This window comes from Streptomyces sp. BF23-19 (genome assembly GCF_041106355.1).
Lineage (GTDB): Bacteria > Actinomycetota > Actinomycetes > Streptomycetales > Streptomycetaceae > Streptomyces > Streptomyces virginiae_A.
Window position 1 is genome coordinate 1 of the sequence record NZ_JBGBPT010000063.1, and the last position, 55,377, is coordinate 55,377.

General features: G+C 72.2%; 53 protein-coding genes, 1 pseudogene and 1 riboswitch. Of the genes and pseudogenes, 22 read left to right on the forward strand and 32 right to left on the reverse strand.

The window, feature by feature from the left end:
- Nucleotides 1-273: pseudogene (locus tag AB8A24_RS29630) on the reverse strand (hypothetical protein); the annotation flags it as partial.
- A gap of 107 nt (nucleotides 274-380) precedes the next feature.
- Nucleotides 381-1,310 (reverse strand): 16S rRNA (cytosine(1402)-N(4))-methyltransferase RsmH, encoded by a 930-nt coding sequence (gene rsmH, locus AB8A24_RS29635; RefSeq protein WP_266392790.1) that lies wholly within the window; start codon nucleotides 1,308-1,310, stop codon nucleotides 381-383.
- A gap of 363 nt (nucleotides 1,311-1,673) precedes the next feature.
- On the opposite strand from rsmH, the gene AB8A24_RS29640 reads away from it, so the two are divergent.
- The 4 genes from AB8A24_RS29640 to AB8A24_RS29655 all read left to right on the forward strand — a co-directional run bounded on the left by AB8A24_RS29640 (nucleotide 1,674) and on the right by AB8A24_RS29655 (nucleotide 7,220).
- On the forward strand, nucleotides 1,674-2,288 hold the full coding sequence (locus tag AB8A24_RS29640) for a carbonic anhydrase (protein ID WP_078851458.1): 615 nt from the start codon (nucleotides 1,674-1,676) through the stop codon (nucleotides 2,286-2,288).
- A 134-nt stretch (nucleotides 2,289-2,422) separates the two neighbouring features.
- Nucleotides 2,423-3,433 (forward strand): AAA family ATPase, encoded by a 1,011-nt coding sequence (locus AB8A24_RS29645; RefSeq protein ID WP_369478058.1) that lies wholly within the window; start codon nucleotides 2,423-2,425, stop codon nucleotides 3,431-3,433.
- Nucleotides 3,433-4,809 (forward strand): DUF58 domain-containing protein, encoded by a 1,377-nt coding sequence (locus AB8A24_RS29650; protein ID WP_328963683.1) that lies wholly within the window; start codon nucleotides 3,433-3,435, stop codon nucleotides 4,807-4,809. The genes AB8A24_RS29645 and AB8A24_RS29650 overlap by 1 nt, the downstream gene beginning before the upstream one ends.
- Nucleotides 4,806-7,220 (forward strand): transglutaminaseTgpA domain-containing protein, encoded by a 2,415-nt coding sequence (locus AB8A24_RS29655; protein ID WP_369478059.1) that lies wholly within the window; start codon nucleotides 4,806-4,808, stop codon nucleotides 7,218-7,220. The genes AB8A24_RS29650 and AB8A24_RS29655 overlap by 4 nt, the downstream gene beginning before the upstream one ends.
- Before the next feature lie 476 nt (nucleotides 7,221-7,696).
- On the opposite strand, the gene AB8A24_RS29660 is transcribed toward AB8A24_RS29655, so the two are convergent.
- From AB8A24_RS29660 to AB8A24_RS29670, 3 genes are read right to left on the reverse strand one after another with little or no spacing between them, the layout of a single operon-like run.
- The gene (locus AB8A24_RS29660) at nucleotides 7,697-8,329 is read right to left on the reverse strand and encodes a TetR/AcrR family transcriptional regulator (protein WP_033221781.1); all 633 of its coding nucleotides are present in this window, start codon (nucleotides 8,327-8,329) and stop codon (nucleotides 7,697-7,699) included.
- Nucleotides 8,330-8,358: 29 nt separating this feature from the next.
- Nucleotides 8,359-10,455, reverse strand: a complete 2,097-nt coding sequence (locus tag AB8A24_RS29665; RefSeq protein ID WP_369478060.1) for a YhgE/Pip family protein — start codon at nucleotides 10,453-10,455, stop codon at nucleotides 8,359-8,361.
- The gene (locus AB8A24_RS29670) at nucleotides 10,427-11,317 is read right to left on the reverse strand and encodes an ATP-binding cassette domain-containing protein (protein WP_328963680.1); all 891 of its coding nucleotides are present in this window, start codon (nucleotides 11,315-11,317) and stop codon (nucleotides 10,427-10,429) included. The genes AB8A24_RS29665 and AB8A24_RS29670 overlap by 29 nt, the downstream gene beginning before the upstream one ends.
- 180 nt (nucleotides 11,318-11,497) lie before the next feature.
- Here AB8A24_RS29670 and AB8A24_RS29675 point away from each other — a divergent pair, with 180 nt between their 5' ends.
- The 5 genes from AB8A24_RS29675 (at nucleotide 11,498) to AB8A24_RS29695 (ending at nucleotide 15,684) form a co-directional block, all read left to right on the forward strand.
- Nucleotides 11,498-11,992, forward strand: coding sequence for an SAV_6107 family HEPN domain-containing protein (locus tag AB8A24_RS29675; RefSeq protein ID WP_328963679.1), 495 nt, complete (start codon nucleotides 11,498-11,500; stop codon nucleotides 11,990-11,992).
- Nucleotides 11,993-12,065: 73 nt separating this feature from the next.
- The gene (locus AB8A24_RS29680) at nucleotides 12,066-12,824 is read left to right on the forward strand and encodes a methyltransferase (protein ID WP_328963678.1); all 759 of its coding nucleotides are present in this window, start codon (nucleotides 12,066-12,068) and stop codon (nucleotides 12,822-12,824) included.
- Between the two features lie 293 nt (nucleotides 12,825-13,117).
- Nucleotides 13,118-13,519 carry a DUF3040 domain-containing protein gene (locus tag AB8A24_RS29685; RefSeq protein ID WP_033221787.1) on the forward strand — a complete coding sequence of 134 codons (402 nt, stop codon included), beginning with the start codon at nucleotides 13,118-13,120 and terminating at the stop codon, nucleotides 13,517-13,519.
- A gap of 82 nt (nucleotides 13,520-13,601) precedes the next feature.
- Nucleotides 13,602-14,228 (forward strand): DUF4126 domain-containing protein, encoded by a 627-nt coding sequence (locus tag AB8A24_RS29690; RefSeq protein ID WP_369478061.1) that lies wholly within the window; start codon nucleotides 13,602-13,604, stop codon nucleotides 14,226-14,228.
- Nucleotides 14,229-14,265: 37 nt separating this feature from the next.
- Complete coding sequence (locus AB8A24_RS29695) at nucleotides 14,266-15,684, forward strand: phytoene desaturase family protein (RefSeq protein ID WP_369478062.1); 1,419 nt, start codon at nucleotides 14,266-14,268, stop codon at nucleotides 15,682-15,684.
- A 16-nt stretch (nucleotides 15,685-15,700) separates the two neighbouring features.
- Here AB8A24_RS29695 and AB8A24_RS29700 read toward each other — a convergent pair whose 3' ends face one another.
- The 5 genes from AB8A24_RS29700 to AB8A24_RS29720 all read right to left on the reverse strand — a co-directional run bounded on the left by AB8A24_RS29700 (nucleotide 15,701) and on the right by AB8A24_RS29720 (nucleotide 20,213).
- Nucleotides 15,701-16,582 carry a hypothetical protein gene (locus tag AB8A24_RS29700; protein WP_328963675.1) on the reverse strand — a complete coding sequence of 294 codons (882 nt, stop codon included), beginning with the start codon at nucleotides 16,580-16,582 and terminating at the stop codon, nucleotides 15,701-15,703.
- Nucleotides 16,583-16,631: 49 nt separating this feature from the next.
- Nucleotides 16,632-17,546, reverse strand: a complete 915-nt coding sequence (gene metF / locus AB8A24_RS29705; RefSeq protein WP_033221795.1) for a methylenetetrahydrofolate reductase [NAD(P)H] — start codon at nucleotides 17,544-17,546, stop codon at nucleotides 16,632-16,634.
- A gap of 142 nt (nucleotides 17,547-17,688) precedes the next feature.
- Nucleotides 17,689-18,324 carry a thiamine phosphate synthase gene (gene thiE, locus AB8A24_RS29710; protein ID WP_328963674.1) on the reverse strand — a complete coding sequence of 212 codons (636 nt, stop codon included), beginning with the start codon at nucleotides 18,322-18,324 and terminating at the stop codon, nucleotides 17,689-17,691.
- Nucleotides 18,325-18,410: 86 nt separating this feature from the next.
- A complete protein-coding gene (locus tag AB8A24_RS29715; protein ID WP_030724382.1) occupies nucleotides 18,411-18,776 on the reverse strand; it encodes an Rv2175c family DNA-binding protein in 366 nt (121 codons plus the stop codon).
- A gap of 216 nt (nucleotides 18,777-18,992) precedes the next feature.
- Complete coding sequence (locus AB8A24_RS29720; protein ID WP_328963673.1) at nucleotides 18,993-20,213, reverse strand: FAD-dependent oxidoreductase; 1,221 nt, start codon at nucleotides 20,211-20,213, stop codon at nucleotides 18,993-18,995.
- Between the two features lie 81 nt (nucleotides 20,214-20,294).
- Nucleotides 20,295-20,406: riboswitch (TPP riboswitch) on the forward strand.
- Here AB8A24_RS29720 and thiO point away from each other — a divergent pair.
- The 6 genes from thiO (at nucleotide 20,404) to AB8A24_RS29750 (ending at nucleotide 26,084) form a co-directional block, all read left to right on the forward strand.
- Nucleotides 20,404-21,585 (forward strand): glycine oxidase ThiO, encoded by a 1,182-nt coding sequence (gene thiO, locus AB8A24_RS29725; protein ID WP_369478063.1) that lies wholly within the window; start codon nucleotides 20,404-20,406, stop codon nucleotides 21,583-21,585. (Overlaps the previous riboswitch by 3 nt.)
- Complete coding sequence (gene thiS, locus AB8A24_RS29730; RefSeq protein WP_266390679.1) at nucleotides 21,582-21,782, forward strand: sulfur carrier protein ThiS; 201 nt, start codon at nucleotides 21,582-21,584, stop codon at nucleotides 21,780-21,782. Before thiO ends, thiS begins: the two co-directional genes overlap by 4 nt.
- A 5-nt stretch (nucleotides 21,783-21,787) precedes the next feature.
- Entirely contained in the window at nucleotides 21,788-22,582 is a 795-nt protein-coding gene (locus tag AB8A24_RS29735) for a thiazole synthase (protein ID WP_369478064.1), read from the forward strand.
- A gap of 105 nt (nucleotides 22,583-22,687) precedes the next feature.
- A complete protein-coding gene (gene pknB, locus AB8A24_RS29740) occupies nucleotides 22,688-24,607 on the forward strand; it encodes a Stk1 family PASTA domain-containing Ser/Thr kinase (protein ID WP_369478065.1) in 1,920 nt (639 codons plus the stop codon).
- Nucleotides 24,608-24,616: 9 nt separating this feature from the next.
- Entirely contained in the window at nucleotides 24,617-25,474 is an 858-nt protein-coding gene (locus AB8A24_RS29745; RefSeq protein ID WP_266390685.1) for a deoxyribonuclease IV, read from the forward strand.
- Between the two features lie 91 nt (nucleotides 25,475-25,565).
- The gene (locus AB8A24_RS29750; RefSeq protein ID WP_328963670.1) at nucleotides 25,566-26,084 is read left to right on the forward strand and encodes a DUF4396 domain-containing protein; all 519 of its coding nucleotides are present in this window, start codon (nucleotides 25,566-25,568) and stop codon (nucleotides 26,082-26,084) included.
- Between the two features lie 36 nt (nucleotides 26,085-26,120).
- Here AB8A24_RS29750 and AB8A24_RS29755 read toward each other — a convergent pair whose 3' ends face one another.
- The gene (locus AB8A24_RS29755; RefSeq protein ID WP_266390691.1) at nucleotides 26,121-26,753 is read right to left on the reverse strand and encodes a sulfite oxidase-like oxidoreductase; all 633 of its coding nucleotides are present in this window, start codon (nucleotides 26,751-26,753) and stop codon (nucleotides 26,121-26,123) included.
- Between the two features lie 173 nt (nucleotides 26,754-26,926).
- Here AB8A24_RS29755 and bfr point away from each other — a divergent pair, with 173 nt between their 5' ends.
- On the forward strand, nucleotides 26,927-27,403 hold the full coding sequence (gene bfr, locus AB8A24_RS29760) for a bacterioferritin (protein WP_030731234.1): 477 nt from the start codon (nucleotides 26,927-26,929) through the stop codon (nucleotides 27,401-27,403).
- 6 nt (nucleotides 27,404-27,409) lie between these two features.
- On the opposite strand, the gene AB8A24_RS29765 is transcribed toward bfr, so the two are convergent.
- Both AB8A24_RS29765 and AB8A24_RS29770 read right to left on the reverse strand, forming a co-directional pair.
- Entirely contained in the window at nucleotides 27,410-27,667 is a 258-nt protein-coding gene (locus AB8A24_RS29765; RefSeq protein ID WP_328963669.1) for a (2Fe-2S)-binding protein, read from the reverse strand.
- A 174-nt stretch (nucleotides 27,668-27,841) separates the two neighbouring features.
- Nucleotides 27,842-29,197 carry a class II 3-deoxy-7-phosphoheptulonate synthase gene (locus AB8A24_RS29770; protein WP_030731231.1) on the reverse strand — a complete coding sequence of 452 codons (1,356 nt, stop codon included), beginning with the start codon at nucleotides 29,195-29,197 and terminating at the stop codon, nucleotides 27,842-27,844.
- Between the two features lie 340 nt (nucleotides 29,198-29,537).
- On the opposite strand from AB8A24_RS29770, the gene AB8A24_RS29775 reads away from it, so the two are divergent.
- Nucleotides 29,538-31,454 carry an anthranilate synthase family protein gene (locus AB8A24_RS29775; RefSeq protein ID WP_369478066.1) on the forward strand — a complete coding sequence of 639 codons (1,917 nt, stop codon included), beginning with the start codon at nucleotides 29,538-29,540 and terminating at the stop codon, nucleotides 31,452-31,454.
- A gap of 39 nt (nucleotides 31,455-31,493) precedes the next feature.
- Here AB8A24_RS29775 and AB8A24_RS29780 read toward each other — a convergent pair whose 3' ends face one another.
- The 6 genes from AB8A24_RS29780 to AB8A24_RS29805 form a co-directional block, all read right to left on the reverse strand.
- Complete coding sequence (locus tag AB8A24_RS29780; RefSeq protein ID WP_328963667.1) at nucleotides 31,494-31,787, reverse strand: hypothetical protein; 294 nt, start codon at nucleotides 31,785-31,787, stop codon at nucleotides 31,494-31,496.
- Between the two features lie 92 nt (nucleotides 31,788-31,879).
- Nucleotides 31,880-32,875, reverse strand: a complete 996-nt coding sequence (locus AB8A24_RS29785; protein WP_328963666.1) for a 2-hydroxyacid dehydrogenase — start codon at nucleotides 32,873-32,875, stop codon at nucleotides 31,880-31,882.
- Between the two features lie 66 nt (nucleotides 32,876-32,941).
- Nucleotides 32,942-33,970: a 6-phosphofructokinase gene (locus tag AB8A24_RS29790; protein WP_328966013.1), complete on the reverse strand. Its 1,029-nt coding sequence runs from the start codon at nucleotides 33,968-33,970 to the stop codon at nucleotides 32,942-32,944.
- Between the two features lie 166 nt (nucleotides 33,971-34,136).
- Nucleotides 34,137-34,844: a response regulator transcription factor gene (locus AB8A24_RS29795; protein WP_030010354.1), complete on the reverse strand. Its 708-nt coding sequence runs from the start codon at nucleotides 34,842-34,844 to the stop codon at nucleotides 34,137-34,139.
- Nucleotides 34,841-36,058, reverse strand: a complete 1,218-nt coding sequence (gene macS, locus AB8A24_RS29800) for a MacS family sensor histidine kinase (RefSeq protein ID WP_328963665.1) — start codon at nucleotides 36,056-36,058, stop codon at nucleotides 34,841-34,843. The genes AB8A24_RS29795 and macS overlap by 4 nt, the downstream gene beginning before the upstream one ends.
- 38 nt (nucleotides 36,059-36,096) lie before the next feature.
- A complete protein-coding gene (locus AB8A24_RS29805) occupies nucleotides 36,097-36,846 on the reverse strand; it encodes a lysophospholipid acyltransferase family protein (protein WP_328966012.1) in 750 nt (249 codons plus the stop codon).
- Nucleotides 36,847-37,016: 170 nt separating this feature from the next.
- On the opposite strand from AB8A24_RS29805, the gene AB8A24_RS29810 reads away from it, so the two are divergent.
- Complete coding sequence (locus tag AB8A24_RS29810) at nucleotides 37,017-37,796, forward strand: carboxylesterase (protein ID WP_030731208.1); 780 nt, start codon at nucleotides 37,017-37,019, stop codon at nucleotides 37,794-37,796.
- The gene (locus AB8A24_RS29815) at nucleotides 37,789-38,394 is read left to right on the forward strand and encodes a hypothetical protein (protein WP_328963664.1); all 606 of its coding nucleotides are present in this window, start codon (nucleotides 37,789-37,791) and stop codon (nucleotides 38,392-38,394) included. The genes AB8A24_RS29810 and AB8A24_RS29815 overlap by 8 nt, the downstream gene beginning before the upstream one ends.
- A 148-nt stretch (nucleotides 38,395-38,542) precedes the next feature.
- Here AB8A24_RS29815 and AB8A24_RS29820 read toward each other — a convergent pair whose 3' ends face one another.
- From AB8A24_RS29820 to AB8A24_RS29845, 6 genes are all read right to left on the reverse strand, one after another.
- Complete coding sequence (locus AB8A24_RS29820; RefSeq protein WP_328963663.1) at nucleotides 38,543-39,304, reverse strand: endonuclease/exonuclease/phosphatase family protein; 762 nt, start codon at nucleotides 39,302-39,304, stop codon at nucleotides 38,543-38,545.
- A 76-nt stretch (nucleotides 39,305-39,380) separates the two neighbouring features.
- Nucleotides 39,381-40,322 carry an ROK family glucokinase gene (locus AB8A24_RS29825; protein WP_266390714.1) on the reverse strand — a complete coding sequence of 314 codons (942 nt, stop codon included), beginning with the start codon at nucleotides 40,320-40,322 and terminating at the stop codon, nucleotides 39,381-39,383.
- A gap of 61 nt (nucleotides 40,323-40,383) precedes the next feature.
- Nucleotides 40,384-40,848, reverse strand: a complete 465-nt coding sequence (locus tag AB8A24_RS29830; protein WP_328963662.1) for a DUF5304 domain-containing protein — start codon at nucleotides 40,846-40,848, stop codon at nucleotides 40,384-40,386.
- Nucleotides 40,849-40,926: 78 nt separating this feature from the next.
- Nucleotides 40,927-42,084, reverse strand: a complete 1,158-nt coding sequence (locus AB8A24_RS29835; protein ID WP_328963661.1) for an ArsA-related P-loop ATPase — start codon at nucleotides 42,082-42,084, stop codon at nucleotides 40,927-40,929.
- Nucleotides 42,085-42,193: 109 nt separating this feature from the next.
- Nucleotides 42,194-42,634, reverse strand: a complete 441-nt coding sequence (locus AB8A24_RS29840) for an SRPBCC family protein (RefSeq protein WP_033221846.1) — start codon at nucleotides 42,632-42,634, stop codon at nucleotides 42,194-42,196.
- Between the two features lie 174 nt (nucleotides 42,635-42,808).
- Nucleotides 42,809-43,558 (reverse strand): metallophosphoesterase, encoded by a 750-nt coding sequence (locus AB8A24_RS29845; RefSeq protein ID WP_266390724.1) that lies wholly within the window; start codon nucleotides 43,556-43,558, stop codon nucleotides 42,809-42,811.
- 358 nt (nucleotides 43,559-43,916) lie between these two features.
- On the opposite strand from AB8A24_RS29845, the gene AB8A24_RS29850 reads away from it, so the two are divergent.
- Complete coding sequence (locus AB8A24_RS29850; RefSeq protein WP_266390727.1) at nucleotides 43,917-45,713, forward strand: long-chain fatty acid--CoA ligase; 1,797 nt, start codon at nucleotides 43,917-43,919, stop codon at nucleotides 45,711-45,713.
- A 47-nt stretch (nucleotides 45,714-45,760) separates the two neighbouring features.
- On the opposite strand, the gene AB8A24_RS29855 is transcribed toward AB8A24_RS29850, so the two are convergent.
- The 7 genes from AB8A24_RS29855 to AB8A24_RS29885 all read right to left on the reverse strand — a co-directional run bounded on the left by AB8A24_RS29855 (nucleotide 45,761) and on the right by AB8A24_RS29885 (nucleotide 54,162).
- Nucleotides 45,761-47,374: a GMC oxidoreductase gene (locus tag AB8A24_RS29855; RefSeq protein ID WP_369478067.1), complete on the reverse strand. Its 1,614-nt coding sequence runs from the start codon at nucleotides 47,372-47,374 to the stop codon at nucleotides 45,761-45,763.
- Between the two features lie 247 nt (nucleotides 47,375-47,621).
- Entirely contained in the window at nucleotides 47,622-48,764 is a 1,143-nt protein-coding gene (locus AB8A24_RS29860) for a glycosyltransferase family 4 protein (protein WP_328963659.1), read from the reverse strand.
- A gap of 23 nt (nucleotides 48,765-48,787) precedes the next feature.
- Nucleotides 48,788-49,903, reverse strand: a complete 1,116-nt coding sequence (locus tag AB8A24_RS29865) for a hypothetical protein (protein ID WP_328963658.1) — start codon at nucleotides 49,901-49,903, stop codon at nucleotides 48,788-48,790.
- Nucleotides 49,904-49,928: 25 nt separating this feature from the next.
- Nucleotides 49,929-50,990, reverse strand: a complete 1,062-nt coding sequence (locus tag AB8A24_RS29870; protein WP_369478068.1) for an NlpC/P60 family protein — start codon at nucleotides 50,988-50,990, stop codon at nucleotides 49,929-49,931.
- Nucleotides 50,991-51,235: 245 nt separating this feature from the next.
- On the reverse strand, nucleotides 51,236-52,264 hold the full coding sequence (locus tag AB8A24_RS29875) for a C40 family peptidase (RefSeq protein WP_030731169.1): 1,029 nt from the start codon (nucleotides 52,262-52,264) through the stop codon (nucleotides 51,236-51,238).
- Between the two features lie 253 nt (nucleotides 52,265-52,517).
- Nucleotides 52,518-53,882, reverse strand: a complete 1,365-nt coding sequence (locus AB8A24_RS29880) for an NYN domain-containing protein (RefSeq protein WP_328966011.1) — start codon at nucleotides 53,880-53,882, stop codon at nucleotides 52,518-52,520.
- A gap of 40 nt (nucleotides 53,883-53,922) precedes the next feature.
- Nucleotides 53,923-54,162: a hypothetical protein gene (locus AB8A24_RS29885; RefSeq protein ID WP_008738811.1), complete on the reverse strand. Its 240-nt coding sequence runs from the start codon at nucleotides 54,160-54,162 to the stop codon at nucleotides 53,923-53,925.
- Between the two features lie 124 nt (nucleotides 54,163-54,286).
- On the opposite strand from AB8A24_RS29885, the gene AB8A24_RS29890 reads away from it, so the two are divergent.
- Complete coding sequence (locus AB8A24_RS29890; protein WP_266390740.1) at nucleotides 54,287-55,021, forward strand: rhomboid family intramembrane serine protease; 735 nt, start codon at nucleotides 54,287-54,289, stop codon at nucleotides 55,019-55,021.
- Nucleotides 55,018-55,299, forward strand: a complete 282-nt coding sequence (locus AB8A24_RS29895) for an Lrp/AsnC family transcriptional regulator (protein WP_030013053.1) — start codon at nucleotides 55,018-55,020, stop codon at nucleotides 55,297-55,299. The genes AB8A24_RS29890 and AB8A24_RS29895 overlap by 4 nt, the downstream gene beginning before the upstream one ends.
- Nucleotides 55,300-55,377 lie beyond the last annotated feature (78 nt).

Genomic DNA, 55,377 nt, shown 5'->3' on the forward strand with positions numbered 1-55,377 from the left:
CGCCGGGCTGCCGGCGGTCTTGCCGTCCGGGCCGATGAAGACCGGGCTGCCGCCTGGGACCAGGCCCAGTTCGTGCGCCCGGCGCTGGAGCGCGTCGGGCGCGGAGTAGGCGTCCACGTCGCGCTGCAGCGCCTGCTCCTCGTCGGTGAGGGCGGTGGTCTCCTTCCTCAGCTTGCTGAGCTGGAAGGAGCCCTCGTTCAGGGCCGAGTTCAGCAGCAGCAGGCTGATCAGGCCGCCGCCGAGCAGGGCCACGACCAGCAGGACGAACGGCATCCGGGCCGCCTGCCCGCCGGGGCGCGGGCGGGCCGGGCGGCCGCCGAGCGCCCGGCCGAGGCGGGCCGCCTGCCCGCGGGTCAGCGTGGCGACCTTCCCGGCCTTGGTCACAGTCGCGCCTCCCGGATGCGTTCGACGCCGCGGAATCTGGCCGGGGCGGCCCGCCGGTTCTCGGCGATCTCCTCCTCGGTGGGCAGCTCGGCGCCGCGCGTGAGCAGTTTCAGCTTCGGCTGGTACTTCTCCGGCACCACCGGCAGTCCGGGCGGGGCCGTGGAGGTCGCGCCGGCCGCGAAGACCTGCTTGACCAGCCGGTCCTCCAGCGAGTGGTACGAGAGCACGGCGATCCGGCCGCCGACCGCGATCTTGTCCACCGCCGCCGGAATGGCTCGCTCCAGCCCGGAGAGCTCTCCGTTGACCTCGATCCGCAGCGCCTGGAAGGTCCGCTTCGCCGGGTTGCCGCCGGTCCGCTTGGCGGCCTGCGGGAGGGAGTCACGGATCAGTTCGACCAGCCGGGCGCTGTTGGTGAAGGGTTCCTTGTCCCGCTCCCGGACGATCGCGGACACGATCCGCTTGGCCTGCTTCTCCTCGCCGTACTGGCGCAGGATCCGCACCAGCTCACCCGGCGCATAGCTGTTGAGGACCTCGGCGGCGCTGATGCCCGTCGTCTGGTCCATGCGCATGTCCAGCGGCGCGTCCTGCGCGTACGCGAACCCGCGGTCGGCCTCGTCCAGCTGCATGGAGGAGACGCCCAGGTCGAAGAGGATGCCCTGGACCGCGGGGATGCCCAGCCCGTCCAGGACCTCGGCGAGGTCGGCGTAGATCGCGTGGACGAGGGTGGCCCGGTCGCCGAAGGGCGCGAGGCGCTCGCCGGAGAGCCGCAGGGCCTCCTTGTCGCGGTCGAGACCGATCAGGTGGGCCTCGGGGAACCGGGTCAGCAGGGCCTCGCTGTGGCCGCCGAGGCCGAGGGTGCAGTCGACGACGACGGCCCCGGGCCTCTCCAGCGCCGGGGCCAACAGGTCCAGGCACCGCTGGAGCATCACCGGGACATGTCGGGACTCGCTAGTCAAAGCGCCCTCTCAGATAACGGCGCGGCAGGCGTACGTACCACCTGGTTCCCGTATCCGCGACCGGCGCCGGGGAAGGTGGCGCCGGCCGGCCGGGGAGCGGGAGAGGGCCGGGCCGTACGTACGCGCCGCGCACGCGGAGTGTTCATCGGGGGCCGGGCGGCCGGTCAGGGCCGGGCTCCGGCCGGTTCGCGTCACTTTAGTGCAACGGTCGCCGCGGTCAACGAACCGCCTCGCGCGCCGTGCGCGGCTCTCGGACCGAACCGGCAAATGCCGCGAATCACCCGGATGGCTGCCTCACCCCCACCCCTGTGGGTTAGCTCACAACAAGCCTCGTTGACGTTCTTTGTCCGCTCTCACGCGAGGCCACAACCCGCCGTGACCACTAACGTCGTACCCATGACGACTTCCGCATCCCTGCCTGCCGAGTCCGCGTCCGAGGCATCCGTCGGCGGATCCGTCACCGACCGGCTGGTCGAGGCGAATCAGCGTTACGCCGCGCAGTTCTCCGATCCCGGCATGGACGCGCGCCCCGTCCTCCAGGTCGCCGTGGTGGCCTGCATGGACGCCCGCCTCGACCTGCACAAGGCCCTCGGCCTGGAACTCGGCGACTGTCACACGATCCGCAACGCGGGCGGTGTGGTCACCGACGACACGATCCGCTCGCTCACCATCAGCCAGCGGGCCCTGGGCACCCGCACGGTGATACTCATCCACCACACCGGCTGCGGTCTCGAAAACCTGACCGAGGACTTCCGGCACGAGCTGGAGGACGAGGTCGGCCAACGTCCCGCCTGGGCCGTCGAGGCCTTCCGGGACGTCGACCAGGACGTCCGCCAGTCCATGCAGCGGGTTCGCACGAACCCCTTCCTGCCGCACAAGGACGATGTGCGAGGCTTCGTCTTCGATGTGCACACCGGGCTCCTGCGGGAGATCGATCCCAGCTCTTGAGTGACACAAGGCCTTAACGCCGTCAAGAATGCGGGGTGGCACCACCCGGGATCCCCGGGCCGGTGTCCGTGTTTCGGGGTGGGCCGGTTCATGCGCCAAGGGCGTCGGCCCTGGGAAAGGCCGAGGAGAACCAGGTGACGACGTACGACGACCGAGCGAGCCTCGCGGATCTGACCAGCACGGTGGAGCGGGTGCGCCGGTCGGTCGAGAGCGTGATCGAGGGCAAGCCCGAGGTCGTCCGCCTCGCGCTGACCGTGCTGCTCGCCGAGGGGCACCTGCTGATCGAGGACGTGCCCGGCGTCGGCAAGACCATGCTTGCCAAGACGCTCGCCAAGTCCATCGACTGCTCGGTCCAGCGCATCCAGTTCACCCCGGACCTGCTGCCCTCCGACATCACCGGTGTCAGCATCTACGACCAGCAGCGCCGCGAGTTCGAGTTCAAGCCGGGCGCGATCTTCGCGCAGATCGTCATCGGTGACGAGATCAACCGCGCCTCACCGAAGACTCAGTCCGCGCTGCTGGAGTCGATGGAGGAGCGCCAGGTCACCATCGACGGCACGACCTACACGCTGCCCACCCCCTTCATGGTCGTCGCCACCCAGAACCCGGTGGAGATGGAGGGCACGTACCCGCTGCCCGAGGCCCAGCGCGACCGCTTCATGGCCCGCGTCTCCGTCGGCTACCCGAGCCCCGAGGCCGAGCTCCAGATGCTGGACGTGCACGGCGGGGTCTCCCCGCTCGACGACCTCACCTCCGTCGCGCACTCCCACGAGATCGTCAAGCTCATCGAGGCGGTCCGCGAGGTCTACGTGGCCGAGCCCGTCCGGCGCTACGTCGTCGACCTGGTCTCCGCCACCCGCACCCACCCCGACCTGCGGCTCGGCGCCTCGCCCCGCGCCACCCTGCACCTGCTGCGCGCCGTGAAGGCCTCCGCCGCGCTCTCCGGCCGGGACTACGTCCTGCCCGACGATGTCCAAACCCTGGCCGCCCCGGTCCTCGCGCACCGGCTGCTGCCCACCGCGCAGGCCCAGCTGAACCGCCGCACCGCCGAGCAGGTCGTCGGCGACATCCTGCAGCGCACCCCGGTCCCGGCCGCGCACGCCCGCGGCGAGATGCCGCCCGGCGCGGGCATCCGGGGCTTCTGATGAGCGCCGGTGCCCCGCGCGGCGCCGGTGGCCCGGGGGACGGCGGCGGCCTGCGCGCGTCGCTGTCCGGACTGACCACCCGCGGCCGCTCGTTCCTGGCCGCCGGGATAGCCGCCGCGGCCTGCGCGTACGTGCTGGGACAGGGCGAACTGCTGCGCGTCGGCCTGCTGCTCGCCCTCCTGCCCCTGATCTGCGTCTACGCCCTCCACCGCACCCGCTTCCGGGTCTCCGGCAGCCGCCGGCTCAGCCCGGGGCGGGTCCCCGCGGGCAGCGAGGCCCGCGTGCAGCTGCGCATGGACAACGTCTCCCGGCTGCCCACCGGCCTGCTGATGCTCCAGGACCGGGTGCCCTACGTACTGGGCCCGCGCCCGCGCTTCGTGCTGGACCGGGTCGAACCCGGCGGCCGCCGCGAGGTGTCCTACCGGGTCCGCTCCGACCTGCGCGGCCGCTATCCGCTCGGCCCGCTCCAGCTGCGCCTCTCCGACCCCTTCGGGCTGGTCGAGCTGACCCGCTCCTTCAGCACCTACGACACCCTCACCGTCATCCCGCGCACCGAGCCCCTGCCGCCGGTCCGCCTGACCGGCGAGTCCAACGGCTACGGCGACGGCAGCCGCCGCTCCCTGGCCCTGGCCGGCGACGACGACGTCATCCCCCGCGGCTACCGGCGCGGCGACGACCTGCGCCGCGTGCACTGGCGCTCCACCGCCCGCTACGGCGAGCTGATGGTCCGCCGCGAGGAGCAGCCGCAGCGCAGCCGGGCCACCGTCCTGCTGGACACCCGGCGCCTGGCCTTCGACGGCGCCGGCCCCGACTCCGCCTTCGAGTGGGCCGTCTCGGCGGCCGCCTCCAGCCTGGTGCACGTCCTGGAACAGGGCTTCTCCGCACGCCTGCTCACCGACACCGGCAGCTCGGCGCCCGGTGAGGGCGGCGGCGGCTTCTCCTCCGGCGGGCAGGAGTCCGCGGAGGCCGCCGGGCTGATGATGGACACCCTCGCGGTCGTCGGGCACTCCGACGGCGCCGGGCTCTCCCGCGCCTACGACGCGGTGCGCGCCGGTGGCAGCGGCGGCTTCGGCGGAGGCGGCGGTGACGGGCTCCTCATCGCCTTCTTCGGCGACCTGGACGACGTACAGACAGAACTGGCCGCCCGGATGCGCCAGCGCACCTCGGGTGCGGTGGCCTTCGTACTGGACTCCGCGACCTGGGGCGGACAGACCGCTCCGGGGCATGCCGTGCCCCCGCTGGAGGAGCGGCTGCGCAGGCTGCGCGACGCGGGCTGGACGGCACTGGCCGTCCCGCCCGGGGTGGCCTTCGGCGAACTGTGGCGCCAGGCCGGGACCGCGCGCGTCGGTACGGGAACCTCCGGAGGTCGGGTATGAGCGGGCGGGCGAAACTGACGCTGTTCGCGGCACTGGCGACACTGCTCACCTCGTGGTCGCTGAACGCACTGGTGGACTCGCAGGGCTGGCTGCTCCAGGCCGCGCTGCTGCTCGCCGTGCAGAGCGCGGTGGGCGCCGGGGCCCGGCGGGTGCCGCTGGCCCGGACGCTGACCGTGGCCGCGCAGGCGCTGATGTCGCTGCTGCTGCTCGCGTTCCTGTACGCCGGCAAGGGCGAGTCCCACGGGGACGGGCCGCTGGCGTACCTGGTGACGGACTTCGGCGCGCTGTTCGGTCAGGGCGTGCGGGACGTGGGCGAGTTCGCCATCCCGGCTCCGTTGACGGACGGCATCAAGCTGCTGCTGGTGTCCGGTGTGCTGCTGATCGGGCTGCTGGTGGACGCGCTGGCGGTGACCCTGCGCACGGCCGCCGCGGCCGGGCTGCCGCTGCTGGCGCTGTACTCGGTGGCCTCGGGCCTGGCGGGTGGTGGGGGCGCCTCCTGGTTCTCCTTCCTGCTCGCGGGCTGCGGCTACCTGATGTTGCTGCTGTCCGAGGGCCGCGACCGGCTCGCCCAGTGGGGCCGGGTCTTCGGCGCGGCCCCGCGCCGGGGCGCCGCCGACTCCGGCCTCGCCAACGGGGCGGGCGGGCAGGCGACGGCCCCCGTGAAGTTCGGGCGGCGGATCGGCGCGGTGACCCTGGGCCTGGCGCTGGCGGTGCCGGCCGTGCTGCCCTCCCTCGGCGGCGGGCTGCTGGGCGGCACGCAGGACGCCGAGGAGAGCGGCGGCGGCGTGGGCGGGACGATCTCGGCGGTCAACCCGCTGGTCTCCCTGCAGAGCAACCTCAACGCGCAGGACAACCGCGTGATCCTGAAGTACCGGACCAACAGCCCGCAGCAGGCCGAGCAGTACCTGCGGATCCTGGCCCTGGACGAGTTCAACGGCGTCAAGTGGGAGGCCTCCGGGCGGGCCCTGGTGGACGTGCCGGAGAAGCTGCCGGAACCGCCGGGGCTCCGCGCCCCGGTCAGCCGTTCCGCCGTCGAGGTCACCACCAGCATCTCGGCCGCGGACTACTACACCCAGCGCTACCTCCCCATGCCGTACCCGGCGACATCGGTGAACATCGGCGGCAAGTGGCGGTTCGAGCCGGCCGGCCGGACCCTCGTCGGCGACCAGCTGGGCCGGGACAAGTTCCAGAACGTCCAGGGCGCCGAGTACACGGTGCGCAGCCTGCTGCTGAAGCCGACGGCCCAGCAGCTGCAGAACGCCCCGGAACCCGACCCGGCGGTCCGGGAGGAGTACACGAAGCTCCCGGACAACCTGCCGACCGTGGTCGCCGAGACGGCCCGCCAGGTGACGCAGGGGGCGAAGGACGACTACACGCGGGCCGTGAAGCTGCAGGACTACTTCGCTGTGAACGGCGGGTTCCGCTACAACACGAGGACGGCCTCGGGCACGGGTCCGCAGGCGGTCGCCCGGTTCCTCGCCGACAAGGAGGGCTTCTGCGTCCACTTCGCCTTCTCGATGGCGGCGATGTCCCGCTCGCTGGGCATCCCGGCCCGCGTCGCGGTGGGCTTCACGCCCGGCGAGAAGCAGTCGGACGGCAATGTGAACGTGTCGATGCGCGACGCGCACGCCTGGCCCGAGCTGTACTTCGAGGGCGTGGGCTGGACCCGCTTCGAGCCGACGCCCCGCTCCGGCATCAACATCCCGGACTACTCCCGGGCACAGACCCCGGCCACCCAGCCGTCCGCACCGGCGCCGCTGCCCTCGCAGAGCGCGGCGCAGCCCCCGACGGGGCCTTCGGCGACCCCCGAGTGCCCGCCGAACCTGAAGAAGCTCGGCGAGTGCGGCGCGGCCGCGCCCGCGCAGAGCACGGGCGCCGGCGGGGGGCCGTCGGTGACGACGGTCCTCGGCTGGGCGGCGCTCGCGGTGGCGGTACTGGGCCTGCCCCTGCTCCCGATGCTGTGGCGGACCCGGCTGCGGGCCCGGCGCCTGGCGACCGGGGAGGTCCTGACGGCCTGGCGGGAACTGGGCGACACCGCCTGGGACGCGGGAGTGCTCCCGGACGAGGCGCTGTCCCCGCGCCGGGCGGCGAGCCGGATCGTGGATCTGGGCCGCCTGGACCCGGAGCCGGCGGCGGCCGTGCACCGGGTCGCCGGTGCGGTGGAACGGGCCCTGTACGCACCCCCGGGCGCGGAGGTCTCGTACCCGGAGCTGGCGGACGACGTACTGCTGGCCCGCACGGGCCTGCTGGCGTCCGCGGACCGGCTGCCCCGGCTGCGCATCCTGCTGTTGCCCCGCTCGGCGGCCCGGGTCTCCTGGGCCCTCTCGGCCCGCCGGTCCGCGATCGCCTCGGCGGTGTCCACCCGCCTCACGGCCGCCCGCCTCCGCCTCCCGCTGAGGGGCCGCGGCTGAGGCCACTTCGCCTCTTCCAGCCCCGCCCCCGTTTGAGGCGCCTCTTTCAGCCCCGCCGGCGTTTGAGGCGCCTCTTTCAGCCCCGCCGGCGTTCGAGGCGCGGGGTCCGGGGCGGAGCCCCGGCAACGGCGGCGCGGGCCACCGCACGGCACCGCCGAACCCGCGGACGCGAAACGGCGAGGCTCGATCCCCCCGAGCCCCGCCGTTTCACGTACCGCTTCACCGGGTCGCCGATCCCCCGTCCCGGTCACGGTAGGAGGCACCCGGCCCGCTCCGCAGCCCCGTGTCGGCGGTGCGGACCGGGTCTCCTGTCCGTTGCTCCCAGTCTGGCGTCCGCGCAGGTGGGAGCCATCCGCGCACGTACTCATTTCCGCGCCTAGGTACGGATACTCAGCCGTCGCGGCCGGCTCCACCAGTTCTACGGCCCGGCGCGCCCCCGCGGCACCGCCGACTGGGGGGGTGGTGGCGCGCCGTGTTCAGCGGTTGCCGCTGACCCGGCCCCGCAGCAGCAGCGACAGCGCCGAGTGCACGTCGTCCAGGGACCGCTCGCTCTGGAAGGACTGCCAGTCCAGGGCGGCCACCAGCACCATCCCGACCATCGCGGCCGCCGTGAGCGGCACATCGATCTCGGCGCTCAGCTCACCGCGTTCGACGCCCTCGCGCAGCACCTTCTCCACGACGGCCACCGCCTCCTGCCGGACCACCATGAGCGTGGACTGCCACGCGCGGTTGGTGCGCCACAGTTCGGCGACGTACAGCTGGGTGAAGGCGGGGTACCGGTCGATGAAGACGAGCCCCGCCCGGATCATCGCGTCGAGCGCCTCGACCCGGCTGCCGCCGCGGGCCTCCGTTTCCTCGGCGGCCGTCCGCAGCGAGACCGTCAGCAGGCCGACGCCGTGCCGCAGCAGCTCCTCGAAGAGCTCGTTCTTGCTCGCGAAGTTGTAGTAGACGGTGCCCTTCGCGACGCCCGCCCGCTCGGCGATCTCATCGACCGTGGTCGCGGAGAAGCCCTTCTCGGCGATCAGGGTGACGGCCGCTTCGTAGAGCTTCTGCCGGGTGATCGCACGACGGCCCCCGCCGGTACCCGTACCGGTGCTGCTGCTTTCCATGGCGCTGATTGTCACAGGTCAACACGTCCCTACAGGCTCAGTTCCGGGTGCAGTCGGTCCATGGTCCACACCTGCTTGCCGCGGGCGGCGAGCGCGGTGAGGGCCAGGGCGCCGGCGGTGAAGGCCAGCAGGACCACGCCACCCTGCCAGACCGGGGCGAGGTCGCCGCCGGTGATGAGGCGGCGCAGGCTCTCGACGATGTACGACATCGGCAGGTACGGGTGGATCCAGTTGAAGAAGTCCGGGCTGGTCTGGACGGGGTAGGTACCGCCCGCCGAGGTCAGCTGGAGCATCAGGACGGCCAGCACCAGGATGCGGCCGGCGGCGCCGAACTTGGCGTTGAGCCACTGGACGATCGCCGCGAAGCAGGCGGTGACCAGCATCAGGAAGCCGATGGTGAGGGCCGGGTGGGCCATCTTCAGGCCGAGGCCGGACGCCCAGTGCAGTACGGACATCAGCAGGGCCACCTGCGCCGTGCCGAGGCCCGCCACGGGAAGCCAGCCGGCGAGCGCGACCCGCCAGGGCGAGGCACCGGCGGCCAGGGCCCGCCGGTTCAGCGGGGCGATCAGCATGTAGGCGACCATCGCGCCGACCCAGAGGGAGAGCGGGATGAAGTAGGGGGCGAAGCCGGTGCCGTAGTTGGGCGCCTTGTGCAGGGACTGGTTGGCGAGCTGGACCGGGTCGGCCATGGCCAGGGTGCGCTCGTCGCGCTGCTGCTGGTCGTAGTCGGGGATCTGACCGGCGCCGTCGTGCAGGCCGCCGGCGAGTTCCCCGGTACCGTCGACGAGCTTGTACATGCCGCCGTCGAGCCGGTGGGCGCCGTCGCCGAGCTTGCCGACGCCGTCGGTGAGGGCGCCGGAGCCGGTGGTGGCGGTGCCGAGACCGGTGTGCAGCTGGGCCATACCGGCGGAGACCTTGTGGGCTCCGCTGTTGAGGGCGTTGACCTTGGCGACGGCCGCGTCGAGGTCGCCCGCGAGCTGGGGAGCCTTGTCGACGAGCTCGCGGGCCTTCTTCTCCAGGTCGGTGAGCTGGGTGCGGAGCTTGCCGACGTCCCCGTTCGCGTTCTTGACCAGGGTGTTGACGTCCCCACTGAGTTCGGCGGCCTCGGCCGCGCTGTCCCTGACCTTCTTCAGGTCGGGGCAGGAGGCCAGGTGCGGTTCGCCGCCGGGGGTGACGCAGTGCTTGGTGTAGTACGCGTCCGCGCCGGTCGCGGCCTTCTTCGCGGCGGCCGCGGCGGCCGGGGCCTTCTCCGCGAAGGTGCCGAGGTGGTTGTTGACCACCTTCGCGCTGTCGGCGACGAGTTCGGCGGTGTCCGCCAGGTTCTTGGGGTCCTTGACGAAGGGGCGGGCCTTGTCCGCGGCCCCGTTGACCTTGTCGGCCAGCGCCTGGGTACCGTCCGCGACGTCCTTGGAGCCGGTCTCCAGCTTGCCGGCCGCCGTGTTCAGCTTCCGCAGACCGCTGTTGAGTTCGCCGGACTTCTCCTGCGCCGTGTCGAGGCCGTCGGCGAGCTCCTTGGCGCCTTCCTGGGCCTTGCCCGCGCCGTCCTTGAGCTGGTCGGCGCCGTCGGCCGCCTCGGCGGTCTTGTCGTGCAGGTCGGAGAAGTTGACGAAGATCTTGTCGAGGAACTTGCGGGAGGCGTTGGTGGACGCCGCGGAGCGGACCTCGGCGAAGACGGAGCGCGAGATCGAGCCGACGATGTAGTTGTTGGCGTCGTTCGTGCGGACCTGGAGGGCCCCGGTGGTGGGGTCGTCGCCGGAGCTGGAGGCGATCTTCGCGCTGAAGTCGGCGGGCATGGTCAGGGTCAGGTAGTACGTACCGTTCTCCAGGCCCTCGGCCGCTTCCTTCGCGCTCGCGTCGTGCCATTCGAAGGACTTCTTGCCGGCGTGCAGCTTCTTGGCGATCTCGGCGCCGGCGTCGAAGCGCTCGCCGCCGACGGTCGCGCCCTTGTCGGCGTTGACGATGGCGACGGGCACCTTGTGGAGGCGGCTGTACGGGTCCCAGAAGGACCACAGGTACAGGGCTCCGTAGAGCAGTGGCAGCAGGAGCAGCGCGACGAGAGCGGCCCGGGGCAGCTTCCCCCGCCCGAACCGCTTCAGCTCAAGCGCGGCCAGCTTCGGCGAGCGCATCGTCCGCCCCCTTCGTGTCGTCCTTGTCGGTCTTCGTGTCGGTCTTCGTGCCGGTCCCGGATCCCCCGTCGGCCTCCGCGTCGGCCTCCGCGTCGGCGTCGCTCTCCGCGACCGCGGGCGTGTCCGATGCGGCCGGTGCGGCCGGTGTGTCCGGTGCGTCCGGCTCCTTGGGGGTGGTCCGCAGGACGATCGCGTCGGCGGGCGCCTCGCTGCACACCGCGAGAACGGTGATCCCGCGGGCGGCGACCGAGCGGAGCAGGTCCCAGGCCTCGACGCGTTCGGTGTCCGACAGCTTGAGGTCGAGGTCGTCGAGGGCGAGCAGGCCCGGGGAGCCCAGCAGCGCGATGGCGACGGACAGCCGTACGGCCTCCAGGCGCTCCAGGTCCCGTACGGAGGTCCGCTCGCCCTTGGGCAGCGCGGCGAGGTCCAGTCCGGCGGCCTCCAGGGCGGCGGCGATCCGCGCCTCGGCGGCGGCTCGGCGCTCGGCCCGGGGCCGGAACATGGCGCGGACCGGAGCGCCGTAGTGGCGCTGGAGCAGGGCGCCCTCGCGCAGCTGTTCCGCGACGGTGAGGGCCTGGTCGAGCTCGTTGACCCCGGAGACCGGGCCGAGCGCGGTGATCCGGCGGACCGCCGTCATCCGCTTCGGCAGGTGGTGGCCGCCGACCTCGGCGTGGCCCCAGGTGGGCTTCATCCGCCCGGTGAGGGCAAGGAGCAGGCAGGTCCGACCACTGCCGGAGGGGCCTTCGACCGCGATGAGCGAGCCTGGCGCCGCGTCGATGCCGACTCCCCGGAAGGCCCAGCCGCGCGGGCCCTTGAGTCCGAAGTCCTCGGCCTTGACGGCCGCGCCGTGCGGGCTGTCCACGCCGTCCCCCTTCTTTTTGAACTGACCGGTCAGTTCAAAAACTAGCATCCTTCTTCGCACCAGGTGCGCAGGAGGGGGTAGTTGCCCGGTTAGTGACCGTAAAAGCCCAGGTCAGCGCAATTGTCAGTGGCGCCCGTCACGATGGTGGTAACGCATCGACAGATCGACAGGAGGTTCGTCATGGCCACACCGTCCCCGTCCCCTGTCCACCCCGTCCTACGGAAGTCGACGGCCCCACCGGCCGCCCTCGACCTGCTCGCCAAGGCCCACAGCGGGCTGGCCGAGGCCGCCCGGCTGACCCGCCCCAACGAGCGCTACGCCACCGCCCACCTCGCCGCACTGCGCACCGCCGCGGCCGTGCTCGCCGCGCGCGCCCGGCCCGAACCGGTGAACCCGCGGCGGCGGCCCCGGATCCGCAGCGCGTGGGAGGTGCTGCCGGAAATAGCCCCGGAGCTGGCCGAGTGGAGCGCGCTCTTCGCCTCCGGCGCCGCCCGTCGGGCCAGGGCGGAGGCGGGGATAACGGACGCGGCGAGCTCCCGGGACGCGGACGATCTGGTGCGGGCGGCCTCGATGTTCCTTCGCCTGGTGGAACGGATGCTCACCGTCCGGACGCCGCCCCGGCCACTGGGACAGACCCTGCCGCAACCACGCCCGGAGCATCCGGACGCGGGATGAGCTGCCCGGCGGCGGAAGGCAATAGGGTGGGCCAGGACCGCTCACCCTTTACCGCGCCGAGGAGCCATCAGCCGTGTCGGACACTTCCCGCCCCCGTGCCTCCCTCCGCACCGCCGTGGTGTGGGAGGTCCTCAAGGAGGCACTCGACCGCCGGGTGAAGGCGACCGGGCGGGATGTGCTGGACGTGCTCGACACCGGTGGCGGCACCGGTAAGTTCGCCGTGCCGGTGGCCCGCCTGGGCCACCGGGTCACCGTGGTCGACCCCAGCCCGAACGCGCTGTTCGGGCTGGAGCGCCGGGTGGCCGAGGCCGGTGTCGCCGACCTCGTGCGCGGTGTCCAGGGCGACGCCCAGGGCCTGTTGGACGTCGTCGAGCGGGACGCCTACGACGTGGTGCTCTGCCACGGCGTGCTGGAGTACGTGGACGACCCCGCCGAGGGCGTGGCCAACACGGCGGCCGCGCTGCGCGCCGACGGCACGCTCAGCCTGCTGGCCGCCGGCCTCGGCGGGGCCGTGCTGGCCCGCGCGCTGGCCGGGCACTTCACGGAGGCCCGTACCGCCCTGACCGATCCGGCCGGCCGCTGGGGCTCCGGCGACCCGGTACCGCGCCGCTTCACCGCCGAGCAGCTCTCCGAGCTGGTCGGCGGCGCCGGCCTCGCGGTCGGCGCGGTGCACGGCGTGCGGATCTTCGCCGACCTCGTGCCCGGGGTCCTGGTGGACACCGAGCCCGGCGCCGTGGAGGCGCTGCTGCGTCTGGAGGAGGCCGCCGCCGAGCTGCCCGCCTTCCACGCGGTCGCCACCCAGCTGCACGTCCTGGGCGAGAAGCGGGCCTGAACTGCGACCTTCGGCGGGCGGAGTCGGCCACACACCCTCCGATCCGCCGGTCGGCCCCGTATGATCAGGTGCAAGACCGGCATGGTGGACGGACCATTGGGGAATAAGGGCCTCAATGACCGCCCCCACGGCGGTACGGTTTTCACGCAGCGCTTTCATCGGCTGCGTCATTTCTGGGTCGTGTCCTTTTGGAACGCGGCGCAGAGGGCGGGTGTCACGGGGGCGATTCCCCGCCTATCCTGAAGGGGACCCCTGGTCGCCACCCCCGCGACCGACGGATGAGGAGGACTCCCGTGCCGCTCTCGGAGCACGAGCAGCGAATGCTCGAGCAGATGGAGCGAGCGCTGTACGCCGAAGATCCCAAGTTCGCGACAGCGCTTGAGGGAAGCGGACTGCGTACGTACACCCGGCGACGGGTCTACCAGGCAGTCGCAGGCATTGTGGTGGGTATCGCGCTCCTCATGACCGGTGTGATCATTCCGAACGTGCTCTGGATCAGCGTGGTGGGTTTCCTCGTCATGCTGGGATGTACGGTCCTGGTGGTCACCGGTTGGCGCAAGGCACCCAAGCCTGGCGAGCAGCCCGTCTCCGGAAGTACCGGCGGTCCGGCCCGTGGCCGGAGCCGGCAGCGTCGGTCGATGATGACCCGTATCGAGGAACGGTGGCAGCGCCGCCGTGACGAGCAGGGGCACTAGCCCCCGACAACGTGGGTGAGGGGATGGCCGCCGTGCGGCCGTCCCCTCACTTTTCTGCGTTCCCGTACGGCATGATGATCCGATGAGTGTGCTCCCCCTGGTCTTCACCAGCGGCTGGGCCAGTGGGATCAACGCTTACGCCGTGGTCCTCCTGCTCGGCATCTTCGGCCGCACCGGCCTGACCGACGACGTCCCCGCCTCGCTGCAACGCACGGACGTGCTGATCGTCGCGTTGGTGCTGTTCCTGTGCGAGGCGATCGCCGACAAGGTCCCGTACATGGACTCGATATGGGACACCGTCCACACGGTGATCCGCCCCGTGTCCGGTGCGGTGATCGGTGCGCTGCTGGCCGGGCAGACCGGTTCGCTCCCCGAGATCACCGCCGCCGCGGTCGGCGGCTCCACGGCGCTGGCCAGCCATTTCGTCAAGGCCGGCACCCGGATGGCGATCAACACCTCGCCCGAGCCCTTCACCAATGTGGGGATGAGCATCGCCGAGGACCTCGGCGTGGCCGGGCTCGTGACCTTCGCGATGTTCAATCCCGAGGCCGCCGCGATCATCGCGGCCGTGCTGCTGGCCGCCGGACTGGCCATAGTGATCTTCCTCTGGAGTCGGATCCGCCGCTTCCTGCGCCGCCGCGCCCAGCGCCGCGAGGAGAAGCGGCTGGCTGCCGAGGTCCGCGAGACCACCGGAGCCCCACCCCGCTGACCACAGGGCCACCACCTGGGTCGATAGGCTCGGCCGCATGGCACGAATTGCGGTGATCGGCGCCGGCATGGGCGCGATGGCGACGGCGGCCCGGCTGGCCGTGGCGGGGCACCAGGTGACGGTGTACGAACGCGGGACGACCTACGGCGGAGCCGTGGGCCGGTACGAGCGCGAGGGCTTCGCCTTCGACACCGGGCCCGGGCTGCTGCACCTGCCGGCCGTCTACCGCGATCTCTTCGTGAAGACCGGCAAGCGGCCGCTGGAGACCTGCGTCGACATGGTCCAGGTGAACCCGGCCGTCCGGCACGTCCTCCCCCACCACGGCATCGACGTCACCCTCCCCGGCGCCTCCCGCGGCGGTGTCGCCGCCGCCCTGGAATCCGCCTTCGGCCCGGGCGCGGGCGAGCGCTGGAACGCCGTCCTGGGTCGCGCCCGCGACGCCTGGGACGCCACCCGGCGCCCGCTGCTGGAGGAGCCGCTGCGGCCCGGTGCCCGCCGGAGCCTGGGCGACGACCCGTACCCGGCCCTGCGCCGGAGCGGCCTGCTGCGCCGCCGCCCGCCGACCCTCGCCGAGGTGGCCGACCGGGAGCTGGGCGGCGCCCTCGCGGAGCTGCTGACCGGCGTGGTGCGCGGGTACGGGATCGACCCCGCCACCGCGCCCGCCTCGGCGGCCGTGCTCCCGTACATGGAGCAGACCTTCGGCAGCTGGAACGTGCGCGGCGGGATGCGGGCCCTGGCCACCGCCGTGTACGAGCGCTGCCTGGAGCGCAAGGTCGCCTTCGTCTTCGGGGCGGAGGTTCGGGAGGTCCTGGTCGCGGACGGCCGGGCGGCCGGTGTGCGGCTGGCCGACGGCGGTGAGGCGGCCGCCGACACCGTGGTGTGCGGGATCGACCCCCGGCAGCTGCCGGCCGGTTCGCTGCCGTGGCCGTCGGATGCGCTTCCCGCCCGTGGGGACGACGTACCGGGGCGGATCACGCTGCTGCTCGCGCTGCGCGGCGCACGCCCCGCCACGGCCGTGCACCGGACGGTCGTCCACGCTCCCGGGACCCAGGTCACCGTCATGCGCCCGGACGATCCGGCCACCCGGCCCGACGAGGAGCACGAGGCGGTCACCGTGAGCGCCGTACCCGGCCCCGGCACCTCGGAGCCCACCGAGCTGCTGAACCTCGCGGAGAAGGCCGTACAGGGCCTGCGGGAGCGGCTGTTGTGGCACGAGGTGCGTACCCCGGCCGACATCGAGGCGGCGACCGGTGCGCCGGGCGGCGCGGTGCCCCCGCCCGCCCTCGCGGGGGCCGGGGGCCGACTGCTGCGGCCGGCCAACACCACGGCCCTGCCCGGGCTGTACCTGGCGGGCGGCTGGGCCCACCCCGGCGGCGGGCTGGCGCACGCCGGGATGACCGGGGCCCTGGTGGCCGGACTGATCGTGGAGGGCGCGGAGTTCCGCGGCTCCCAGTGACCGGCGGCGGGGTTCGTCAGTAGCGGTACTGCTCGTACCCGCCCTGCTGGGGGTACGGGTACTGCTGCGGCTGCTCGCCCTGGTCCTCCATCGGGTAGGACTGGCCGGCCCCGTCGGTGGACCGCTGCTGCGGGACCCAGACCCCGCCGGGCGGGGTGTCCGTGGAGTACTGCTGCTGCCCGTAGTCGGCGTACGGGGTGTAGTCGTACGGCTGGGGCGGTACGACGCCGCCGCCGGTGCCGATGTACGGGTCCGAGTAGGCGGCGTAGACCTGCTGCTGGTCGCCCGTCGGGTAGCCGCCCGAGTAGTCGTAGCCGCCCTGGTTCTGCTGGTCGTAGTACGCCGCGTACTGGTGGGCGTCCTGCTCGGCCGTGGTGAAGGGCGAGGCGAAGGCCGCGGTCCGGTCGACCGCGGGGGGCGCGAAACTCTGTATCCCGTAGGACCCGGTGTCCTCGGGAACCGGCTCCGTGCTGTAGACCGCCGGGGGCGCGTCCCGGAACGACCGCTCCTCGGCGGCCCCGTCCCGGTCCTCGGATCCGGACCCGTCGGTGTCCTCGTACTGCAGCGCGGTGACCTTGAGGGCCGGCTCCGACGTGGTGCCGGAGGCCCGGCGGCGGCGCGTCTGCTTCCGTACGGGCTCACCGCCGCGGCGCACCGCCCAGCCGGCGACGAAGCCCTTGCGGAAGGACAGCGTCACCAGGGTCTGGCCCACGGCGAACGCCAACGCGCCGGCGCCGATGACCGGCACCGACGGCAGTATCACGCCGGCGACCACGCCGAGGAAGCCGGCGAAGGCGAGCAGGCGCCAGCGGAGCCGGGCCTTGTACTGCATCAGGACCTCGGCAAGCAGCCACAGCGCGACGAAACCGAACGCGATGTAGAGGACCGTCATTCCCATGCATGGCCCCTCTCGGTACGGCCGCCGGCGCGGGAACGGGGACGGCCGCTCAGGCCCGCTGGTGCAGGCCCAGGTTCTCGTAGATTTCGAGAGTCGCCGTGGAATTGTTGAGCGTGATGAAGTGCAGCCCCGGGACACCCTCGGACAGCAGCCGCGCGCAGAACTCCGTGGCGAACTCGATGCCAATGGAGCGTACAGCGGCCGGGTCGTCCTTGACGGCGAGCATGCGCTCTTTCACGTCCGCGGGGAAGACCGCGGTGCTCAGTTGGGGCAGTCGGTCGAGCTGCTTGATGCCCACAACAGGCATGACCTCGGGGATGATCGGGGTGTCGCAGCCCGCCTTCTCGACGCTGTCGCGCAGCCGCAGATAATTCTCGGGATCGAAGAACATCTGGGTGATCGCGTAGTCGGCGCCGGCACGGCACTTGTCCACGAAGTGCCGGATGTCCGTATCCCAGTCCGTCGATCGGGGGTGCATCTCGGGGAAGGCCGCGACACCGACGCAGAAGTCCCCGGACTCCTTGAGCAGCCTCACCAGGTCGGCGGCGTAGTGCACGCCCTCGGGGTGGGACACCCACTCGGCCATCGGGTCGCCCGGCGGGTCACCGCGCAGGGCGAGCATGTTGCGGATCCCGGCGTCGGCGAACTGGCCGATGACGTGGCGCAGCTCGGCGATGGAGTGGTCCACGGCGGTCAGGTGCGCGACGGGCGTGAGGGTGGTGTCCGCGGCGATCTCCTGGGTGGCCTTGACGGTGCCACCGCGGGTGGAGCCGCCGGCTCCGTAGGTCACGGACACGAAACTGGGAGATACCGCCTCGACCCGGCGCAGGGCGTTCCAAAGGTTGCGTTCGCCCTTCTCCGTCTTCGGGGCCCAGAACTCGAAGGAGTACGAGCGCCCGGACGCGAGGAGGTCGCGGACCGTGTGTGCACGATCCGACCAGGTGGAAGCGGTACCAGAGGCCATGTGGGCAGGTTAGACGCGGCCCGGCGGACACCGAAGCCTTGTCCGCCTTTTGGACACGTTTTTGGACACGTGTGGGCCCGGCTCTGGCCGGAAGGCGTCCGTACGGGGTACCGCGACCGCCCGTCGTCCGGGCGGACGGGGCTCAGCCGAGGCGGGCCCGGACCCGCTTGGCGAGCTCCGCGGCGGCCGCGCCGGGGTCGGTGGCCTCGGTGAGGGCGCGGACGACCACGATGCGGGTGGCGCCTGCGTCCAGCACCTCGTCCAGGTTCGAGCCGTCGATGCCGCCGATGGCGAACCAGGGGCGGTCCTGCTCCAGGGAGGCCGCGTACCGGACGAGGTCCAGGCCCGGGGCGTGGCGGCCGGGCTTGGTGGGGGTGGGCCAGCAGGGGCCGGTGCAGAAGTAGTCCACGCCGGCTTCGGCGACGGCCGCGTCGACCTCGTCCTCGGCGTGGCAGGACCGGCCGATCAGCACCCCTTCGCCGAGGATGGCGCGGGCCGCGGGGACGGGGATGTCGCCCTGGCCGAGGTGCAGGACGTCGGAGCCGATGGCGTGGGCGACGTCGGCGCGGTCGTTCACGGCGAGGAGCTTGCCGTGGCGGCGGGCGGCCTCGGCGAAGACCTGGAGGTGTTCGAGCTCCTCCCCCGCCTCCATGCCCTTGTCGCGGAGCTGGACGATGTCCACGCCCGAGGAGAGCACGGCGTCGAGGAAGTCGGGGAGGTCACCCTGGCGCTTGCGGGCGTCCGTGCAGAGGTAGAGCCGGGCGTCGGACAGCTGCATGGGTGTACCCCCCGTGGTGGATGCGGTGTACGGACCGGGGCCGCGGCCGTGGGCCCGTACACCGCTGTGGAGCGAAGGCGATCAGGTCAGAGGGCGAGCGCCTGAGCGCGGCGCTTCACCTCCGTGCCGCGATTCTCGCTCAGCGCCTGCACGGGGGTGCCGGGCAGGGTCGGATCCTCGGTGAAGAGCCATTCCAGGATCTCCTCCTCGGTGAAGCGGTCGTCGCGCAGCACGGTCAGCAGACCGACGAGGCCCTTGACGACCTTGTCGCCGTCGATGAAGGGAGCCGGCACCTGCAGGGAGCGGTTCTCGCCCCGGCGGACGGCGATGAGCTGCCCTTCCTTGACCATCTGGCGGACCCGGGTCACCTCGATGTTCAGCATCTCCGCGATGTCGGGGAGGTACAGCCATGAGGGGACAAGGGCATCGATCTTTGCGTCAATCTCGGTCACAGACACAAGCCTGCCATCTCGGCTCCGCCGCCGGTACCTGAGCAGCCCCGTCCGGGTCGCGGTCCATGCCGAGGCTCCGCCCCGGACCCCGCGCCGCGAACGCCGGCGGGGCCGAGATTTCCCTACGGGCGTCCGCCCCCACCAGGTGGACGGCAGCAGCCACGATCCAGCCTCGCCGGCGTTCGAGGCGCGGGTCCGGGCGGAGCCCGGCGGCCGTCAGGCCGTGGCCGACTTCAGCGGGACCGAGGGGTCGCCGACCTTGGCGGGGTCCACGGGGACGCCCGTCTCGATGAGCTTGCGACCCTGCGCCAGGTCGCGCGGGCGGCCCACCGCCAGGACCGCGACCAGTGCGCCGTCGCGCAGCCAGCACGCCGACCAGGTGGGGCCGGCCGGATCCCCGCGCAGGATCAGGGTGTCGGCCCCGCCGTGGTGGCCGGCGTACTGGACGAAGCGGCCGAACTGCTCCGACCAGAAGTACGGCACCGGGTCGTAGACCTGGGCCGGCTCCCCGGCCAGGATGTTCGCCGCGACCGCCCTGGGCCCCTGCAGGGCGTTGTCCCAGTGGTGCACGAGCAGTCGCGTCCCGTACCGCCCGGAGGGGAAGGAGGCGCAGTCGCCGACCGCGTACACCCCGGGCAGCGAGGTCCTCAGGTACGCGTCCGCGGTGATCGATCCGTCGGGGCCGCGTTCCACGCCGGTCCCGTCCAGCCATCCGGTGGCGGGGCGCGCGCCGATGCCCACCACCACCGCGCCGGCGGGCAGGGCTCGCCCGTCCGCCAGCAGGACCCGCCCCTCCTCGATCCCGGCGACCTTCGCCCCGGTGATCAGCTCCGCGCCCGCCTCCTGGTACCAGCGCGCCATCGGCTCGGTGACCTCGGCGGGCAGCGCCCCCGCCAGGACCCGGTCCGCCGCCTCGACCACGGTGACCTCGCAGCCCGCCTCCCGGGCGGCGGTGGCGAACTCGGCGCCGATCCAGCCCGCCCCGACGACCACGGCCCGGGGGGAGGCGGCCAGCACCGGGCGCAGCCGGGCGGCGTCGTCCAGCGTGCGCAGCAGGTGCACGCCCGGGACGCCCTCGGTGCCGGGGATGGTCAGCGGCTGCGCGCCGGTCGCCAGGACGAGGGTCCCGTAGGGGACGGGTCCCGTCTCGGTGTCCAGCTCGTGGACGGCGGCGCGCAGTCCGGTGACCTCGACGCCGAGCCTGAGGTCGATGTCGAGGCCTTCGAAGTCCACGTCGAAGGCGGAGTCCTCGGCCTTGCCGAGGAGTACCGCCTTGGACAGCGGGGGGCGGTCGTAGGGCTGGTGGGGTTCGGCTCCCAGCAGGGTCACGGGGCCGGTGAAGCCCTGTTCGCGCAGGGCCACGGCGGTCTGCACCCCGGCCATTCCGGCGCCGACGATCACGACGCCTCGCTGATTCTGTTCCGTCTGCTCGCTCACGCCGCCACCCTAATCATCTGACGCTCCGTCAGGAATAGGTGCCGCCTTACCCGCCCTCCACGGCCGGGTTAGTCTGGCCACCGTACCTATCGCGGGAGTCCGGCGCACCGGGCTGAGAGGGAGGCTGGCCGGCCTCCGACCGTACGAACCTGATCCGGGTCATGCCGGCGAAGGGAGGGGCTGGACGCCCATGCACTCATCTCGGAAGGGTTCCGCCACGGGATCCGACGTCCTCGTCATCGGGGGCGGAATCATCGGCCTGGTCACCGCTTGGCGGGCCGCCGCGCGCGGGCTGCGCACCGTACTCGCCGACCCCGCACCCGGCGGCGGCGCCGCCCAGGTCGCGGCCGGCATGCTCGCCCCCGTCACCGAACTGCACTACGGCGAGGAGGCCCTGCTCGGCCTCGGCCTCGCCTCCGCCGCACGCTATCCGCAGTTCGCCGCCGAACTCGCCGAGGCGAGCGGCGGCCTGGACATCGGCTACCGCACCTGCGGCACCCTCGCCGTCGCCCTCGACGCCGACGACCGCCTCCACCTGCGCGAACTGCACGCCCTGCAGCGCCGCTGCGGCCTGGAGTCCGAGTGGCTCACCGGCCGCGAGTGCCGCCGCCTGGAGCCCATGCTCGCCCCGGGCGTACGCGGCGGGCTGCGCGTCGACGGCGACCACCAGGTCGACCCCCGCCGACTCGCGGCCGCCCTGCTGGCCGCCTGCGAACGCGCCGGCGTGACCATCCACCGGACGGCCGCGCAGCGGCTGCTCACCACCACCGACCGGGCGACCGGAGCCCTCCTCGACGACGGTACGGAGCTGCTCGCAGACCAGGTGGTCCTCGCCGCGGGCTCGTTCACCGGCCGGCTGGCGGGCGTGCCGCCGCAGGTCGTGGCCCCCGTACGGCCGGTCAAGGGCCAGGTCCTGCGGCTCACGGTGCCGGCCGCCTACGCGCCGTTCCTGTCGCGGACCGTCCGGGCCGTCGTCCGCGGCAGCCACGTCTACCTGGTGCCGCGCGAGAACGGCGAACTCGTCGTCGGCGCCACCAGCGAGGAACTCGGCTGGGACACCACCGTCACCGCGGGCGGGGTCTACGAACTCCTGCGCGACGCCCACGAACTGGTCCCCGGCATCACCGAACTCCCGCTCACCGAGACCCGGGCGGGACTGCGCCCCGGATCCCCCGACAACGCCCCGCTGCTCGGCCCGACCGACCTGCCGGGCCTGCACCTGGCCACCGGGCACTACCGCAACGGGGTGCTACTGACCCCCCTCACCGGCGAGGTCCTCGCCGAGCTGCTGGCCACCGGCGAACTGCCGGAGATCGCGCGCCCCTTCACCCCCCGCCGGTTCTCCGCCGAACGTCAGGAGTCGTACGCATGACCATCTCCGTGAACGGCGAACCGCGCGAGGTCGCGGCCGGCGCCACCCTCGACACGGTGGTCGCCACCCTGACCTCCGCCCCCTCCGGCGTCGCCGCCGCACTCAACGAGACCGTGGTCCCGCGCGGGCAGTGGCCCGCCACCGTCGTGGGCGAAGGCGACCGGGTCGAGATCCTCACCGCGGTACAGGGGGGCTGACCGACATGGCGGACGACCTCTTCACCCTCGGCGGCCGGACCTTCACCTCCCGCCTGATCATGGGCACGGGCGGGGCCCCGAGCCTGGACATCCTGGAACGCGCCCTCGTCGCCTCCGGAACCGAACTCACCACGGTCGCGATGCGGCGGCTGGACCCCACGGTCCAGGGCTCCGTCCTGTCCGTGTTGACCAAGCTCGGCATCTCCGTCCTCCCCAACACGGCGGGCTGCTTCACGGCGGGCGAGGCCGTCCTCACGGCCCGGCTGGCCCGGGAGGCGCTCGGCACGGACTGGATCAAGCTGGAGGTGGTCGCGGACGAACGGACCCTCCTGCCGGACGGCGTCGAGCTGCTGGACGCCGCCGAGATCCTGGTCGACGAGGGCTTCACGGTGCTCCCGTACACCAACGACGACCCGGTGCTCGCACGGAAGCTGGAGGACGTGGGCTGCGCGGCGATCATGCCGCTCGGGTCCCCCATCGGATCCGGCATGGGCATCCGCAACCCGCACAACTTCGAGCTGATCACGGAACGCGCGTCGGTCCCGGTCATCCTGGACGCGGGCGCGGGCACGGCGTCCGACGCGGCCCTGGCGATGGAACTGGGCTGCGCGGCGGTGATGCTGGCCTCGGCGGTGACCCGCGCACAGGAACCGGTCCTCATGGCGTCGGCCATGCGGGACGCCGTCTCGGCGGGCCGCCTCGCCTTCCGCGCGGGCCGCATCCCCCAACGCCGCTTCGCGGAAGCGTCCTCCCCCACGGACGGCCGCGCAAGCCTGGACCCGGAACGCCCGGCGTTCTGAGGAGGCGTACGAATGCCCGCGTGTGCGGGACCGTACACGTCACAGGTGCGCTGCAAGGCGACCCGCCCAGGACGGGTGCCGGGTGGCGGCTCGTAGAATCGCCGGGTGGATACGACCCTGGATGACCCCCTCGTCGGGCGCGTGCTCGACGGCCGCTACCGCATCGACGCCCGCATCGCGGCCGGCGGCATGGCCACGGTCTACCGGGCCGTCGACACCCGCCTCGACCGGGTGCTCGCCCTGAAGGTGATGCACCCGGCGCTCGCCGCCGACGCCGCCTTCGTCGACCGGTTCATCCGCGAGGCGAAGTCCGTGGCCCGGCTCGCGCACCCGAACGTGGTCGCCGTCTTCGACCAGGGCACGGACGGCCCGTACGTGTACCTGGCCATGGAGTACGTCTCCGGCTGCACCCTGCGCGACGTGCTCCGCGAGCGCGGCGCGCTCCGGCCCCGGGCCGCCCTCGACATCCTCGAACCGGTGCTCGCCGCCCTCGGCGCCGCCCACCGGGCCGGCTTCGTCCACCGCGACATGAAGCCCGAGAACGTCCTGATCGGGGACGACGGCCGGGTGAAGGTGGCCGACTTCGGGCTGGTCCGGTCGGTCGACTCGGTGACCAACACCACGGGCTCCGTCCTCGGTACGGTCTCCTACCTGGCCCCCGAGCAGATCGAGAACGGCGTCACCGACACCCGCGTGGACGTCTACGCCTGCGGTGTCGTCCTCTACGAGATGCTCACCGGCTCCAAGCCCCACCTCGGCGGAACCGCCGCGCAGGTGCTCTACCAGCACCTGCACGAGGACGTCCCGCCCCCGTCGGCCGTGGTCCCGGGGCTCGCCGTCGGGCTCGACGAGCTGGTCGCGCAGGCCGCCGCCCGCAATCCCGATCTGCGTCCCTACGACGCGGCCGCCCTGCTCGGCCTCACCCGTGAGGCCCGCGCGCAGCTCAGCGACGCCGAGCTGGACGCCGTACCGCCGCAGGCGCACGCCGAGGAACGTTCGTCCGCCGAGGACCGTACGGGTGTGATCCCGCGCCCGGTGGTCGCGCAGCAGCCCGTGCAGCACACCTCCCGCCTGGAGATGCCGTCCGCCCCGCCCGCTCCGCCCACGCACCGCCCCGCCGGGGGCACCGCGCGGCGGCCCTCGCGTGGGGTGCTGCTCGTCGTCGCGGGCGTGCTGCTCGCGCTCGGGCTCGGGGTCGGCGTCTGGTACATCAATTCCGGGCAGTTCACGAAGGTCCCCAACCTGCTCGGCAAGACCGAGGCGCAGGCCCGCTCCCAGCTGTCCGCGGCCGGGCTCGGGGTGAAGGGGGTGGACCGGAAGTTCAGCGACGCCTTCGACCGCGGGACGGTGATGAACACCGATCCCCCGGGCGGCCGGCGGATCCGCGGCAACGGCGCGGTGACCATCACCCTCTCCCGCGGCCCCGAGGTCGTGGCCGTGCCCAACCTGATGGGCCGGCCGCTGGAGGAGGCGAAGGCCGAGCTGACGCGGTCCGGGCTGGCGCCCGGCATGGTGACGCAGGCCTTCAGCCAGGACATCGCCCAGGGTTCGGTGATCAGCACGAATCCGACGGGCGGCGAGAAGCGGGCGCCCGACACGGCGGTCTCGCTCGTCGTCAGCAAGGGCCGCCCGGTGCCGGTCCCGAGCGTGACCGGGGTGCCCGTCGACCAGGCGAAGGCGGCTCTGGAGGCCCTGGGCCTCAAGGTCGCGACGGCTCCCGAGCAGGTGAACGCCCCCTTCGTGGCCGGTACGGTCGCCAACCAGTCGATCGGCGCCGGCACGCAGGCCGCGGCCGGGGACACGGTCACGCTGACCGTGTCCAAGGGTCCTCGGCAGGTCCCGGTCCCGAACGTGACCGGTCAGGACATGGACGCGGCCCGCAAGGCGCTGGAGGCGGCCGGCTTCAAGGTGAAGGTGGACCGGCCGTTGATCTCGTTCAGCAAGACGATCGACACCCAGTCGGTGCCGGCCGGACAGAACGCCCCCGAGGGCAGCACGATCACGATCACGACCAAGGGGCTGTAAGCCGTAGTGATGCGCAATCCAGTGGGCGGGCACGTCCCCGTTGCCGGGGGGCTCGCCTCGGTCGGCCTGACCTACGCCCGGGAGATGGGGGCGGAGGCCGTCCAGGTCTTCGTCGCCAATCCGCGCGGCTGGGCCACGCCGGTCGGCAATCCGGCGCAGGACGAACGGTTCCGGGCGGAGTGCGCTGCCGGGTCGATCCCGGCGTACGTGCATGCCCCGTACCTGATCAACTTCGGCTCGCACACCGAGGCGACCGTGGAGAAGTCGGTGGAGTCGCTGCGCCACTCGCTGCGCCGCGGCCGGGAGATCGGCGCGCTCGGGGTGGTCGTGCACACCGGGTCGGCGACCGGGGGACGCCCGCGCGAGGTGGCGTACGCGCAGGTCAGGGAGCACATGCTGCCGCTGCTGGACGAGCTGACGCACGACGACGACCCGTTCCTGCTGCTGGAGTCCACGGCCGGGCAGGGCTTCTCGCTGTGCTCGCTCGCCGAGGACTTCGGCCCGTATTTCGAGGCGCTCGACCACCACCCGAAGCTGGGGATCTGCCTGGACACCTGCCACATCTTCGCGGCCGGCCACGATCTGGCGGAGCCGGGCGGGTCGAAGGTGATGCTGGACCTGCTCGTGGACACGGTGGGTGAGGGCCGGCTGAAGCTGGTCCACGCGAACGACTCCAAGGAGGGCGTCGGCGCCCACAAGGACCGGCACGCCAACATCGGCCAGGGGCACATCGGCCGGGACGCCTTCGCGGAGCTGATCTCGCACCCCGCGATGGACGGCGTACCACTGATCATCGAGACGCCCGGCGGCAAGGAAGGGCATGCGGCGGACGTGGCGCTGCTGAAGGAGCTGCGCGGCCCGCAGTGATCCATCGATCCCTTGAGGAATACCCCAGGGGGGTATACGGTTCCGGCATATCGACGGGACCGCTACCCGACGTTCCCACGAGGGGGTTGTCATGGAGCACATGCACGAGGGTCACGAAGGACACGAGAGCCACAAGGTCCACGAGAACCACCACGCGCACGGCGCCGGCGGCTCGGTCAGTTGGGGCACGGCCGCCCGGGCCACCCTGCACTGCCTCACCGGATGCGCCATCGGCGAGGTGCTCGGCATGATCATCGGTACCGCGCTCGGCTGGGGGAACGTGCAGACGATGATCCTGGCGATCGTCCTCGCGTTCTTCTTCGGCTACGCCCTCACCCTGCGCGGGATCCTCGCCGCCGGCGTCGACCTCCGTACGGCCATCCGGGTGGCGCTGGCCGCGGACACTCTTTCGATCGCCGTCATGGAGCTGATCGACAACGGGGTGATCGCCCTGTGGCCCGGCGCGATGGACGCGCACCTCTCGGAGCCGCTGTTCTGGATCGTCCTGGCGATCGCGCTGGCGGCCGCGTTCGTGATCACGACTCCGGTCAACAAGTGGATGATCGGCCGCGGCATGGGTCACGCGGTCGTGCATCGGTACCACCACTGAGCGAGCGCCGCCGGACGCGGGGGCGCCGCCGCGCCCCTACAGTTCGGGGCCCTCCCCGGGCTCCTCCTGGTACGAGTAGCGCTGCTCGCGCCACGGGTCGCCGATGTTGTGGTAGCCGCGCTCCTCCCAGAAGCCACGGCGGTCGGCGGTCATGTACTCGATGCCGCGGACCCACTTGGGGCCCTTCCAGGCGTACAGGTGCGGGACCACCAGCCGTACCGGGAACCCGTGCTCGGCGGTGAGCAGTTCACCGCCCTCGTGCGTGGCGAAGACGGTGCGGTCGGAGGCGAAGTCGGCCAGCCGCAGGTTGGAGCTGAAGCCGTACTCGGCCCACACCATCACGTGCGTGACCTGCGGCGCGGGGGGTGCCAGGGCGAGGACCTCGCGGGCGAGCACACCGCCCCATTCGGCGCCCTGCATGCTGAACTTCGTGACGCAGTGCAGATCGGCCACGACGGTGTCGAACGGCAGGGCCGTGAACTCCTCGTGGTTCCAGCAGTGCTTGTCCCCGTCGGCCGTCGCGCCGAAGACGCGGAACTCCCAGCGGTCCGGCTTGAACTTGGGTACGGGCCCGTAGTGGGTGACCGGCCAGCCCCTCTGCAGCCGCTGCCCCGGTGGAAGCTCCAGCTGCTCTGCTCCCGGAGATTCCCGGCTTTCCGGCTGACCCATGACTCCATGGTGACAGACTGGGCAGGGTGGTCATGACCAGGTCTGGGCCGATTCGGGCAAGTCACGGTAACTCCCACTAAGGAGGCACTTACTGGACGGTCCCCGGTGGCGATGCGAGGATGCGCGCAACTGCCCCGTCACATAGCTGACATTGCCTGGAAGGAGCCTGTGCGATGCAGGGCGACCCCGAGGTCCTTGAGTTTCTGAACGAGCAGCTGACCGGCGAGCTGACGGCCATCAACCAGTACTGGCTGCACTACCGCATCCAGGACAACAAGGGCTGGACCAAGCTCGCCAAGTACACGCGTGAAGAGTCCATCGACGAGATGAAGCACGCGGACAAGATCACCGAGCGCATCCTGATGCTCGACGGCCTGCCGAACTACCAGCGCCTCTTCCACGTGCGCGTCGGGCAGACGCTCACGGAGATGTTCCAGGCGGACCGCCAGGTCGAGGTCGAGGCCATCGACCGGCTCAAGCGGGGTATCGAGGTCATGCGCGGCAAGGGTGACATCACCTCGGCCCGGCTCTTCGAGGAGATCCTGGAGGACGAGGAGCACCACATCGACTACCTCGACACCCAGCTGGAGCTCATCGAGTCCCTGGGCGAGCCGCTGTACATCTCGCAGCTGATCGAGCAGCCGAGCTAACCGGCTCTAGGCCGCTTCCGCCAGCTCCGCCGAACGCGCCGTTCCCGGCTCCGCGGCGAGCACGGCCGCCGTCTGGCCCTTCTCCAGCAGCTCCCGGCGGGGGCACGCCCCACGGCCGAGGATGCCCTGGATGGTGCGCACGCACGATCCGCATTCGGTGCCGGCCTTGGTGGCCGAGGCGATCTGGCGCGGGGTGCAGGCCCCGGCCGCCGCGTGCTCCTTGACCTGCTTGTCGGTGACACCGAAGCAAGAGCAGACGTACACGCGGTTCACCTCCCTGGGCGGAATGGTTCTGCGGTTCAGCGAGCCATCCCCATTTCGGTGAGGCTTACCTAACCGTACCCAAAGTTAGGGTGGCCTAAAAGCCCCCTGTACGACGATGGGGCGCGGATCACATCGATCCGCGCCCCATCGCCGTACGAAGGTACTGATTGATCCTTACTGGTCGCGGTACATCTCGGCGACCAGGAACGCCAGGTCCAGGGACTGGCTGCGGTTGAGCCGCGGGTCGCAGGCCGTCTCGTAGCGCTGGTGCAGGTCGTCGACGAAGATCTCGTCGCCGCCGCCCACGCACTCGGTGACGTCGTCACCGGTGAGCTCGACGTGGATGCCGCCCGGGTGGGTACCCAGCGCCTTGTGGACCTCGAAGAAGCCCTTGACCTCGTCGAGCACGTCGTCGAAACGGCGCGTCTTGTGGCCGGAGGCCGCCTCGAAGGTGTTGCCGTGCATCGGGTCGGTGACCCAGGCGACGGTCGCACCGGAGGCGGTGACCTTCTCGACCAGCTCGGGGAGCTTGTCGCGGACCTTGTCGGCGCCCATGCGGACGACGAAGGTCAGCCGGCCCGGCTCGCGCTCGGGGTCCAGGCGGTCGATGTACGTCAGCGCCTCGTCCACCGTGGTGGTGGGGCCGAGCTTGATGCCGATCGGGTTGGCGATCTGCGCGCAGAACTCGATGTGCGCGTGGTCCAGCTGGCGGGTGCGCTCACCGATCCAGACCATGTGGCCGGAGGTGTCGTACAGCTTGCCGGTGCGCGAGTCGGTGCGGGTCAGCGCACCCTCGTAGTCGAGCAGCAGCGCCTCGTGGGAGGCGTAGAACTCGACGGCCTTGAACTCGGCCGGGTCGGTGCCACAGGCCTTCATGAAGTTCAGCGCGTTGTCGATCTCCCGCGCGAGCTGCTCGTAGCGCTGCCCGGAGGGGCTGGACTTCACGAAGTCCTGGTTCCAGGCGTGCACCTGGCGCAGGTCGGCGTAACCACCGGTGGTGAACGCGCGCACCAGGTTGAGCGTCGAGGCGGAGGCGTTGTACATGCGCTTCAGCCGCTCGGGGTCCGGGATCCGGGCCTCTTCGGTGAAGGCGAAGCCGTTGACGGAGTCGCCGCGGTAGGTCGGCAGGGTGACGCCGTCGCGGGTCTCGGTGTCCTTGGAGCGCGGCTTGGAGTACTGGCCCGCGATGCGGCCGACCTTGACGACGGGCACGGAGGCCGCGTACGTCAGGACGGCGCTCATCTGGAGCAGCGTCTTCAGCTTGGCGCGGATGTGGTCGGCGGAGACGCCGTCGAAGGCCTCGGCACAGTCGCCGCCCTGGAGCAGGAACGCCTCGCCCTTGGCGACGGCTCCCAGACGGGCGCGCAGCTGGTCGCACTCACCCGCGAAAACGAGGGGCGGATACGACTCGAGGTCCGCGACGACAGCGCGCAGAGCCTCGGCATCGGGGTACGAAGGCTGCTGCGCCGCGGGAAGGTCTCGCCAGGTCGCCTTGGCGGCGGGGGCTTGGGTTTCAGCGTTCACGGTCACCTCGTACACATTACGGCGTCACACGCCGCGTTCGGCCCCCCGCCCACAACGTGAGACGAACCAGCTCAAAGGTCACGGGCATCCGACGGAACGGAATCCATGGTTCAGCTCACGTCGCGAGACAGATCCTGCCCCGCGGGGGCGGTCTGGGCTAAGGTGCCCACCATGTACGCGCACGCGAACCAGAACTGGTGGTGGCCCGCTCCCGGCGGCCCACTTCTCGCGCGTACCTGAAGACACGCACGACGCGAAGCCCCCCCGGGGGGGCTTCCTTCCGCGTTTTCGACCATGCTGTCGGATCCCAGGGGCCGCTCCTCCCACCGGAAGGACGCTCCGCCCCATGAACCCCAGCCGACCCGACCGCTTGAGCCGACTGCTCGACCCCTCCTGCCCGCCCTTCGCCCTGCTGCGCCGGCGGACGCCCGGCCGCGACCACGACACCGTCGAGGTGCTGATCGGGCAGGTCGGCGAGGTCGAACGGCTCGCCGACCGGCAGGTCGGCGAGCTGCCCTCGCTCGCGCTCGTCCCCTTCCGGCAGATCCGGGAGCGCGGCTTCGACGTCCGCGACGACGGCACGCCGCTGAGCGTGCTGGTCGCCGAGGAGGTGTACGAGATCCCGCTCGCCGAGGCGCTGGCCACGCTGCCGAACCACCCGGTGCGGGTCGACGGCGGCCGCTTCGACGTCCCCGACGAGGAGTACGCGGCCACCGTCCGGCGGGTCGTCGAGGACGAGATCGGCCGCGGCGAGGGGGCGAACTTCGTCATCCGACGCACCTACGAGGGCCGCATCGACGGTTTCGGCCGGGCCGACGCGCTCGCGCTGTTCCGGCGGCTGCTGGAGGGCGAGCGGGGCGCGTACTGGACGTACGTGGTCCACACCGGGGAGCGGACCCTCGTCGGGGCGAGCCCCGAGGTGCACGTACGGATGTCCGGCCGGACGGTCGTGATGAACCCGATCAGCGGCACGTACCGCTATCCGGCCGGGGGGCCGACGGTCGACTCCCTCCTCGCCTTCCTCGGCGACCGCAAGGAGACCGAGGAGCTGTCGATGGTGGTCGACGAGGAACTGAAGATGATGTGCACCGTCGGCGACATGGGCGGGGTCGTCGTCGGACCGCGGCTGAAGGAGATGTCCCACCTCGCGCACACCGAGTACGAGCTGCGCGGCCGGTCCTCGCTGGACGTGCGGGAGGTGCTGCGCGAAACCATGTTCGCGGCGACGGTCACCGGGTCCCCCGTGCAGAACGCCTGCCGCGTCATCGAGCGGTACGAGGCGGGCGGGCGCGGCTACTACGCGGGCGCGCTGGCCCTGCTGGGCCAGGACGCCGCCGGGGCGCAGACCCTCGACTCCCCCATCCTGATCCGCACCGCCGACATCGCGGCGGACGGCACGGTGCGGGTGCCGGTGGGCGCGACGCTGGTCCGGCACTCGGATCCGGCGGGCGAGGTGGCGGAGACCCATGCGAAGGCGGCGGGGGTGCTGGCGGCGCTCGGGGTGCGGCCGGCCGCGCCGCGCCCGGCGTTCGTCGAGGGGGCCCGGCCGGGGGACGATCCGCGGGTGCGGGCGGCCCTCGCGGCTCGCCGCCAGGACCTGGCGCCGTTCTGGCTCCGGATGCAGGAGCGGCCCGCGGTCCCGTCCGGGCACGCGCTGGTGGTGGACGGCGAGGACACCTTCACGGCGATGCTGGCCCACGTCTTGAGAGTGGGGGGTCCGAGGGTGGCCGGGCTGGAGGTGACCGTACGCCGCTACGACGATCCGGGGCTGCGGGCCGCGGCCCTGGCCTGGGAGGGCCCGGTGGTCCTGGGCCCCGGTCCGGGCGATCCGGCCGATGCCGCGGACCCCAAGATGCGGATGCTGCGCGCGCTGGCGGCCGACCTACTGGCCGGGCATCGCCACGGCCTGGTCGGGGTCTGCCTGGGCCATGAGCTGCTGGCGGCCGAGCTGGGCCTCCCGCTGATCCGCAAGGCGGAACCGGCGCAGGGGGCGCAGACCCGGATCGATCTGTTCGGGGCCGAGGAGGTGGTCGGCTTCTACAACACGTACACCGCGCACTGCGACGACGCCCTGGCCGGCCGGCTGGCGACCCAGGGGGTGGAGGTGGCCCGCGATCCGGCCACGGGCGAGGTGCACGCCCTGCGGTCCCGGGCCGGGGGCTTCGTGGGGGTGCAGTTCCATCCGGAGTCGGTCCTCACCCTGCGGGGCGCGGAGCTGCTGCGCGAGCTGCTGGCCGGGATCCGGGCGGTGTCCCCGGCCTGAGGGGCCGCACGCCGGACGGGCCGCACGCCCCCTGGGCGGTCAGCCCGTCCGGCTCTCGGTGCCCGGGGACCCGCCGGCCCGGAGGTGGTGCACCAGCTGCCAGGTCAGGATCGGTCCCAGCACGGCCAGCCCGCACAGGAGGGCGGTGACGTTGCCGGTCGCCAGCGCCACCGACACCGCGGCGCCCACCGTGTGATCGGCGAAGGTGAGCCAGGGGTCCACCCGCCGGCCCGGCTCGGCGCGAAGGGCGGGCCGTAGGGCCCGGAGGGCGTAGAAGAGCTGGATGGCGGCGCAGGCCGAGAGGATCCAGCGGAACACGGTAGGGACGTCCACGTGGCCGAATCTAAGCCCCGCCCCGGCCCGCCGGTATGGCCGGATGCCGAAGTCCGGGTGAACTCCCGGGTCCGGGACCCTGCCGACACGACTCAGGCGGGCGGGACGAGGGTGTTCTCGGAGCGGCGACCGGCCAGGTGGTCCGCCACGTTGGCGACGGTGGTGGCGATGATCTGGCCCACCGCGTCCGTCGTGTAGTACGCCTGGTGGGAGGTCACCAGGACGTTCGGGAAGGTGACCAGCCGGGCCAGGGTGTCGTCCTCGACGGTCTCCAGCGACTTGTCCAGGAAGAAGACGCCGGCCTCCGCCTCGTACACGTCCAGGCCGACGCCCGTGAAACGGCCGGCCCGTAGCTCGTCGACCAGCGCCTCGGTGTCGATCAGTCCGCCGCGGCTGGAGTTGACCAGGATCGCGTCGTCCCGCATCCGGCGCAGCGCGGCCGCGTCGAGGATGCGGCGGGTGGACTCCAGCAGGGGTACGTGCAGGCTGATCAGGTCCGAGGAGGCGAGCAGCTCGTCCTTGTCCACGTAGGTCATGCCGAGTTCCAGGCAGGCCGGGTTCCGCACCACGTCCCAGCCCAGCAGGCGCATGCCGAAGCCGTGCGCGATCCGGGTGAACGCCTCGCCGATCTTTCCGGTGCCGAGCACGCCGACCGTGCGGCCGTGGAAGTCCCGGCCCATCAGCCCGTTCAGCCGGAAGTCGAAGTCCCGGGTCCGGATCGAGGCCCGGACGATCCGCCGGTTCACGGCCATGGCGAGGGTCCAGGCGAACTCGGCCACCGAGTGGGGCGAGTAGGCGCAGACCCGGCTGATCGTCATGCCGAGACGCCGGGCCTCGTCCAGGTCGATGTTGTTGAAGCCGGTGGACCGCTGGGCGATCAGCTTCGTCCCGCCCGCCGCCAGGACCCGTAGCACCCGGCCGCTCAGGTCGGCGTTCACGCTGGAGGAGACGATCTCGTACCCGGCGGCGATCGGCGCGGTGTCCTCGTCCAGGAAGACCTCCAGGCAGCGGATCTCGTGCTGCCCCGCGAAGGCCTGCTCCAGGAGCGGCTTCTCGTCGGCGGTCACACCGAATGCCAGGATCTCCACGCTTGCTCCCGCACCTCGAACCATGGGCCGCTTGTCACCATACGGCCCATGGTGGCGGGTCGCCGCTCAGCCGAAGAAGACCCCGGCCTCCTTGTAGAGCGCGGGATCCACCGTCTTCAGCTTCGAGGTCGCCTCCGCGATCGGCACCCGGACGATGTCCGTCCCCTTGAGCGCGACCATCTTCCCGAAGTCCCTGTCGCGCACGGCCTCGATGGCGTGCAGCCCGAACCGGGTCGCGAGCCACCGGTCGAAGGCGCTCGGCGTGCCACCGCGCTGGACGTGGCCGAGCACCGTCGTACGGGCCTCCTTGCCGGTCCGCGCCTCGATCTCCTTGGCCAGCCACTCGCCCACGCCCGACAGTCGGACATGGCCGAAGGAGTCCAGGGTGCCGTCCTTCAGGACCATCTCCCCGTCCTTGGGCATCGCGCCCTCCGCGACCACCACGATCGGCGCGTAGCTCGCCCGGAACCGGGAGGTCACCCAGGCGCAGACCTCGTCGATGTCGAAGCGCTGCTCCGGGATGAGGATGACGTTGGCGCCGCCCGCGAGTCCCGAGTGCAGGGCGATCCAGCCGGCGTGCCGGCCCATGACCTCGACGACCAGGACCCGCATGTGGGACTCGGCCGTGGTGTGCAGCCGGTCGATGGCCTCGGTCGCGATGCCCACGGCGGTGTCGAAGCCGAACGTGTAGTCGGTGGCGGACAGGTCGTTGTCGATGGTCTTGGGTACGCCGACGCAGGGGATGCCGTACTCCTCGTACAGCCGGGCGGCGACCCCGAGGGTGTCCTCGCCGCCGATCGCGATGAGCGCGTCCACCTCGTACTTCGCGAGGTTCTCCTTGATGTCCCGCACGCCGTTCTCCGTCTTGAACGGATTGGTGCGCGAGGAGCCGAGGATGGTGCCGCCGCGGGGCAGGATGCCGCGGACGGCGGGGATGTCGAGGGGGACGGTCCGCCCCTCGATCGCGCCCCGCCAGCCGTCCTTGAACCCGACGAACCCGCAGCCGTACTCCTGGTCGCCCTTGCGGACGACGGCCCTGATCACCGCGTTGAGCCCGGGGCAGTCGCCGCCGCCGGTCAGCACTCCGACCTTCATGGAATCTCCAATCGCCATGACGGTCACGCTAGTGGTGACCCAGGTCACAGCAAGGGGCCTGGAGAGGTCAATTCCGGTGGAATCGTGAGGCGTTGCGTACGTCCGTTCACTCGTACGAGTTCGTAAGTACGATCGACGGGCGGTGCGGACGTCCCTCGTGCGGGTACTACGCGTCGTCGAGTCCGCGTTCTATGGCGTACCGGACGAGCTCCACCCGGTTGTGCAACTGCAGCTTGCCCAGGGTGTTCTGGACGTGGTTCTGCACGGTGCGGTGGGAGATGACGAGCCGTTCGGCGATCTGCTTGTACGACAGCCCCTTGGCCACGAGCCGCAGTACCTCGGTCTCGCGGTCGGTCAGCTGCGGGGCCTTCGGCTCGTCGGAGGTGGCCGGCAGCGGGTCGGTGGCCAGGCGCCGGTACTCGCCGAGCACCAGCCCGGCCAGGCCCGGGGTGAAGACCGGGTCGCCGGCGGCGGTGCGGCGGACCGCGTCGATCAGCTCCTGGGCACCGGCCGACTTCAGCAGGTAGCCGGTCGCGCCGGACTTCACCGCTTCCAGGACGTCCGCGTGCTCACCGCTGGCCGACAGGACCAGGACCCGCAGGGCCGGGTTGGCGCCGACCAGTTCCTTGCAGACCTGCACGCCCGGCATGCCGGGCAGGTTGAGGTCGAGGACCAGCACGTCGGGCGTGACGGCGTGGGCTCGACGGACCGCCTCGGGGCCGTCGCCGGCGGTGGCGACGACGTCGAAGCCGGCCGCGGCCAGGTCGCGGGCGACCGCGTCGCGCCACATCGGGTGGTCGTCGACGACCATCACCCGGATCTCGTGCAGCTCGTTCGGCCTGTTCGGGTCGTTCACGTCGGTGCGCTCGCTCATCTCTTGTCCGTCCTCCCCCTGGGTACCTTCAGTTCCACTTCGGTGCCCTGCCCGGGGACGGACACCAGATCGGCGCTGCCGCCGAGATCACGCAGCCTGCCGCGGATGGACAGGGCCACCCCCATCCGGCCCTCGCCCGCCGCCTGGTCGAGCCGGCCCGCCGGGATGCCCGGGCCGTCGTCGCGAACGGTCACGATCACCTCGTCGCCCCAGTCCTCGACGAGGATCCAGGCCCGCGCCCCTTCCCCGGCGTGCTTGCGCACGTTGTCCAGGGCGGCGCCGACCGCCGCGGCCAGTTCCTTCGCGGCGGGCACCGGCAGCGGCACCGGGGTGCCGGGCTCGGCGAAGCTCACGCGGGACCCGGCGTGCGGGGCGAGGAGCGTCCGCAGGTCCAGCTCGCCGTCGTCGGCGCCCGGCTCGTCCACCTCGTACGTGTCCACCAGCGCGCCGCGCGACTCGTCGCTGGAGACCCGGGAGGGCCGCACCAGCCCGCTGGAGACCAGCGTGCGCAGCGCCACCTCCTGCTCCCCCGCCATCCGGCCGAGCTCCTCGGCCTCGCCGCCCAGCTCGCTGCCGCGCCGCTGGACCATGGCGAGGACCTGGAGGACCCCGTCGTGGATGTCTCGGGCGAGGCGCTCCCGCTCGCGGGTGGCGGCCTCGATCTCCAGGGCGCGGGCGAGGGTGTTCTCACTGGCCCGGGCGACCTCGACCACGTAGCCGATGGCCACGGAGGCGACCCAGACGAGCAGGACGTTGTGCAGGGTGTCCCCGGTGGGCCGGCCGGTGTGGATGGCGAGATTGGCGGCCGCCACGAAGGTGGAGGCGAAGCAGGCCCAGCGCCAACCCCCCTTGATGGCGAAGGCGAGGACCGCGCCCGCCGTCCAGATGGTGGGCAGGGTGGAGCCGCCCGCATGGATCCGCGCCTGTGTGTCGGCGACCGGGGTCAGCACGATGCCCACGATCGCGACGGTGAGGTCGGCGACGAGGAAGCCCTTGGTGCAGCTCGCGGCGTTCGCCACCTTGCGGGAGGTGGCGAGGGTCCAGACGGCGAGGAACGCGAGGTAGCCGACCGCGACCCCCGGGCGCGGGAACTCCTTGTACGCGGCCGCGAACAGCAGCGCCGCGTACACCATGGTCAGCAGTCGGTACGCGGTCAGGGCACGCCACAGCGGCTGCTCGACCGACATGCGTACGACGCGTTCGCGTTTCGCCATCTCCCCCACCCCTCGCGGGCGGTATCGCCCGCGCGCAGCTACTGCGACGTGCCGTCGGCCTTCTCGGCCTTGTCCGTCTTGGCAGCCTTCTCGGCCTTCTCGGCCTTCTCCGCCTTCTCGGCATCGGCGATCTGGCGCTTGGCCGCCGTCGCGTAGATGTCGACGTACTCCTGACCGGAGAGCTTCATGATCTCGTACATGACCTCGTCGGTCACCGAGCGGAGGATGAAGCGGTCGTTGTCCATGCCGTGGTAGCGGCTGAAGTCCAGCGGCTTGCCGATCCGGATCCCCGGCCGCATCAGCTTGGGGACCACCTTGCCGGGCGGCTGGATCTTCTCCGTGTCGATCATCGCCACGGGGATCACGGGCGCCCCGGTGGCCAGGGCCACGCGGGCCAGACCGCCGGGCTTGCCGCGGTAGAGGCGTCCGTCGGGTGAACGCGTGCCCTCGGGGTAGATACCGAACAGCTCCCCGCGTTCGATGACGTCGATGCCGCTCTGGATCGCGGCCTCGCCGGCCCCGCGGGCGCCGGAGCGGTCCACCGGGAGCTGGCCGACGCCCTTGAAGAAGGCGGCCGTCAGCTTGCCCTTGACCCCCGGGGAGGTGAAGTACTCGGCCTTCGCGATGAAGGTGACCTTCCGGTCCAGCACCGCCGGCAGGAAGAAGGAGTCGGAGAAGGACAGGTGGTTGCTCGCGAGGATCGCCGGCCCCTCCGCGGGAATGTTCTCGAGGCCCTCCACCCACGGCCTGAAAGCGAGTTTCAGTGAACCGCCGATGGAGAACTTCATTGCGCCGTAGATCAACTCGAAAGCCTTCCTGTGTCTGTCGAACAGACCATATCCCGTGCCTACACCGGCAGGGGCCCGACGACCCTGGCCGGTGCCACCCCGGTCGCGTACGGTGAAGTCACACAGAGCAACGCACCCACCCGACGTACATCGTGATCAAGGAGAACCTGGTGCCCGTCCTCCCTGGAGCCGAGCCGTTCCGCCACGAGGGCGGAGAGGTCGGCGTCCTCCTCTGCCACGGCTTCACCGGCTCCCCGCAGTCCCTGCGCCCCTGGGCCGAGTACCTCGCCGGGCGGGGCCTCACGGTGTCGCTGCCGCTGCTCCCCGGGCACGGGACGCGCTGGCAGGACATGCAGCTCACGGGCTGGCAGGACTGGTACGCGGAGGTGGACCGCGCCCTGCGGGAACTGCTGGACCGGTGCGAGCAGGTGTTCGTCTTCGGGCTGTCGATGGGCGGGGCGCTGTCCCTGCGGCTCGCGGCCAAGCACGGGGACGCGATCAGCGGCCTCGTGCTCGTCAACCCGGCCAACAAGGTGCACGACCCGCTGGCCGTGACCCTGCCGGTGACCAAGCACCTGATCCGGTCGACGCCGGGCATCGCCAGCGACATCGCGAAGCCCGGCTCGGAGGAGGTCGGCTACGACCGGGTCCCGACCCATGCCGCGCACTCGCTGAAGAAGTTCCTGCGGCTCGTGGACGCCGAGCTGCCGCAGGTGACGCAGCCGTTGCTGCTGCTGCACAGCCCGCAGGACCACGTCGTACCGCCCGTGGACTCGGCGCGGGTGCTGGCCCGGGTCTCCTCCACGGATGTCACCGAGACCCTGCTGGAACAGAGTTACCACGTGGCGACGTTGGACCATGACGCGGAGCGGATCTTCGCGGACAGCTATGCGTTCATCGGCCGACTGGCGGAGAGCGTGGGCAGGGAGGGGGCGGAGGCCGGTGGCTGAGCACGAGGAGCAGTCGGGCGGGGTTCCGCCGCTGGACGAGGAAGCGGCGTGGGCGGCGATCGTCGCCGGGTACGGGCAGGAGCCGCCGGACCCGCCGGGGGCCCGGCCGTTCAGACCGATCGAGAACCTCCTCCTGCCGGAGGAGGACGTCAAGCCGCTGCCGCCGGAGTCCGGACCGGACCCGAAGGCCGATCCCGAGCCGGACCCGAAGCCGGACCCGAAGCCGCACGCGGAACCGGGTCCTGCGGCGGCCCTGGGCAGCTCCGTGGTCTTCGCCCCGGGCGTGGGCATGGCGGGTCCCCGGGACCACTCGCCGGCGGAGCCGAAGGACGACGACCTGACTCCGGCGGAGGAGGGCCACTTCGTCCCCCCGGAGCCGGAGCTCCCGCCGGCGGACACGACGTCGAAGTTCGCGTGGCTGGCGGTCGTCGGCGGCCCGGTGCTGCTGTTGCTCGCGGTGCTCCTGCAGTGGGAGATGACCTGGTGGCTGACGACGCTGGGCATCGGCGGCTTCCTGGGCGGCTTCGCGACGCTGATCGCACGCATGCAGCACGACGAGGATGACGACGACGACCCGGGCCGCGGCGCGGTCGTCTGACCCGCTCCTTCGCGGGGCTCCGCCCCGGATCCCGCGCCTCAATCGCCGGCGGGGCTGAAATTGCCCTCCGGGCATCCAGAGGGACGGCATCAGCCAAATACAGCCCCGCCGGCGATTGAGGCGCGGGATCCGGGGGCAGCGCCCCCGGCTACGGCGCGGCTGCCAAACGGAGGGCCGCCAGCACCGGCAGGTGGTCCGTCGCCGACCGCAGGTCCGTGAGCGAGAGGCCCGGCAGGCCCTCCGGGACGCCGCAGGCCAGCACCTCCACCCCCTTCGTGGCGAACACGGCGTCGATCCGGCGGTCCGGCGCCACCGCCGGGAAGGTCGCTCCGCCGCCCCACGGGGCCACCGCCCGACAGTCCTGGAGCTCGGTGGCCAGCCGCCCGTACGCCGGCCCGTCCGGGCCCTCGTTCAGGTCGCCCGCGGCGATCGCGTACGGCACGTCCATGCCGGCCAGCCGTTCCAGCAGCAGCTCCGCGTGGGCCCGGCGCTCCGCCGCCTGGAGCGACAGGTGCAGGGAGGCCAGCCCCACCCGCACGCCCCCGATCCGGACCACCGCCGTGGCGAAGCCCCTGCGGTGCAGTCCGGGGGTGCGCGGCAGCAGGACGTCCTCCGTGCGCTCCACGAAGACCCGTAGCGAGCACAGCAGCAGCGGTCCGGCCGCCGTCGCGCCCCCGCCCAGCACCACCAGGTCGCACCTGGCGGCCAGCCGGGCCGCGTGTTTGCGCCACCGGAAGAACCGGGGGGCCTCCTGGACGAGGACGAGGTCGGGCTCGCACGCCCGGATGACCCGGGCCAGCGCCTCCTCGTCGTCGCGCAGGGAGCGGATGTTGTAGCTGAGTACCCGGATCACGGCAGAACCGTCGGGCTCCGTACGGGACTTCGGCAGCGAGGGCGGCAACTGGTCCATGTACCGCAAGATACGCAGCCGCCCGCCGCTCCCCCAAGGGGCGCGACGGGCGGTACGCGTGGAAAGAAGGGGAAGGTCAGCCCTGGCGGGCCAGGTCGGCCGCGCCGACGAGTCCGGCCTTGCCGCCGAGCTGCGCGGCGAGGACCTGGGCGTGCGGGCGCCAGGCGCCGCCGACCAGCCAGCGCTTGAAGGACTTGCGGATCGGGTCGAGGACGAGGTCGCCCTCGTCCGAGACCCCGCCGCCGACGATGAAGGCGGACGGGTCGAACAGCGAGGCCAGGTCGGCCAGTCCCGCGCCGGCCCAGCGGGCCAGTTCGCGGAAGGCGTCGATGGCCACCAGGTCACCCTGCCGGGCGGCCTCGCTGATGTGCTTGCCCTCGATGCCCTCGGGGGTGCCGTCGCCGAGGGCGAGCAGGATCACCGCGTTCTCGGGGGTGGCGTTGGCGCGCTGCTTCGCGTACCGGACGAGCGCACGCCCGGAGGCGTACTGCTCCCAGCAGCCCTGGCTGCCGCAGCCGCACAGCAGGCCGTCCGGGACGACCCGGATGTGCCCGAACTCGGCGGCGACGCCGAAGCGTCCGCGCCGCAGCTTGTTGCCGATGATGATGCCGCCGCCCAGGCCGGTGCCGAGCGTGATGCAGATGACGTCGTCGTGGCCCTGGCCGGCTCCGAAGCGGTACTCGCCCCAGGCCGCGCAGTTCGCGTCGTTCTCGACGACGACGGGCAGGCCGATGCGCTGCTCGACCTTGTCCTTGAGCGGCTCGTGCCGCCAGTTGATGTTGGGCGCGAAGAGTACGGTCGCGCGCTTGTCGTCCACGTATCCGGCGGCGCCGATGCCGACGGCCTCGATGGTGTGGTTGCTGCTGACCTCGGAAACGGCGGCGCAGATGGCCTCCGTCACTCCGTCCGCGGTCGGCGGGGTGGGCACCTTGTACGTCTCAAGGATCGTGCCCTCTTCGTCGACCACGCCGGCCGCGATCTTCGTGCCGCCGATGTCGACGCCGATGGTGAGTCCCATTAGTCCCTCGGTTTCCGGTCAAACCCCGCCACGGCCAACGGTACCCGAGGCTTCCGGAGGATCAGTCGAGATCGATCCGCTCGGAGGGGCCGTCGTCGGGGCCTTCGTCCCGCGGGTCGCGGTCGTGGGACGCCTGCCGGGGAGCCGGGGGTTCGCCCCGCGTCCAGCGGCGCTCGTGGCCCTCGACGGCCGAGCGGTAGGCGGCGAGCAGTTCGGAGCCGGCGGCCGCGAGGTGGTCGAAGACTTCCGGGTTGCGCTCGATGACGGGCTTGGCGGCGGTCTTGGCCTGGTCGACGATCTGGCGCACCGCACCCTGTGCGGCCACGCCGAACAGCGGGTTGTTCATCCCGGACACCTTGTCGGCGACGGCTTCGAAGAGCTTGAAGAGCTCTTCGGCGGCGGTGCCGGTGCCGCCGGCCGCGGCCTGTTCCTGTCCACGCCGGCGTTCCTGCTCGGCGGCGAGGTCCTCGGCACAGGCGCCGGCCCAGGCGTCGTCGTCGGTGGGACGGTCGGTGGCCTCGCTCATGGCGGACTCTCTCCTGCGGCTGCTGCTGGGCGTGCGGTACGGACTACCTTCGACGGTACCCGAACGGGGGTACGCGGTTCATCGCGTGCGGGGCCAGAGTCCGGGGTCGGGGGTGAAGCGGATGCGGAGCTCCCCCTCGGCGAGGGCGGCGCCGGAGACGGTGCAGCGGCGCAGCGCCCCGGGCAGCGGAACGATCCTGCGGTGGGGGCCGGCCGTGAGCAGCAGCTCGTCGCCGCGGCGGACGAGGTCGAGGTCGCTCTTGTGCGCGCCGGGCAGCGGTACCACCCAGACGAGCACCCCGTCCTCGGCGAGCCGGTCCTCGACGGCCCAGGCCCGGCGGGGTGCGGGCGGCTCGGGGACGAGAGCGTCGGCGGTGGCGAGCCGCTCCAGGTCCTGCGGGCCGCGGGGGTCGCGGCCGAGGTGGGCGAGGGGCACCACGGGGAGCTCGGCGGCCCACTCGGTGGCGTACTTCTCCTGCTGGGCGGCGAGCCCGGCGAGCCAGGGGTCGGCGGAGTCCTGGGGGGCCATGCGGTTGGCGACGACGGCGGAGACGGGCAGCTGCTGGAGGGCGAGTCCGATCCGGCCGAGGCGCAGCGCGTCGGCGGCGGCCGGGCCGGGCTCGGCGACCAGCCGCAGCTCGGTGGTGTCGGCCTCGACGACGGCCTGGACGGTGGCCAGCTCCTCGTCCCAGCGGGCGGCGGTCTCGTAGAGCCACTGCGCGGGCATGGGGACGCCGGCCAGCTGGGCCAGTACGGGCCGCAGGGCGCGGGCGGCCTGCCGTTCGGCGGGCAGCAGCCGGGCGAGGTAGCGGCGCAGCTGGGCGGGGAGGGCGAGGGTGGCCACGGTCTGGTGGAGCGGTGGCATGTCGACGACGACGAGGTCGGTGTCGGGCGCGGCGGCGGCCCGCCGCAGGGCGCGGAGCAGGGCGAACTGCTCGGCGCCGGGGAGTTCGGTGATCTCCTCGGCGCCCAGCGGCCGGGCCCCGACCATGCCGAGCAGGGTGGATCCGCGCTGTTGGAGGGCGACGAGTTCTTCGCGGAACTCCTCGCCGGAGTCGACCCGGGCCACCCGCAGCCCGGGGGCGGTCGGGTCGCCGACCAGGGCGGTGAGCGGGTCGCCGATGTCGCCGGAGAGCAGCAGCACCCGCTGCCCGTGGCGGGCCGCGGCGAGGGCGGTGGCCGCCGCCACGGTGGTCCGCCCGGCCCCGCCGGGGCCGGTGATCAGCAAGGTGTGCATGTGCGGGTGCTCCGGGTCGGTGGTGGTCCGTGGGCCGGGCGCCCACGGGCGGTGGGCCCGGGGGGCGCGCGGCGCGTTCCTCGGCCCGTCCGGTGCGCGGGACGTGGGGTCAGACGGTTTCGACGCGCTTCTTCAGGCCCGCGAGTGCCCGGTCGATGATGACCTTCTCGGCCTTGCGCTTGATCATGCCGAGCATGGGGATCTTGACGTCGACGGTCAGCTGGTAGGTGACCTCGGTGCGCTTGCCGCCGTCGACGGCGGCCAGTCGGTAGGAGCCGTCCAGCTGGCGGAGCATCTGGGACTTGTCCAGGGTCCAGCTGACCTCGTCGGTGCCCTTCCAGGCATAGGCGAGGGTGTGGTCGTCCTTGATCGCGCCCGCGTCGAGCAGCAGGCGGACCTTCTCGGCGCGCCCTTGGGCGTCGGTGGCCAGTACCTCGGCCTCCTTCACCTCGCCGGTCCACTCGGGGTAACGGGCGAAGTCGGCGATCACGGCCATCACGTCGGCGGGCGGAGCCTCGATCGTGATGCTTGAGCTGGTGTGTTCCGCCATCGCGGTCGCTCCTCCGGGCTGGGGGTACCTCCCAGCGGCAGCTGGGGTGGTTCGAGGATGTGTGCGGCCTGGGGCCGCCGCGTGAAGGCTACCGCGCGTGCGGACGTCGCCACTCCAGTGCCTCCCGCGCGGCTCCCGCACCCTGCGGGAGGCCGCCGGGAAGCGGCTGGATCTTCACCATTCGAGGACCCAGGGCCGGCCGGTGGACGCGAAGTGGCCCACGTTCACGCACTCGGTGTTCCCGATGCGCATCCGCCGGGCGAGCGGCTGGTGGACGTGTCCGAAGAGGGCGTAGCGGGGGCGGGTGCGGCGGATCGCGGCGAGCAGGGCCTCGCTGCCGCGTTCGAACCGGCGGGCGACCGTGTCGTAGCAGAGCTCGGGCACCTCCGGCGGGATGTGCGAGCAGAGCACGTCCACCTCGCCGAGGGCCTCGACCTTGGCGGCGTACTCCTCCACGTCCACCTCGTAGGGGGTGCGCATCGGGGAGGGCAGTCCGCCGCCGACGAAGCCGAAGACGCGGCCGCCGATCTCGACCCGCTGGCCGTCGAGCACGGTGATGCCGTCGCGGTCGGCGTACTCGGGCCACAGGCCCGGGACGTCGACGTTGCCGTAGGTGGCGTACGTGGGGGTGGGGAAGGCGGCGAACATCTGCGCGTACTGGCGGCGTACGGCGCCCTCGATGAGGGTGTCCCGGTCCAGGCCGGCCCAGAGCTGCCGGCCGAAGGCGTGGGCCTCCTCGAAGCGGCGCGCGGTGCGCAGCTCGACGATGCGGTCGGCGTTCTCGACGCCGAACAGGTCGGGGAAGATGCCGCGCGAGTGGTCGGCGTAGTCGAGGAAGAGCACGAGGTCGCCGAGGCAGATGAGGGCGTCGGCCCCGTCGCCCGCGCGGGCGAGGGCCTCGGTGTTGCCGTGCACGTCGCTCACGACGTGGACCCGGGTGCGGCCCGACCCGGGGCCCGCGCCCGGACCCGACCCCGCGCCTGGTCCACGGCTTGATCCGCCCGTGCCGAACTGCTGTCCCCGCATGCTGCCAGCCATGCGGCCAACCCTAGGGCTGCCTGGTGGCGGCGGGTAGAGGGGGCGGGAAGGGTGGCCGGACCTGCGGTTACTTCCGAGTCGCAGAAGGGGTCGACTACTGTCTGCACGTAAGTGGTGAGGCAGGGTAAGTGCAGAATGTGACGCACGGAACATCTGGCCGGTTCCCCCTATCGGGAACCCACTACCGGTGGGTAACGTCCGGTCGGTCCACATGGTGGCGATGGCGCCCAGAGGAGCAGCAGTCTTGCGCGAGTTCAGCCTTCCGGCCCTGTACGAGGTCCCGTCGGACGGGAACCTGACGGATCTCATCCGCCGCAACGCCGCTCAGCATCCAGACACCGCCGTCATGAGCCGCAAGGTCGACGGCCGGTGGCAGGACGTGACCGCGACGGAGTTTCTCGCCGAGGTCCGCGCCGCGGCCAAGGGCCTCATCGCGGCCGGCATCCGGCCCGGCGACCGGGTCGCCCTCATCTCCCGTACCCGCTACGAGTGGGTGCTGTTCGACTTCGCGATCTGGAGCGCGGGCGGCGTCACCGTCCCCGTGTACGAGACCAGCTCCGCCGAGCAGGTCCAGTGGATCCTCGGCGACTCCGGCGCCGTCGCCGTCATCGTGGAGAGCCCGGCCCACAGCGCGGCCGTGGCCTCGCTGCGCGACCGGCTGCCCGAGCTGCGCGAGGTCTGGGAGATCGAGCAGGGCGCGCTGGAGACGCTGAAGGCCGCCGGCGCGGAGATCTCCGACGCCGAGGTCGAGGAGCGCAGCAGCCTCGCCAACGCCGACGACCCGGCCACGATCGTCTACACCTCGGGCACCACCGGCCGCCCCAAGGGCTGTGTGCTGACCCACCGCAACTTCTTCGCGGAGTGCGGCAACGCGGTGGAGCGCCTGAGCCCGCTGTTCAAGACCGGCGAGTGCTCGGTCCTGCTGTTCCTGCCGGCCGCGCACGTCTTCGGGCGCCTGGTGGAGGTGGCGGCGGTACTGGCGCCGATCCGCCTGGGCTGCGTACCGGACATCAAGAACCTCACCGACGAGCTGCAGTCCTTCCGCCCCACGCTGATCCTCGGCGTCCCCCGGGTCTTCGAGAAGGTCTACAACTCGGCGCGCGCCAAGGCGCAGGCCGACGGCAAGGGGAAGATCTTCGACGCGGCGGCCGACACGGCCATCGCCTACAGCCGCGCGCTGGACACCCCGCGCGGCCCGTCGTTCGGGCTGAAGCTCAAGCACAAGATCTTCTCCAAGCTGGTCTACAGCAAGCTGCACGCGGTCCTCGGCGGGCGCGGCGAGTACGCGATCTCCGGCGGCGCGCCGCTGGGCGAGCGGCTCGGCCACTTCTTCCGCGGCATCGGCTTCACGGTCCTGGAGGGCTACGGCCTGACCGAGTCCTGTGCCGCGACCACCTTCAACCCGTGGGACAAGCAGAAGATCGGTACGGTCGGCCAGCCCATGCCGGGCTCCGTGGTGCGCATCGCGGACGACGGCGAGGTGCTGCTGCACGGCGAGCAGATCTTCACGGGGTACTGGAACAACGAGGCGGCGACCGCCGAGGCGCTGACCGACGGCTGGTTCCACACCGGCGACGTCGGCACCCTCGACGAGGACGGCTACCTCACGATCACGGGCCGCAAGAAGGAGCTCATCGTCACGGCGGGCGGCAAGAACGTGGCCCCCGCGGTGATCGAGGACCGGATCCGGGCGCACGCGCTGGTCGCCGAATGCATGGTGGTCGGCGACGCGAGGCCGTTCGTGGCCGCGCTGGTCACCATCGACGAGGAGTTCCTCGGCCGCTGGGCGGCGGAGAACGGCAAGCCGGCCGGGGTCACGGCGGCGGAGCTGCGCGAGGACGCGGACCTCATCGCCGCCGTCCAGAAGGCGATCGACGACGGCAATGCGGCGGTCTCCAAGGCGGAATCGGTGCGGAAATTCCGCATTCTGCCCTCCCAGTTCACGGAGGAGTCGGGCCACATCACGCCGTCGCTGAAGCTGAAGCGCAACGTGGTGGCGAAGGACTACGCGGACGAGATCGAGGCGCTGTACCGCGGCTAGTCCGCGGCCGGTCGGCGGCTGGCGGGGCCCGCGGCCGGAGGCCGCTGTCAGCGGGGGTCGGCGAGGATCCTGGCCATGTTCCGCTCCGCGAGGGCGGTGATGGTCACGAAGGGGTTCACGCCGAGCGACCCGGGGATCAGGGAGCCGTCGACCACGTACAGCCCCTGGTAGCCCTTGGCCCGCCCGTACGCGTCGGTGGCGTCCCCGAGGACGCAGCCGCCGAGCGGGTGGTAGGTGAAGTTGTCGGCGAAGGCCTTGTTGTCGCCGAAGAGGTCGTACCGGTACATCGTGAAGTTCCGCCGGTTGATGCGGTCGAAGAGGTTCTTCGCCGCGTTGACCGAGGGCGTGTTCTGGTCCCGCCGCCAGTTGAGCCGGGCCGAGTCGGTGGCGGCGTCGTACGTGAAGTGCCCCCGTTCCCGGTTCTTGGTGATGGCCAGGTACATCGAGATCCAGTGCTCGATGCCCATGGGGAGCGGGGCGATCTCGGCGAAGACCGGGTTCGAGGCGTTGTCCCAGTCGTCGATGCCCATCGCGGGCATGGTGGCCTGGTTGCAGCCGACCGTGTCCCACAGGTGGTTGGCGCGGGCGGTCATGACGTTGCCGTTGGGGCCCCAGCCGAGTCCGACCTTGTCGCTGAGCGCGGGCAGCGTCCCCCTCTCGCGGGCCCGCAGCAGGATCTCGGTGGTGCCCAGGCTCCCGGCCCCGAGGAAGAGCTGTGCGCAGCCGAGTTCGCGGACCTGGGTGACCCGTCCGGTGACATCGCTGGTCCGGACCGTCAGGACGTATCCCCCGGCCGGGTCGGGCCGTACGCCGACCACGCGCTGCATGGTCTCGATGGTGACGTTGCCGGTGCCGACGGCGGCGGCGAGGTAGGTCTTGTCGACGCTCTTCTTGCCGTGGTTGTTGCCGTAGATGACCTCACCGGCGAGGGCCGAGCGGGTCGCGGTGCCGGCCGCCTCGCGCTGCATGTACGCGAAGTCGTAGACGTTGGGGACGAAGACGGTCTTCAGGCCGGTGTTCTGGGCGTGCTTGCGGGAGATCCGGGCGAAGCGGTACCACTCGGTGGATTCGAACCAGGCCGGGTCGATCTCGTTCACCCCGAGCATGGCGCGGGCGCGGGGGTAGTACGTGCCGTACATCTCGTCGGCGTCGACCTGGGGCAGCACCTCGGTGAAGTACGAGCGCCGGGGCGTGGGGGCCATACCGCCGTTGACGAGCGATCCGCCGCCGACCCCCCGGCCGACGTACACGGACATGTCGCCGTAGTTCACGCGGTCGAGGACGCCGGGGTAGGGGCTGATGTCGCGGTTGACCACGTCGAGCCAGAGGAACTGGGCGAGCGGGGCCTCGGTGCGGTTGCGGAACCACATGGAGCGCTGGTCGGGGGCGGAGGTGGACGGGAAGACCTTGCCGTCGGGCCCGGGAGTGTCCCAGAGTCGGCCCATCTCCAGCACGACGGTACGTACGCCCGCCTGGCCGAGCCGCAGGGCGGCGACGGCGGATCCGTAGCCGGAGCCGACGACGATGGCGGGGGCGTACCGGGCGGCGGCGGGCTCCACGGCAGCGGCGGAGGCCACAGAGATCCGGGTGAAGCCGAGAGCGGCGGCGGTCGAGAGGGCGCCGAGGCCAAGCATTTGACGGCGCGTCAGATTTGATGTCATGGCCGCATCATGAGCGGAATCCAGCCGTCCGCCCAGACGCGGTATTGACAGACATCTGAGGAACAGTCAGACGTGGCTGCGCAGCGGGTTGCCGGCGGCTCCGCTGTCGCGGCTCCGCCCCGAACCCCGCTCCTCAAACGCCGGAGGGGCTGAAATCGTCAGCCGGCACCAGCAAAATCCAGCCCCGCCGGCGTTTGAGGCGCGGGGGTCCGGGGGCAGGGCCCGGCGGCGGCGCCGCACCCGGCGATCAGAGCAGCTCGCGCAGCCGTTCCGCCAGGAGGTCCCAGCGCCACTTCTCCTCGACCCACTCCCGGCCACGCTCGCCCATTCGGCGACGGAGCTCCGGATCCCTCAGCAGGGTGACGATCCGGTCCGCCGCCTCCTCGGGGGACCCGCCCCGCACGACCCAGCCCGTCTCACCGTCCAGCACCGCGTCCGGCGCCCCGCCGGAGTCGCCCGCGATCACCGGCAGACCCGTGGCCGAGGCCTCCAGGTAGACGATGCCGAGCCCCTCCACGTCCAGCCCGCCCCGCCGGGTCCGGCACGGCATGGCGAAGACGTCACCCGCACCGTAGTGCGCCGCGAGTTCCGACCACGGGACGGCTCCGGTGAAGACCACCGAGTCCGAGACGCCGGTGGAGACGGCCAGCTCCCGCAGGTCCGCCTCGTACGGCCCGCCGCCCACGATCAGCAGCACCGCGTCCGGCACCGCCGCCAGGATCCGCGGCATCGACTCGATCAGCGTGTCCTGCCCCTTGCGCGGCACCAGCCGGGAGACACAGACGACCACCGGCCGGTCCGTCAGCCCGAGCCGCGCCCGGACCTCGGCCCCGCCCGATCCCGGGTGGAAGGTCTTCTCGTCCACCCCCGGCGGGAGTTGCACCATCCTGGCCGCCGCCCGGTCCGTCACCGCCGAGGCGATCCGCGAGCGCGTGTACTCCCCCAGGTAGGTCAGCGTGTCGGTGCCCTCGCCGATCCGGCGCAGCAGCTGCCGCGCGGCCGGCAGCTGCGCCCAGCCCGCCTCGTGCCCGTGGGTGGTCGCCACGATCCGCCGCGCACCCGCCCGCCGCAGCGCGGGACCCATCAGCCCGAGCGGGGCCGCCGCCCCGAACCACACGGACTCGCAGCCGTGCTCGCGCAGCAGACCGACCGCCCTCCGCGTCACGCGCGGGGTCGGCAGCAGCATCGTCGTACGGTCGCGGATCACCTGGAACGGCTGCTCCGCGTCGAAGGCCGCGGTGGCCTCGCGGCCCTCCGCGCTGTGCTTCCAGGTGGAGGCGTAGACGACGATCCGGTCGGGATCCAGCCGCAGCGCCATGTTGTGCAGGAAGGCCTGGATGCCGCCCGGTCGCGGCGGGAAGTCGTTGGTCACGATCAGCGTCTTGTGCATCGCTGCCAACGTACCGGACGCCCTCAGCGGAACTCCGCCCGCAGGGCCTCCTGCCAGTCCTTCGTCAACGCGTCCGGATCCACGCCGAGGGCCCCCCGCACCGCCACCTGCCACGGCTCGCGCCCGGCCCTCCCGTACAGGTCCACGAGCGCCCCCTCGCCCCACCTCCCCGCGATCAGCCGGCAGGCCAGCCAGGCGCCCTCGTACGCCCGGGCCAGCGCCTCCGGATCGCCGCCGAAGGCGAAGTCCTCCGACCGGGGCGGCGCGCCCGGCACCTCGCCCCGCCGTACGGCCCTGGCCAGGGCCGGGGCGGCCTGCTCCGGAGTGGCCGGGGTGCCGCGGTAGGCCGCCCAGTCCGCGAAGCCCTCGGAGAGCCACAGCGGGGTGGTGGCGGTGGTCGCCGCCCGGGTGGCCACATGGGTGACCTCGTGGGTCAGGATGACCCCGCGGCCCGACGGGCTGAGTTCCGCCCACCCCTGCGGGTTCACGACGACCCGGTCGGCGGGGGCGGGGGCCGCGCCCACCCGGCCCGTGGTGACGGCCCCCATGCCCCGGTACTCCGCGGCCGGGCGACCCAACAGCTCCGCCATCCGCTCCAGGGACCCGGGCACCAGCACCACGGCCCGGCCCGCCCAGGGCCCCGGCCAGGCGGCGCTCGCCGCGGGCACCGCCCGGTCGGCCTCCGCCGCGATCGCGGACAGCGTCCCCGCCTCCTGCCCGACGCCCAGCACCAGAGAGTGCGCCCCCCGGACCACCGCCACCGGGCCCTGGTCCCACAGCTGCGGCAGGGCGCCCGGCGCGGCCCGGTCTCCGGTGACGTGCCACCGGCCGCCGTCCCGGGTCAGGCGCACCTCGCGGGCCGATCCGGCCGCGGCCGCGTCGTAGCCGCTCAGCCGGTAGCGCAGCTCGGCCCGGGCGGTGGCGGCGGCGCCGTCGCGCCGGACCGCGGAGACCTCGTACGCCCAGCCCTCCAGCGGGATCCCGGCGAGCCGCGCGGGCGGTGTCCGGGACCAGTCGGCGACGGCCTCCCGGATGTCCCGCTCGGCGCCGTCCCGCGGGGCGGGCGCGCCGCACCCGGCGAGCAGCGCGCTCAGCAGGAGCGGCAGCACGCGTACGAGGGACCGGCGGACGGGGGACATCCGACGATCGTACGCACGGGTGCGGTCAGGGTCGGGTCACCGAGGAGACGGGCATCATCCCGACCGGGTCGTAGCGGACCCGGGCCCCGGGGTACGGGGCGTGCACCACCTGGCCGTTGCCGACGTACATGCCGACGTGGCTGGCGTCCGATCGGTACGTCACCAGGTCGCCTGGGCGGGCCTGCGAGAGCGGCACCTGCCGGCCGGCGTGCCGCTGGGCCTGGGAGGTGCGCGGCAGCGAGACCCCGGCCTGCCGGTACGACCAGACCATCAGCCCGGAGCAGTCGAAGCCGGAGGGGCCGGTGGAGCCCCACACGTACGGCTTGCCGACCGCGGCCCGGGCCGCCATGACGGCGGTCTCGGCGCGCCCGGAGGAGGGGCCGAAGGAGGACAGCTCGGGCAGCCCCTCGGGGCGGCCCCCGGAGCGCGAAGCGCGTTCGTAGTCGGCCCGCTCCCCGGAGGGCATGGCGTTGAGCAGCCGTCGGGCGGCCGCGAGCTTCGCGGTGACGGAGCGCTTGTGCCGGGCCACGTCGGAGCGCAGGGCGTCGAGTTCGGCGAGTTTGCGGGAGGCCTCGCTGCGCTCCTGACCGAGTTCGCGCTGCTCCTCGCGGAGTTCCTCGAGCTGCCGGGCCTGGCGGCCGGTCAGCCGGTCGAGGGCGGCCGCCCGCTCCAGGTACGCGTCGGGGTCCTCGGCCAGCATCAGCCCGACGGCGGGGTCGATGCCGCCACCGCGGTACTGGGCCCCGGCGTAGGTGCCCAGGACGCCCCGCATGGTGTTGATGCGCTCCTGGCCGCGGGCGACCGCGTCCTGGGCCCGGTTGACCTCGACGCGGAGCCGGTCGGCCTTCTCGCCCGCCTCGTTGAAGCGTTCGGTGGCCTGCTCGGCCTCCTCGAAGAGGCGGTCGACCTGGGCGCTGATGCCGGTTCTCGCCCCGCCGCCGGGTTCGTGCGGGAAGCCGGGCGCCGCGCTCGCGGGTACGCCCGTCATGGCGACCGCGGCCGTGGCCGCGGCGGCGGCGGCGGTGAGGACGGTGACCTTCGTGTTCCGGTCGAGGCTGCCGAGCCCGGCCCGGCGATGGGACGCCACGTGAAACCGCTCCCTTCCGCTGCGCGGGGCCCGGGTCCGCCCCCCGTGGACGGCCGTGTGCCGGGTTCCGCGCTGGCAGACAGTAGCGGCGTGAACACATGCCGACCAACGACCGCCGGCGGGCGCACATGCCGACGCCCCGCAGGAGACGCAGGTCACCGGCGGGGCGTGCGGTCAGACGCGGGCCCGGGAATTCGCCCGGATGGGCGGTGTCGGGCGGGTCCCGTACTGCGGGGCGGAGCGGATCAGCCGACCCGGACGCCGAACTGGAACGGCATGTTGTCCATGGACTCGTACTTGATGCCGCTGCGCGGGTTCGAGGCGTGCAGCGTCATGTTGTTGCCGGCGTAGAGGCCGACGTGGTGCAGGTCGCCGTAGAAGAAGACCAGGTCACCGGGCTGGAGCTGACTGCGGCCGATGCGGGTGCCGTCGTTCACCTGGGTGAAGGTGGTGCGGCTGATGGTGACGCCGGCCTGCTTGTACGCCCACTGCGTCAGCCCGGAGCAGTCGTAGACGTTGGGGCCGGTGCCGCCGGACTGGTAGGTGAAGCCCAGCTTCGTCTTGGCGGCTTCGAGGGCGGCTCCGGCACGGCCGGAGGCCTTGACGTTGCCGAGGTCCACGCGCTGGCTGTCGGCGCGGCTGGCGCGCGACTCCTCGTCCTTGAGCGCCGCGCGCTCCTGCGTGGTCAGGGAGTTGAGCAGGGCCTGGGCCGCGGCGAGCTTCTCGGCGGAGACCTTCTTCTTCTCGCCGAGCTCCTTGCGGGTGGCGTCGAGGTCGGCGAGCTTGCCGGCGGCCTCCTGGCGCTGCTGCGCGAGGGTGCGCTGCTTCTCCTGGATCCGCTGGACCGCCTCGACCTGCTTGCCGCTCAGGTGCTCGAGGGAGGAGGCCTTGTCGAGGTAGCTGTCGGGGTCCTCGGAGAGGAGGAGCGCGAGGGAGGGGTCGATGCCGCCGCTGCGGTACTGGGCGCTGGCCATCGAACCGAGCGTGCTGCGCAGCTCGTTGACGTCGCCCTGGCCGCGCGCGACCTGGTCCTGGAGCTGGCCTATCTCCTTCTCGAGCTTGTCCTGGCGCTCCTTGGCGCCGTTGAACTTCTCGGTGGCCTGCTCCGCCTCTTCGTAGAGCGCGTCGACCTGGGCCTTGACCTCGTCCTTGCTCGGCTTCGCCGGCGCGGCGGAGGCGCTCTGGGCGGTGAGGGCGACGGCTGCGGCCGCGACCGAGGTGAGCACGGTCACACGAGCGCGGTTCGGCTGCTTGGGTCGACGGTGGGACGCCACGAAGGCGAGCTCCTTCTTCCTGGGAGCCGCCGAAGAACGCAACTCGGCAGCACCTTCGCTGCCACCCCGAATGAGTGATCTACCGCACGAAGGTTTGACCAGACCCTAGTGACCCATCTGTGATCAGTTCAAATCCTGCCGGGAAAAAATTCGGTCCCCCACCAGGTTCTTTACCTACAGAGCACGCTCTGTGCAGGGCACTTGACGGTGCGTCCCCCGCGAGTCCCATCAATTCGGGCATCAGGGCGACGAGTTACGAAACGCGCGAAAGCCGCTTCAGCAACAAAGCGGACGTCACGGGTCGTGCGCCCGCCTTGGCCACCCCGTCGGCGACCTCCCGGTCCGTGGAGACCACGACCACCGGCCGGCCGGGCGGCTCCGCGCGCACCAACTGGCGGATCAGCTCGTCCGCCGTCACCCCGGCCTTGGAGAACAGCACCCGCACCCCGCGCGGCGGCGCGAGCAGCACCGGGGCCGCCAGCTCCGCGCCGTCGAAGACACAAGTCATCTCCGCGCCCGTCTGCGCGGCCAGCATCGACAGCCCGCCCAGCAGCCGCAGCCGCTGCTTCTCCAGCGGCATCGTCGGATAGCCCGTCTTGGTCACGTTGTACCCGTCGACCACCAGATGGGCCTGAGGCAACGCCAACAACTGGTCCAGCAAAGCCGGATCGGTCTCCGAGAGGGCCCGGGCCGCGATGTCCTTCGGTGTCATCCGGCCCGGCTCCACCGCGTCCACGGTGTCGGCCGGGCGGGTGTTCACCGGCGGCAGCGCCAGCTCACGGCGCAGCCCCTGCGCCGCGTCCAGCACGGTGTCCAGCAGCAGCCGCAGCCGCATGTCCTCGATGCTGCGCCCCTCACGGGTGGCCCGGCGCGAGGTCTCCAGCGCCGTCTCCACCTCCGCGAGACGGGACTTGAGCCGCCGGGACTCGCTCTCGGCGGCGGCCACCCGGGCGGCCGCGTCGCCACGGATCCCGTCGATCTCCGCATTCACCTTGCGCAGGGCCGCATCACCCCGCTTGACGTCGCTGAGGGCGCTGCGCAGCTTGCGCTGAAGCGATTCCGCTTCCTTGCGGACCGCGTCCAGCTCGACCCGGATCTGCTCGCCTCCCGTGCGCTGCAGTTCCCGTACGTGGGCCAGCTCCTCGCGCAGCCGCTCCAGCTCGCGCCGGGTCTCCTCGCCCACCCGCTCGGCGTCGGCGCGCTGCGCCTCCTCGCCCGCGGCGGCCACCAGCTTGACCCAACCGGCCGGCCGCAGGACGAACGCGGCGGCCGCCACGTCCAGCGGATCCGCGGCGGCCGGGGGCGCGCCAGCCTCCAGCGCGGCGGCCAGATCGGCCTGCGCCTCGCGCAGCTTCTCGGCGACCCTGCTGCGGAACACGGCGTCGGTCTCGACCGCCGCGGCCATGGCGTTGCCCGCGAACTTGGCGCGCCGGGTCGGGGTGAAACGGGCGTACTGGCGCAGCTGCGCCGGGAGGTCCGCGACCGTCAGTCCGCCGAAGGCGTCCGAGACGAGCGCGACGACCCGGCGCCGCACGCCTTCCGGCAGCGGGTGGTCGAGCGCCTCGGCGGCGTCGCCGGCCGCGTCGGCCGGCTCAGCGCCGCTTGCTGGCTCCACAATCCGTCACCCCTACCGTGATCTTCCTGTGGGTGCGTCTCCGTCAGGAGTCCGCGCCCGGCCTGTCCACGAGTTCGATCTGGTCCACCGCGTTGCACCAGCGGCAGCGGACCGACTCGATGGTCTCATTGACCACCTCGCGTTCCTCGACCTTGGGCTCCCCGGCGAGGTCCAGGTGGACGTACTCCACGACCTTCGACGAACGGGTCACGTCGAAGCGCGTGAGGTTGCCGCACAGGGTGCAGCGCCACCGGGTGGTGTCGGTCGGCAGGGGAACCGTCATCAGGCCGCTCTCTCCTTCGTAGCTGATTCAATTAAAGCCGCCCGCGCCGCCGTATGCGTCGTCCTGCGGACCGCAGCTCGTAACCCTACGGCCTGCCACCGCTTCAGGTGGGTCCCCTTACGTCATGCTCTGTCACATGATCGTAAAGTGGCGGGCCGTTCGTGAGGCCGCCCGGGGACCGGTGGTCACCCATGCGCTGATCGCGGGCTGCGCCGTGGTGTTCCTACTCGGCCCGGCCTCGGGGCTCAACCCGGCCTACGGGACGGGGGATGAGCTGCTCTCCGCCGGGACGGCCTACTTCCGACGCTGGGGCGTGGTCCCGGACGAGCTGTTCACGGGCACCCCCCGGGCCTGGCTGACCCCGCTGACGGCCTTGTTCGTCCACGGCAGCTGGCTGCACCTGCTCGGGAACATGCTGTTCCTCCACGTCTTCGGTGCGATGGCGGAGGAGCGGATGGGGCGCCCGGCGTTCCTCGGCTTCTACCTCTGTACGGGTTACCTGGCGATGGCGGCGTACGCGGCGGCCAACGCGGGCTCCCCGCAGACGCTGGTCGGGGCCTCCGGCGCCATCTCGGCCGTACTGGGCGCGTTCCTCTTCCTGCTCCCGCGGGCGAGGGTGACGAGCCTGTTCCCGTTCCTCTTCTTCCTGCCGCTGCGGTTCCCGGCGTGGATCGTGCTGCTGTTCTGGTTCGCCCTCCAATGGGTGGCGGCCCAGCGGGCCGGCAGCGGGCCGGGGGTCGCCTATCTGGCCCATCTGGTGGGCTTCTCGCTCGGCTTCCTCTACGCGTGGGCCCGATATCGGGGTACGACTAGAGTGAGACGACCAGCGACGGCCACCGAGGGAGACAGCCAGCCGTGATCACCGCGATCGTGCTCATCAAGACCAGCGTGGACCGGATCCCCGAGATCGCCGAGTCCATCGCCGCCCTCGAGAACGTCAGCGAGGTCTACTCCGTCACCGGGACGTACGACCTGATCGCGCTGGTCCGCGTGGCCCGCCACGAGAACCTGGCGGACATCATCCCCGGCCGCATCAGCAAGATCCCGGGCGTCGAGGCGACGGACACGCACGTGGCCTTCCGCACGTACTCGCAGCACGACCTGGAAGCGGCGTTCGCGATCGGCCTCGACGCCTAGCTGTATTGACTCGCAGGGTTGTTGACTCGGCTGATGGGTGGGTGTCCGTCGAGTGCGGTGTGGCAGCGGTGGTGGTTG

What these genes read in the sequence shown, in the direction of transcription:
- AB8A24_RS29835 (WP_328963661.1), bottom strand. Translation starts at nt 42,084, where the DNA reads ATGCACACCTTGCTGATCACCGGCCCCGGCGGGGCCGGGCGGACCACC.
- AB8A24_RS29830 (WP_328963662.1), bottom strand. Translation starts at nt 40,848, where the DNA reads ATGAGCGAGGCCACCGACCGTCCCACCGACGACGACGCCTGGGCCGGC.
- AB8A24_RS29690 (WP_369478061.1), top strand. Translation starts at nt 13,602, where the DNA reads ATGAGTGTGCTCCCCCTGGTCTTCACCAGCGGCTGGGCCAGTGGGATC.
- bfr (WP_030731234.1), top strand. Translation starts at nt 26,927, where the DNA reads ATGCAGGGCGACCCCGAGGTCCTTGAGTTTCTGAACGAGCAGCTGACC.
- AB8A24_RS29805 (WP_328966012.1), bottom strand. Translation starts at nt 36,846, where the DNA reads ATGAAGTTCTCCATCGGCGGTTCACTGAAACTCGCTTTCAGGCCGTGG.
- AB8A24_RS29790 (WP_328966013.1), bottom strand. Translation starts at nt 33,970, where the DNA reads ATGAAGGTCGGAGTGCTGACCGGCGGCGGCGACTGCCCCGGGCTCAAC.
- AB8A24_RS29745 (WP_266390685.1), top strand. Translation starts at nt 24,617, where the DNA reads ATGCGCAATCCAGTGGGCGGGCACGTCCCCGTTGCCGGGGGGCTCGCC.
- AB8A24_RS29755 (WP_266390691.1), bottom strand. Translation starts at nt 26,753, where the DNA reads ATGGGTCAGCCGGAAAGCCGGGAATCTCCGGGAGCAGAGCAGCTGGAG.
- AB8A24_RS29885 (WP_008738811.1), bottom strand. Translation starts at nt 54,162, where the DNA reads ATGACGGTTCCCCTGCCGACCGACACCACCCGGTGGCGCTGCACCCTG.
- AB8A24_RS29855 (WP_369478067.1), bottom strand. Translation starts at nt 47,374, where the DNA reads ATGACATCAAATCTGACGCGCCGTCAAATGCTTGGCCTCGGCGCCCTC.
- thiO (WP_369478063.1), top strand. Translation starts at nt 20,404, where the DNA reads ATGCACTCATCTCGGAAGGGTTCCGCCACGGGATCCGACGTCCTCGTC.
- AB8A24_RS29795 (WP_030010354.1), bottom strand. Translation starts at nt 34,844, where the DNA reads ATGAGCGAGCGCACCGACGTGAACGACCCGAACAGGCCGAACGAGCTG.
- AB8A24_RS29840 (WP_033221846.1), bottom strand. Translation starts at nt 42,634, where the DNA reads ATGGCGGAACACACCAGCTCAAGCATCACGATCGAGGCTCCGCCCGCC.
- AB8A24_RS29735 (WP_369478064.1), top strand. Translation starts at nt 21,788, where the DNA reads ATGGCGGACGACCTCTTCACCCTCGGCGGCCGGACCTTCACCTCCCGC.
- thiE (WP_328963674.1), bottom strand. Translation starts at nt 18,324, where the DNA reads ATGCAGCTGTCCGACGCCCGGCTCTACCTCTGCACGGACGCCCGCAAG.
- AB8A24_RS29775 (WP_369478066.1), top strand. Translation starts at nt 29,538, where the DNA reads ATGAACCCCAGCCGACCCGACCGCTTGAGCCGACTGCTCGACCCCTCC.
- AB8A24_RS29825 (WP_266390714.1), bottom strand. Translation starts at nt 40,322, where the DNA reads ATGGGACTCACCATCGGCGTCGACATCGGCGGCACGAAGATCGCGGCC.
- AB8A24_RS29700 (WP_328963675.1), bottom strand. Translation starts at nt 16,582, where the DNA reads ATGGGAATGACGGTCCTCTACATCGCGTTCGGTTTCGTCGCGCTGTGG.
- AB8A24_RS29665 (WP_369478060.1), bottom strand. Translation starts at nt 10,455, where the DNA reads ATGCGCTCGCCGAAGCTGGCCGCGCTTGAGCTGAAGCGGTTCGGGCGG.
- AB8A24_RS29655 (WP_369478059.1), top strand. Translation starts at nt 4,806, where the DNA reads ATGAGCGGGCGGGCGAAACTGACGCTGTTCGCGGCACTGGCGACACTG.
- metF (WP_033221795.1), bottom strand. Translation starts at nt 17,546, where the DNA reads ATGGCCTCTGGTACCGCTTCCACCTGGTCGGATCGTGCACACACGGTC.
- thiS (WP_266390679.1), top strand. Translation starts at nt 21,582, where the DNA reads ATGACCATCTCCGTGAACGGCGAACCGCGCGAGGTCGCGGCCGGCGCC.
- AB8A24_RS29865 (WP_328963658.1), bottom strand. Translation starts at nt 49,903, where the DNA reads ATGTCCCCCGTCCGCCGGTCCCTCGTACGCGTGCTGCCGCTCCTGCTG.
- AB8A24_RS29675 (WP_328963679.1), top strand. Translation starts at nt 11,498, where the DNA reads ATGGCCACACCGTCCCCGTCCCCTGTCCACCCCGTCCTACGGAAGTCG.
- AB8A24_RS29820 (WP_328963663.1), bottom strand. Translation starts at nt 39,304, where the DNA reads ATGGACCAGTTGCCGCCCTCGCTGCCGAAGTCCCGTACGGAGCCCGAC.
- AB8A24_RS29650 (WP_328963683.1), top strand. Translation starts at nt 3,433, where the DNA reads ATGAGCGCCGGTGCCCCGCGCGGCGCCGGTGGCCCGGGGGACGGCGGC.
- rsmH (WP_266392790.1), bottom strand. Translation starts at nt 1,310, where the DNA reads ATGCTCCAGCGGTGCCTGGACCTGTTGGCCCCGGCGCTGGAGAGGCCC.
- AB8A24_RS29660 (WP_033221781.1), bottom strand. Translation starts at nt 8,329, where the DNA reads ATGGAAAGCAGCAGCACCGGTACGGGTACCGGCGGGGGCCGTCGTGCG.
- AB8A24_RS29750 (WP_328963670.1), top strand. Translation starts at nt 25,566, where the DNA reads ATGGAGCACATGCACGAGGGTCACGAAGGACACGAGAGCCACAAGGTC.
- AB8A24_RS29860 (WP_328963659.1), bottom strand. Translation starts at nt 48,764, where the DNA reads ATGCACAAGACGCTGATCGTGACCAACGACTTCCCGCCGCGACCGGGC.
- AB8A24_RS29695 (WP_369478062.1), top strand. Translation starts at nt 14,266, where the DNA reads ATGGCACGAATTGCGGTGATCGGCGCCGGCATGGGCGCGATGGCGACG.
- macS (WP_328963665.1), bottom strand. Translation starts at nt 36,058, where the DNA reads ATGGCGAAACGCGAACGCGTCGTACGCATGTCGGTCGAGCAGCCGCTG.
- AB8A24_RS29890 (WP_266390740.1), top strand. Translation starts at nt 54,287, where the DNA reads ATGCTCTGTCACATGATCGTAAAGTGGCGGGCCGTTCGTGAGGCCGCC.